Source organism: Enterovirga aerilata (assembly GCF_013044135.1).
Lineage (GTDB): Bacteria > Pseudomonadota > Alphaproteobacteria > Rhizobiales > Beijerinckiaceae > Enterovirga > Enterovirga aerilata.
Window position 1 is genome coordinate 231,320 of record NZ_JABEPP010000005.1, and the last position, 55,272, is coordinate 286,591.

Below are 55,272 nucleotides of genomic sequence, written 5' to 3' on the forward strand. Positions count from 1 at the left end.
TTCGCGCCCTGGTGCGGGACCTTCTATCCCAAGGGGCTGCCGCATGCCCGCGAGCTCGAACATGCAAGCCGGCACGTCACGGCGATCGAGATCAACGGCACGTTCTACCGCACCCAGTCGCCCGAGAGCTTCCGCAAATGGGCGGCCGAGACGCCCGAGAACTTCGTCTTCTCGGTCAAGGGCCACCGCTTCGTGACGAACCGCAAGCGGCTTGCCGAGGCGGGCGATGCGGTCGAGACCTTCATCGCCTCCGGGGTCCTGGAACTCGGCGACAAGCTCGGACCGCTTCTCTGGCAGCTCGCGCCGACAAAGCGCTTCGAGCCGGAGGACATCGACGCATTCCTGAGGCTCCTGCCGAAGGAGCGCGGCGGCCGCCCGCTGCGTCACGCGCTGGAGGTCAGGCACGAGACGTTCCTGGTGCCCGAGCTGATCGAGGTGCTGCGCCGCCACCAGGTTCCCGCGGTCTTTGCGGAATCGGACGAGTACCCGGCCATCGCCGATCCGGTCGGCGATTTCGTCTATGCGCGGCTCCAGCGCTGCCGCGAGGCGGAGCAGGAAGGCTACCCGCCCGCGGAGCTCGACCTCTGGGCCGGGCGGGCCAGGGCCTGGAAGCGCGGCGAAACGCCCGAGGGGCTGCCCTGCCTGGCGACGACGCGCCCCGAGAAGCGGCCCCGCGACGTCTTCGTGTTCTTCATCGCAGGCGACAAGGTCCGTGCGCCCATGGCGGCCCAAGCCATGTTGCGACGGCTGTGAGCGAGCCCGGCCGGCTGCCGCCGTTCACCCGATGGCGCTCGACAGACGCTTCCGCGAGGGAGCAACCGCGGCGTGGTCGCCTTCAGCCTCCTGCCCCTAGCCGCCGAGGCGCCAGGTTCACGGAACGGCGCGGGCATGAAAAAGCCCCGGAGGGGCGCTCCGGGGCCGAAAGGGATGGGCCGATGGTTTACGCGGCCTGCTTGGCCTCGATGGTCTGCGGGCCGCGGGTATTGATCGCGATCTGCCGGGGCTTCTTGGTCTCCGGGATCTCGCGGACGAGATCGACATGGAGCAGGCCGTTCTCGAGCGACGCGCCGGTCACCTGGACATAGTCCGCGAGCTGGAAGCGGCGCTCGAAGCTGCGGGCCGCGATGCCCTGGTAGAGCACATCGGACTTGCGCTCGGGGGTGCCCTTCTTCTCGCCGCGGATCGTGAGCGCGTTCTCCTTCACCTCGATGGAGAGGTCATCCTCGGAGAAGCCGGCAACCGCGACCGAGATGCGGTAGGCGTTCTCGCCGGTGCGCTCGATATTGTAGGGCGGGTAGGAAGGAGCCGCCTCGCTGCCCCCGAACTGATCGAGCATCGAGAACAGACGGTCGAAGCCGACCGTGTTGCGGTACAGGGGTGCAAGATCGAACTGTCGCATGGCATATCCTCCGTGAAGCGACATGCATCTGGGGGGTCCGCCCTGGGGCCGGACCGGCGCGCCGCCAACCTTGGCCGGCACGCGAATGAGGTGGACATGGCACCGGCTGCCTTCAAGGCCCCCGTCGCAAAAAATCGCAGGCGGACCGCGTCGTGAGGCTCGTCGAAACGCCCGACAACCCGGCGCCTCCGGGCGGGGTGGCGGTTCCCGTGAAGACCGAGGACGGTGTGACCTTGCGGGCGGCCTATTGGCCGGCCAGGGTCGCCCATCCGCGCGGGACGGTGCTGATCCTCCACGGCCGGGCCGAGTTCATCGAGAAATATTTCGAGGTGACCGGCGAGCTCTTGGACAGAGGCTTCGCGGTCGCGACCTTCGACTGGCGCGGCCAGGGCTCGTCGGGCCGCAGCGTACGGGACGGGCGCAAGGGGCACGTGGCGCATTTCGACCACTTCCGGCGCGACGTGGAAGCTGTTTCGCGCGAGATCGTCGACCCGCTGCTACCGAAACCGGCCTTCGGCCTCGCGCATTCGATGGGGGGCTGCATCGCGCTGATCGGGGCGGCGGAAGGCTGGCTCCCCGTCCAGCGGCTCGTCACGACGACGCCGATGATCGCGCTGAGCTTGGTCAAGCATGCGCGGCTCGTGCGCGGGCTCGTTCGCATCCTGGCGCGGCTCGGGCTCGCCGGCCGCTTCGTGCCGGGCGGGCGGGCGCACTCCATCTCGACGGAGCCCTTCGAAGGCAACCGCCTCTCCGGCGATCCCATCCGGTACGCCCGCAACGCCGCCATAGCGCGCGAGCTCGGCCAGGGCGCCGTCGGATCTCCCACCATCGGCTGGCTCGTCGCCGCCTTCGAAGCCATGGAGCGGCTCCAGGCGCAGGACTGCCCGGGCCGCATCCGGATCCCGACCCTGGTGGTCGGAGCGGGGGACGATCCGGTCTGCCTGACGCCCGCGATCGCGCGCTTCGCCCGCGCGCTCGGCCCGGGCTCGACCTATCTCGAAATCCCGGGCTCCCGCCACGAGATCATGATGGAATCGGCTCCCATCCGGGAGGTCTTCTGGAAGGCCTTCGACGCCTTCATCCCGGGATCACAGGATACCCCGGAACGGCTCGTCTCAGCCGCGCAGCCGCTCGATGACGCTATCGTGCAGCCGCTTGTCCCCGCAGGCGACGATGGATCCGCCCTGCGTGGCGGGTCCGCCATCCCATGACGTGACGATCCCGCCCGCGCCCTCGATGATCGGAATGAGCGGGACGATGTCGTAGGGCTTGAGCCCCGACTCGATCACCAGGTCGAGATGGCCGGCCGCGAGCATGCAGTACGCGTAGCAGTCATAACCGAAGCGGGTGAGCTTCACGGCCGATTCGATCCGTTCGTAGCCCGCCATGAGGTCCGTCTCGAACAGCCGCGGGCTCGTCGTGGACAGGACGGCGTCGGCGAGCGAGCGGCAGCGGCGCGTGGCGAGCTTGCGCTCGCCATGCGGGCCGACATAGCCGGCGCTCCCGCCGTCGCCGAAGAAGCGCTCGCCGATGAAGGGCTGGTGCATCAGCCCGTAGGCCGGCGCGCCGTTGCGGGTCAGCCCGATCAGCGTGCCCCAGAGCGGCAGACCGGCCATGAAGGCGCGCGTGCCGTCGATCGGATCGAGCACCCAGACGAACTCGGCATCCGGCCTCTCCGCACCGAATTCCTCGCCGATGATGCCATGCGACGGGAACATGGTCCCGATCATGCGACGCATCGCGATCTCGCCCGCGCGATCCGCCTCCGTGACCGGGTCGAAGACGCCGCCGCGCGACTTGTCCTCCGCCGACAGCATGGTGCGGAAGAACGGGAGGATCGCCTGGCCCGACTTAGTGGCCAGGTCATTAACGAAACTCGAGAAATCAACAGGCTTCATTCAGCGGTCCGACTGTTTGCGCTACTCGGCGGCGCCGGCCACCATAGGACGGCGGGCATGCGGCGAGAAATCCCGTCGGGGCACTTGATTTTTGTGCGGCGCGAAGTAGATTGTGCATCGCAGCGCCTGGCGCTGCTGCCCTCCTTGGGCGTTTCCTCCCTAGACTTGGGCCGCACCGCGTGTGCGGCCTTTTTTCTTGGGCGGCTCTGTCGCGACCTATTCGGCCGCGATGCGGGTCGGCTCGAGGCCGCCCCCAACCTCCATCATCACGTCGGCGAAGCAGTCCGTCAGATCCTCGGTCAAGCGCCCGAAGCCCGCACCCGGCTGCAAGGTGCGCTCGTCCATGTAGAGCGCGCGGTTGATCTCGATCTGGAGCGAGTGGCGGCCGAGCGCCGGGGCGCCGTAATGCTCGGTGATGAAGCCGCCCGCATAGGGCTTGTTGCGGACGACCGCGTAGCCCCGCTCGCGCAGGGCGGCATCGACCAGGTCGGTAAGCAGCCCGGCGCAGCTCGTGCCGTAGCGGTCACCGAGCACGACGTCGGCCCGGACGAGATCCTCGCGATTCAGGCTCGTCGATGGCATGGAATGGCAGTCGATCAGGACCACCTGACCAAAGAGTTCGACCGTGCGGGCGAGCCGAGTGCGCAGCAGGCGATGGTACGGCTTGTAGAGAAGCTCGATCCGTCGGAGCGCCTCCGCAACCGGCAGGCGGCCGCGATAGATGTCGTGCCCGTCCGCGACAATGCGCGGGATCGTGCCGAGCCCGCCAGCGACCCGCATGGAGCGCGTATTGGCGTAGGGCGGCAGCTTGCCGTCGAACATGCGCGGGTCGAGCTCGTAGGGCTCGCGGTTCACGTCCAGATAGGCGCGCGGGAAGCGGGCGCTGATCAGCGGCGCCCCGAGCCGGACCACGGGCGCGAAGAGCCTGTCCACGAAGGCGTCCTCGGAGCGGCGGAGCGCGACGGCGTCGAGGTGCGATCCGGACAGGAAGGAGGCCGGATAGACACTGCCCGCATGCGGCGCATTGAAGACGAATGGGAAGCGCTGCCGATCCGGTTCCGCGCAGAGGAAGGGCGGGTGGAACTCGACGGAAGGGTCGGTTTCGTTCAAGGAAGGGCCTGACGTCGGAACGCGGGGGGCTGGACCTTGCGGCCCAATGTGGCGGGCCTGTGTCTCCGAGTCCACAGGCGGGGCGCGCGTGACCGGGGAACCGGTGCGGACGGGCAAGGATCCGGCGCGACCCGGCGCTCCTTCATGCGAAATTTACCATGTGTGGCGTTTAAGGACGTTGTAGAAACCTCTCCGAGTTCAACGAGTTCGCCGGCCATGAAGATCCTGCTTGCGGAAGACGATCATGACATGCGCCGCTTCCTGGCCAAGGCGCTGGAGAATGCGGGTTTCAAGGTCTCGTCCTACGACAACGGCCAATCTGCCTATGACCGGCTGCGCGAGGAGCCTTTCGAGCTGCTCCTGACCGACATCGTCATGCCCGAGATGGACGGGATCGAGCTGGCCCGCCGGGCGACGGAGCTCGATCCGGACATCAAGGTGATGTTCATCACGGGCTTCGCGGCCGTCGCGCTCAACCCCGACAACAAGGCGCCGCGCGACGCCAAGATCCTGTCGAAACCCTTCCATCTCCGCGAGCTCGTGAACGAGGTCGAGAAGATGCTCGCGGCGGCTTAACGGGCATCGTTGTGGAGGGTCTCCTGGCCGGCCCACATCCTCTCCTGACCAGGACTTGACGAGCGTTCCGGTCGGGCGCGCATGGGCATCCTCATCGGCTGCATCGCGGACGACTTCACCGGCGCGACCGATCTCGCGGGCATGCTGGTGAAGGCGGGCTTCAGGACGGTCCAGACCGTCGGGGCCCCTGAGGGCCCGCTGCCGGCCGGTTTCGATGCGGTGGTCGTGGCGCTGAAATCGCGGACCTGCCCGGCTGAGATGGCCGTGCGGGATTCGCTCGCCGCCCTGCAGGCGCTCCGGGCGTCCGGCGCGGAGCAGGTCTACTTCAAGTACTGCTCGACCTTCGATTCGACGCCGGCGGGCAATATCGGGCCGGTCGCGGATGCGCTGCTCGACGCGCTCGAGGCCGCCTTCACGGTGGTCTGCCCGGCCTTCCCGGCTAACGGACGCACGATCTACAAGGGCCATCTCTTCGTCGGCGACGTGCCGCTCGACGAGAGCGGCATGCGCGATCATCCGCTCACACCGATGCGGGATTCGAGCCTCGTGCGGCTGATGCAGGCGCAGACGGACCGAAAGGTCGGGCTCGTCGCCTACGAGACGGTCCGGGGCGGCCCTCGGGCGATCCGCAACAGCTTCGCGGCGTTGCGGGCCGATGGCGTGACCTATGCCGTCACGGACGCGCTTACGGACGAGGACCTGGCGGCGCTCGGGGCGGCCTGCGACGGCCTTCCGCTGGTGACCGCCGGATCGGGCCTGGCTCTCGGCCTCGGCCCGAATTTCCGCGACCGCCTGCCCCCCGGGGCCACGGCGGACCGGCTGCCCCGCACGAGCGGCCGCAGGGCCGTCATCTCGGGGAGCTGCTCGGTCGCGACGCGGGCGCAGGTGGCGCGGATGCGAGAGCGGCATCCGGCCTTCCGCGTCCTCGTCTCCGACATCGCCCGCGGCGAGGACGTGGTCGGGCGCGCGCTCGCCTGGGCCGCGGAACGGGCGGACGGTCCCGTTCTCGTCTACGCGACCGCCGAGCCGGAGGAGGTCCGGGAGGCCCAGGCCGCGTATGGGGCCGACGCCGCGGGCGGAATGGTGGAGAAGACCCTCGCGGCGATCGCCCGGAGCCTCGTCGCGGCGGGCGTGGGGCAGCTCATCGTCGCGGGCGGCGAGACCTCCGGGGCCGTCGTGCAGACGCTCGGCGTCACCGCACTCGCCATCGGACCGGAGATCGATCCCGGCGTCCCCTGGACGGCGACCATCGATAGGGGCCGCACACCCCTGGCGCTGGCGCTGAAATCCGGGAATTTCGGGACGGAGGATTTCTTCCTGAAGGCCTGGGACCGCCTCCCGGAATGAGGCACGGCGGGCTCAGTGCGTCCAGGGCTGCGTCCGGTTGAACTTGAAATTGTCGGCGTAGGACATGGTGCGGCGCCGGCTTTCCGTCGGCTCCTCGACCCGGTACGGGATGCCCTCCCGCTCGGCATAGGCGATCGCCTCTTCCTTCGTGTCGAACCGGAGGCGGAGCTGCTGGCGGGTGTCGCCGGAGGAGGTCCAGCCCATCAGCGGCTCGATCTCGCGCGGACTCTCCTGCTCGAACTCGAGAAGCCACAGCTTCGTCCTGGCGAGCCCCGATTGCGTGGCGCTCTTGGCCGGCTTGTAGATTCGGGCGGGCATGCGGTCCGTCTGTCCTCACACGGGCGGCGATGGTCGGGGCGGCCGGATTCGAACCAGCGACCCTCTGCTCCCAAAGCAGATGCGCTACCAGACTGCGCTACGCCCCGACTGCCGTCCCTCTCCTGGGCTCAAGGGCCTGGAAGGTCAAGGGTTCCAGCAGGCGTGAGCCGTCACGGTTCCCAGCCGCAGCGCCGGGCTGCCTCGTTGAAGCTCCTGCCGGCGGCCTCGCGCTCCGCCGGCGTCATGGTTCTCCAGGCCTCGCGGCTCGGCCCGAAGGTGGCCGCGTTGTGCCGGCGGCAGAACGGATCGGTCTGGCAGGCGGCCAGGCACATGACGAAGGCGACGACGAGAACCGGCTTCATAGGCAGGTGAACGCCAGCCGGCCAGCCCGGTTGCGGGCCTAGCGCTGCCTGAACATCGAATGCTCCACCCGGTCGCCGGGCCGGATGCCGAGACGCCTCGCGCTCCCGCCCACCAGCTCGAGGACGCCGAGCACGGGCTCGCCCGACTCGATCGTACGCGTCGACAGCGGCTCCGTGTTCTCGGCGATGCGGGCGATCGTGCCGTCGGGGCGGATGAACAGCATGTCGAGCGGGATGTAGGTGTTCTGCATCCACATGGCGACGGGCTCGACCCGGGCGAAGTCGAACAGCATGCCGCGATCGGCGGCCATGCTGCGCCGGTACATGAGGCCCTGCGCGCGGTCCGCATCCGTGCGCGCCACTTCGACCTGGAAGGCGTGCCGCTGGCCCGACTGCGTGACGATCGTCAGCGGCTCGAAGGCCTGCGCCCAGGCCAGAAGGGGCGCGACAAGGAGGGCGAGGACGAACGCGGCCCAAGGGGACCGCGCTGCAAGACCGGCTCGCATCAGTCAGTGCGAGGCGGGAAGCGCGCTCTGCGCAAGCCGCACCTCGGCGGCCATCTGGCCCTTCGAGCCGTCGCCGTAGCGCACGAAGACCCGCTCGCCCGGCTTCAGCTCCGCGATGCCGTAGCGGCGCAGCGTCTCCATGTGGACGAAGATGTCCGGCGTGCCATCGCCGCGCGTCAGGAAACCGAACCCACGCAGCCGGTTGAACCACTTCACCGTGGCGGGCTCCAGCCCGCTCGTCGGGACCACGACCTCGTGGGTGCGCGGCATCGGCAGTTCGGAGGGGTGGATCGCGGTCGAATCGTCAAGCGAGACGACCTTCAGCGCCTGCAATCCGCGCGGTCGCCTAGCCGCCTCGACGACGATGCGGGCGCCTTCATGCGCGGCCTGATAGCCGTCGCGCCTAAGGCAGGTCACATGAAGGAGGACGTCCGGCAGTCCATCGTCCGGAACGATGAAGCCGAACCCCTTGGCGACGTCGAACCACTTGATCCGCCCGGCGACCTGGATGACCTCGATCTCGGGAGCCTGGGCGTCGGCCTCGGGCCGTGCGCCGCGGCTTTCGAATCCATCGACCCCGCCTGCCCGAAAAGGGGGCAAACCGTACTCGTCCGCCATTGCGCACCGCCCGAATCACGCCGCTGATTCGCTTGGTGAACATAACATCAAGGGGACTCGCGCAAAGGCGGCTTTCCCGCCATCCACCGGCAGTTACGGGCGAGTCAATGCGTCGCGGCGAGCGGGCCCAGAACCTCGCCGATCTCGCCCGCGATGACGAGATCGGCCATCCCGTCAAGCTCCGTCGGCTCGCGGTTGACGATCACGAGCCGTGCGCCCTTGCGCTTGGCCAGCACGGGGAAGCCCGCGGCCGGATAGACGACGAGCGATGAGCCGATCGCCAGGAACAGATCGCAGCCGAGCGTCAGCTCGCGCGCCCGTTCCATGGCGAGCTCCGGCATGGCTTGGCCGAAGGAGATCGTGGCCGACTTCACCATCCCGCCGCAGGCGGTGCAGACCGGCGCCCGCCCGGTGGACTCGAACTCGCGCCGGACATCGGCAAGCTCGTGCCGGAGGCCGCAGGAGAGGCAGGCCGCATAGGTGCCGTTGCCGTGAAGCTCGATCACGTTCTCGTCCGGAATGCCCGCGGCCTGGTGCAGCCCGTCGATGTTCTGCGTGATGACGCCCGGCGACTTGCCCTCCGCCACGAGCCTCGCCAGCGCGCGGTGGCCGGCGCTCGGCTTTGCGCCGGCATAGATGTCGTCCATGGCGAACTTGCGCCGCCATGCCTCTCGTCGCGCCTCCTCGGACGCGACAAAGTCCTGGAAATCGATCGGCCTATTCTTCAGCCAGGGCGAACCCGGCGAGCGGAAATCCGGCACGCCGCTCTCCGTCGAGATGCCGGCGCCCGTGAAGGCGACGACGCTCTTCGCGCGGGCGATCATGGCGGCGAGTTCGCGCGTCAGCCCGGCCAGGCTCTCGTGGTCGTTCCGCATGGAAGGCGATATAGGGCCGCCTCAATCCGCAGGCGAGGACCTCATCCGGTTCTCGCCCAACCTGATCGGCGCGCTTGGTCTCTCTCAGCAACGCGGCCCTGAAAGGCGGGGCGAGCCCGGCGCGGGGCCGCATAGGAGCCATCGACATCGCCCGCGGCGTCGCGGTCGCCGCCATGGTCGTCTACCACTTCGCCTGGGACCTCTCGGAACTCCGCCTGATCGCGACGGAGGTCACGGCCGAGCCGGGCTGGCGCTTTTTCGCCCGGGCGATCGCGGCGAGCTTTCTCCTTCTCGCCGGGCTCGGGCTCGCGCTCGCCCATCCCGGCCGGATCCGGTGGCGGGCCTTCGCGCTCCGCCTCGCCACCGTCGCCGGAGCTGCGCTCATCATCACCGGAGCGACCTTCCTGGCGTTCCCCGACAGCTACATCTTCTTCGGCATCCTGCACGCGATCGCGCTGTCGAGCCTGCTCGCCGTCCCGTTCACGCAGGCGCCCGCCTGGGTGGCAGCGGCGCTCGCCGTCCTGATCGGCGCCGCGCCGCTCGTTCTCCGGGGCGGGGTGTTCGAGCATCCCGCGCTCGCCTTTCTCGGGCTCGCAAGCCGGCCGCCCATCACCAACGATTGGGTCCCGCTCCTTCCATGGGCGGCCTTCGTGTTCGCGGGCGTGGCGCTCGGCAAGCTGCTGGAGGGGTGGCTGAAGGCCCAGACTGGCCGGCTACGGTCGCGCGCCGGCCGTGCGTTCGCCTGGGCGGGCCGGCACAGCCTTGTCATCTACCTCCTGCATCAGCCGCTGCTCTTCGGCGCCCTGTACGGCCTCGTCCAGGTCACCGGGCCCAACCTCGCGGCGGTCGCGAAGCGGGTGGAGCGCGGCTGCCCGGCGAGCTATCTGGCCGCCGGCTTCGCGGAGCCCGTCGCCCGCGCAACCTGTTCCTGCACGGTGGACAAGCTGAGAAGGGCCGGGATCTGGTCGGATTTCCTGCGCGAGCGGCTTTCCGAGGGCCAGCGGGCGGAACTCGCGGGTATCGCCAGGGCCTGCCTCGCCCGCTCCCGTCCAGCCGGCTGAGGGATCAATCCCCCTCGTCCGGGATGTTGAGCACCGTTCCGCAGGCCTTGCAGTGCACTGCGTCTGGGTCGTGCCGCTGCAGCCCGCAGGTCGGGCAGGGAAAGCGCACCTTGTTCGGCCGGAACAGGACCTGCGCCAGCCGGAGGAAGAGCGTCACCCCGAAGATCATGATGAGGACGGAGATCAGCCGGCCAGCCGTGTCCTTCAGCACGATATCGCCGTATCCGGTCGTGGTGAGCGAGGTGACGGTGAAGTAGAGCGCGTCGACGAAGTTGTGGATGTTCGGGTTCGTCCGGTGCTGGGTGGCGTAGACGATCCCGGTCATCACGAAGATGAAGACGAAGAGGTTCGTGACCGCGAGGATCACCTCCTCGTTGCGGCGGAAGAAGGGACTGTCCTGCCGGAGCCGGGTCAGGATGCGGTAGTTGCGCAGGAGCCGGAGCGTGCGCAGGATGCGCAGAAAGCCTGCGCCCTCGCCGATGAGGGGCGCCACCAGGAACGAGACCAGCGCCACGATATCCGCCCAGGTGGCCGGATGGGCGAGCTCGCGCCAGGGGCTCCGGCTGCTGTAGAGGCGGGCCGAGAAGTCGGCCAGAACCGCGAGCCCGATGACAATGTCGAGCACCTTCACGCCCGGCCAGTCCGGCGCGAAGGAGGTCGCGATGATGAAGACGACCGTCGCGACGTCGAAGGCGAGAAGGCCGTATCGGAACCGATGCGCCCGCTCCGTGTCTCCCTCGTAGAGCTCGCGGAGCAGGCTCCGCAAATCCTTCAGCGGGTCAGGCCCGGAGAGTGCGTGCGAAGGCGACGATGTCACGGGCAAGCGCCTCGGGCTGTTCCAGAGCGGCGAAGTGGCCGCCTCTCTCCATAACCGTCCAGCGCTGAATGTTCCTGAACGTCTTCTCGGCAAGCGAACGCGGCGGCCTGACGATCTCGCGTGGGAAGGCCGCATAGCCGGTCGGAATGTCGACCGTCCCGCCCTCCGGGATCGGCCAGGGCGAGTGCATCCGGGCGTAATAGGGCCAGAAGGACGAGCCGATCGCACCCGTGAACCAGTAGAGCGACAGGTTGGTCAGGACGGCGTCGCGGGATAAAGCCGACCACACATCGCCGTCATTGTCGCTCCAGGCGCAGAACTTCTCCCCGATCCAGGCCGCGAGGCCGGCGGGCGAATCCGTCAGGGCAAAAGCCAGCGTTTGCGGCCGGGTGCCCTGGATCCACTGATAGCCCGTCTCCTCCTTGAGCCAGTGCTTCAGCTCCTCGAGGAAACGCGCCTCGTCCGGGGTCGGATTCTTCACCATTTCCGGGTCGCGCCGGACCGGCAGCATGTTCAGGTGGATGCCGATCATCCGGTCCGGACGGGCATAGCCGAGATAGGCGGTGACGAAGGATCCCCAGTCGCCGCCCTGCGCCATGAAACGATCGTAGCCGAGCGCGCTCATCAGCTCGGCGAAGAGATCAGCGATCTCGGTCACCGAGAATCGCCTCTGACCCGGCGCGAAGGAGAGCCCGTATCCGGGCAGCGAGGGCGCCACGACCGTGAAGGCATCAGCGGGGTCTCGGCCGAACGCGGCCGGGTCGGTCAGGCGCGGGATGATGTCGAGGAACTCGACGACAGAGCCCGGCCAGCCATGCGACAGGAGAAGCGGCTTCGGATCCGGCCCCTTCCCGGGCACGTGCATGAAATGCAAGTCGATCCCGCCGAGCGGCATCGTGTAGTTCGGAAAGGCGTTGATGCGCGCCTCCGCTTCCCGCCAGTCGAAGCGCTCGCGCCAATAGGCGACGAGGTCCTTCAGCCAGTCCACGTCCGTTCCGTAGGCCCAGGACTGGCCCGGCGCCTGGTCCGGGAAGCGCGTACGGGCGAGCCGCTCGCGGAGATCCGCGATGGCCTCGTCCGCCACGTGGAGGGCATAGGGCGTCATGGCCACGACTCCGCTCACGCCGGCCTGCGCCGGCATCCGATGCCGGACGGCCCTGGACCTCGGCATCCGCCGGGATGGGCGGAACGGAGCGGAACGCTCACTCCGCAGCCTCCGCCCGCGACCGGCGCTCCGGCCAGGTCTCGGCCGCAATGTCGATGTCGCGGAGGCTGGGCAGGCTCGCCTCGTTGCCGAGGTGCTGGATCGCATGCGCGGAGGCCGCGCGGGCGAAGACGAAATGGTCGATCCAGGGCAGGTCGTGGCGCGCCATCGCGGAATACATGTAGGCGCCGTGGAAGATGTCGCCCGCGCCGTTGGTATCCACGACGCGGTGCGGCGGCACCGCGAGCGAGGGGAGGTGACGGCGCTCGCCCGTCTCGTCGTACCAGACCATGCCGTCCGCGCCCTGCGTCACGCCGCCGATCTTGCAGCCGCGGCTCTGCAGATAGTCGAGCATCCCGGCCACATCGAGGTTCATCTGCTCGCAGAGCCGCTCGGCGACGACAGCGACGTCGATGAAGCCCAGGAGCTCGTGCGTGTTCGCCCTGAGGCCCCCGCCGTCGAGCGAGGTCAGGACGCCGCCCTCGCGGAAGATCTTGGCATAGTGGATCGCGGCGTCCGGCTGGTGGCCGTCGAGATGGAGGCCGCGCGCCCCGTCGAGGTTCAGCGGCGGCACGGGATGGAGGTACTCGTCGTCGCGGCAGCGCACGATGGCGCGCTTGCCGCCTTGCGGCATGATGAAGGAGAGGGACGATTCCCGCACCTTCCGGTGGTGGACGGAGATGCCGTATTTCGCGGCCATGTCGATGAACATGCGGCCGAGCCAGTCGTCGGCGACGGACGCGAGCAGATCCGGCGCGATGCCGAGCTTGGCGCAGCAGAAGGCGGCCGTGACCGCGTTGCCGCCGAACGAGATCGCGTAGTCTTCCGCGACCGTCTTGTCGTCGCCGGTCGGGATGTGGTCCGTGATGAACGTGACGTCGATATAGGCTTGGCCGATGAACAGCGCTTTCATGAATCGCCTCCGTGGTCGAGTTAAGCGCGGCAGGGCCAAAGCGCCAAACCCGGCCGGTCTTCATGCCGGCCGGTGCGTATCCAGCGCCGCCCAGCCGAACCGGAGCAGCGGTTCGGCATCCTGGGCGAAGGCGACGAGCTGTCGGGCGAGGTCGGGCGAGTGGATTGCCGTGGGGGCGATGGGGCGGCGCACGAGGAGATTCCGCATCTTCACCGCGGCGGCCAGATCCTCCTCGGCGCAATCCTCGAAACCTTTCGGCGGGCGCGAAAGCGGGTCGCCGAGGACGAGATTGGACTTTCCCAGCTTCGCGACGGTCGCCCGGAACGCGTCAGGCTTGCCGACAATTCCGCGTCGCAACGCGAGCACCTCCTCGGGCTCCGGCCGCCAGAATCCCGCGGCGGCGAAGCAGCCCTCCGGGTCGATGTGGATGTACAGAAGGCCCTGCGACCGCTTCGTGCCGTCGCGGCTCAGCACGGCCCCGGCATTCGTCTTGTAGGGCCGCTTGTCCTTGGAGAAGCGGGTGTCCCGGTGCAGCCGGAAGATCGACCGCCCGTCCCCGCGCAGCGGCAGGCCGATTCTCTCGAACTCGCCCGTGAGCGATTCGACCAGCGCCTGCAGGGGCGTCTTGAGCTCGCTCTCGTAGAGGCCGCGGTTCTCCTCGAACCAGGTCTTGTCCTGGTGGAAGGCCAGTGCCTTCAGGAAGCCGAGCGCCCGCGGCCCGAAGCCGGGGAAGGCTGCTGACCGAGGCGGGAGAGTGCTTTTCGACATGGCGTGATCTCGTGATCAGCCATCGTGTCACGGCCGGGCTTGTCCCGGCCATCCCGATCCGATCGGCAATCGCGGCCGCAGAGCTTTCTCGATCTCCTGCTCTGCGTCGAGAGGGCCGGGACAAGTCCGGCCATGACAGGCGCGTGCCCGGCGTCAGGCGATCTTGCCCCCGCCCTGCTTCGTGACGAGCACGACGGAGGGGCGCGGCGGCACGCCGTCCTTGAAGTCCGGCCAGCGCGTGTTCGGGTACTCGTAGCTGGCCGGCTGCCCCTCCTCCGCCTCGCCCGGATGCTGCACGGCGAGGAACAGCGTCTCGTCGTCCGGCGTGAAGAAGGGCCCGCAGAGCTCCGCCCCCGCCGGCACGCGGAAGAAGTGCCGCGACGTGCCCCGCAGTTCCCCCTCCGTCTCGAGCGCCCACAGCCCGTCAGCCCGGCCCGTCGCCTTTTGGTTGTTGCCGTCCGTGGCGATCCAGAGCCGGCCCTTCTGGTCGATGGCGCAGTTGTCCGGCATGCCGAACCACCCGTTCTTCGTCGTCTCCGACGAGAAGGTCGCCCCCACCTCCTTGATCGACGGGTCGCCGCAGCGCACCAGCACCTCCCAGCGGAAGGTCGCGGCCGCGTGGTCGCCGCCATCCGGCACCATCTCGATGATGTGGCCGAAGGCGTTCTTCGCGCGGGGATTGGCGGGGTCGACCTGCGCGTCGGAACGCCGCGTGTTGTTGGTGAGCATGACGTAGACGCGGCCCGTCTTCGGGCTCGCCTCGATGTCCTCCGGGCGGTCCATCTTGGTCGCGCCGAGGAGGTCGGCCGCGCGCCGCGTCTCGATCAGGACGTCGGCCTGGCTCGCAAAGCCGTTCTGCCCGGTGAGCGGCCCCTGACCCTGCACCAGCGGCAGCCAGGTGCCGCTGCCGTCTGGATTGTATTTCGCGACCGAGAGCGTGCCCTCGTCGAGAAGGCCGAGATTGGCGGCGCGGTTCTGCGGATCGACTTGGCCCGCGGTCACGAACCGGTAGACGTAGTCGAAGCGCTCGTCGTCGCCGAGATAGATGACGTAGCGGCCGTCCGCGTTGACGATCCCGGCCGCGCCCTCGTGCTTCGTGCGGCCGAGCGCCGTGCGCTTCTTCGGCACGAAGTCCGGGTCGAAGGGATCGATCTCGACCACCCAGCCGAAACGGTTCGCCTCGTTCGGCTCCTTGGCCAGGTCGAAGCGGTCGTGGAACTTGCCCCACGCATAGGCGGGCGTGCCGATGCCGTAGCGCTTGTAGTTGACGGCCTCCCGGTGCCCTTCGGGCAGCTTGCCCCAGAAATAGCCGTTGAAGTTCTCCTCGCAAGAAAGCCAGGTGCCCCAGGGCGTCACGCCGCCCGCGCAGTTGTTGATCATGCCGCGGACCTGCCGACCCGTCGGATCGGCCGCCGTTCTCATGCGGTCGTGCCCGGCTGCGGGGCCGGTGATCTCCATCGGGGTCTCGGCCGTGATGCGGCGGTTGTACCTGGATTCCCGCATGACGGCCCAGCGCCCGCTCTGGCGCCGGATCTCGACGACCGCGCCGCCATGTGCGGCCATCTCTATGTCGACGAGGTCCTTCGTCATCTTGGAAAAGCCGGCATCCTTGGCGTCCTGGATGCCCACGCCCGGGAACATCAGCTCTTCGTTCGTGTATTCGTGGTTCACCACCAGGAGGCCGTGCTGGCTCGAGCCGCCGATCGGGATGTAGCCGACGAAATCGGAATTGTAGCCGAACTGCCGCGCCTGCCTGGCCGCGCTCTGGGCGTTGGGATCGAAGTCGGAGGCGTCCGGGAAGATCGGGTCGCCCCAGCGCAGCAGGATCTGGGCGTCGTAGCCTTCGGCGACATGGTGGGTCTGGTCCACGCCAGCCTCGATCTCCTTGAAGTCGAAGGAGGCCGCCGCGGTCTTCTTCGCCGGCTGCTCGTTCGCGGCCAGCGCCCTCGTGCCGATCGTGGCCGAGATCGCGGTCACGGCCATCGCGCCCCGGAACAGGTCGCGGCGGTTGAACCGCGCCGCGATCATGTCGCCCATGGTCGGATTCGCGGTCGGGTTGATGCCGAGGTCTCCCGAATCCTCGAGATCCGCGGACCGCATCCGCCCGGTATTGTCGCTCATGGTCCTGCCCCGCTCGTATCGGCCCGCGGCTTAGAACTGTTCCATGTCAGTTCTGTAACATGGGACCCGCTGGCCGCATTCGCTGACGCCGCATTGTCACGGCCGGGCGCTAGGAGGCGCGCGGAGACGGACGGAGCGACGTGACCAAGACCACCAGAGACATCCTCGACGACGTGCTCGCGCTGCGCGAACGCGTCTCGACCTGGGGCGCCGCCACGTTCCGGCACTGGCGCCCCCGGATCCGGCGGCCGGAGTTTGCAGCCGGCGCCCTGAACCTCGCCCATTACCTAGCTTTCCGGAAGCACGACCTGCGCCCGCTGCAGCGCGCGCTCATGCCGCTCGGCATCTCGTCGCTCGGCCGCGCGGAAGGCCGCGTCCTCGCCTCGATCGACGCGGTCGCCTGCGCACTGTCGAAGCTGGTCGGGCGTGCGCCCGGCGCACCCCTCCGGCCGCCCTCCGCGCGGCAGTTCTATCGCGGCGAGCGGCAACTCGGGCTTGCCGCGGAGGCGCTGTTCGGGCCGGGTGTCCCGGGACGGCATGGCCGAATCCTCGTCACGCTCGGGTCCGACGCCGCGCGCGACCCCGGCCTCCTGCGGCGCCTTGCCGAAGGCGGCGCTGACGCGGTCCGCATCAACTGCGCCCATGACGACCCGGACCGCTGGATGCGGATGATCGAGCATCTGCGCACGGCCGAGCGCGCGACCGGTCGGAGGCTCAAGCTGCTCATGGACCTCGGCGGCCCGAAGGTGCGCACGGCCGATGTCGCGACCCCGTCCGACCGGCAGCGCATGGTGGCGGGAGACGAGCTCCTGATCTGCCGGGCGGGGGCGCTCCGCGATCCGGGCTACGCCTTCCAGACCGGCTGCACGCTGCCGGTCGTGCTGGAGCGGATCAAGATCGGCGACCCCGTCGCGATCGACGACGGGAAGCTGCGCGGGCGCGTGGTCCGCGAGGAGGCAGGAAACCTCGTCGCCGTGATCGAGCAGGCCCCAGTCAAGGGAGCGAAGCTCAGGCCCGAGAAGGGCCTGAACTTTCCCGGCGTGAAGCTCGGGCTGGACCCGCTCACCGCGAAGGACCTCGCCGATCTGGACATCGTTGCGCGCGAGGCGGACATGGTCGGCTATTCCTTCGTCGAGACCGCACAGCACCTCGCCTGCCTGCAGGAGGAGCTTGCCCGCCGCCGCTCCGACTGGCGCCGGCTCGCTGTCGTGCCCAAGATCGAGACCGGAGGGGCGGTCGCGAATCTGCCGGAGATCATCGTGCAGGCGGCCGGCTGCCAGCCGCTCGCCGTGATGATCGCGCGCGGTGATCTCGCGGTGGAGATCGGGTTCGAGCGCGTCGCCGAGATGCAGGAAGAGATCCTGTGGCTCTGCGAGGCGGCGCATGTGCCGGTGATCTGGGCCACCGAGGTGCTGGACGGCCTTGTCCGGAAGGGAACGCCGTCGCGCGGCGAGATGACCGATGCCGCTATGGCGGCGCGCGCCGAATGCATCATGCTGAACAAGGGTCCCAACCAGCTCGCCGGAGTCGAAGCGCTGGACAACGTCCTGCGGCGGATGGGCGAGCACCAGGCCAAGAAGACGCCGCTGCTGCGAGAACTGCGCAGCTGGGCGTCCTAGCGTCGCGCGGATCGGGAGGCTGGGCTATCGTCGGGCATCGGAAGGGAGGCGGCGAGCGATGGCGCGAGCGAAGACGAGACGGGGGGACGAGAAGAGGGCGAGCGGCAGGCGCGATGCCGGGGAGCGGCCTGCGCGGCAATCCGACGAGCGCGCGATGGCGCTGGATCTGCCGCGGGGCGAGCTCTCGCCCGAGATGCGGGCCTATTTCGCGAAATGCGACGAGAAGATCGGCTTCGTGCCGAATGTCCTTGTGGCCTACGCGCATGACAACGCGAAGCTGGAAGCCTTCGCGGCCATGTACAATGACCTGATGCTCGCGCCGTCCGGCTTGTCGAAGCTGGAGCGCGAGATGATCGCGGTCGCAGTCTCCAGCCAGAACCGCTGCTATTACTGCCTGACCGCGCACGGCGCCGCGGTCAGGCAGCTCTCGGGGGACCCCGTTCTCGGCGAGCTCCTGGTCATGAACTACCGCGCGGCGGATCTGCCTGCCAGGCATCGGGCCATGCTCGACTTTGCGGTGAAGCTCACCGATGCGCCCTGGACGGTCGAGGAGCAGGATCGCGCGGCGCTGCGGCATGTCGGGTTCGGCGAGCGCGATATATGGGACATCGCCGCGGTCGCGGCCTTCTTCAACATGTCGAACCGGATGGCGTCCGCGGTCGATATGCGGCCGAACCCCGAGTACCACGGCCAAGCGCGCTAGCCTGCAATAACTACGTAATAATTCCGGTATTTTATTTTTCGCCCGGCATCCCTATGTAGATTTTGATCTCCCGGGGGCTTTCCATGTTCAGGATGCTTATCGCAGCGGCGGCTGGCGCCGTTCTCGCCGTATCGGCCGCTGCCGCGCAACCCGTGACGGCGCGCGTCGGCGTGATCCCGATCATCGGCGCGGCGCCGATTTTCGTCACCGACGGGAAGGGCTGGGCCAAGGAGGCGGGGCTCGACCTGAAGTTCACGACGTTCGAATCCGGCCCGAACATGATCCAGGCGCTCGCCTCGGGCACGATCGACATCTACGTGGCCGGCGTGATGCCGCTCGCGGTCGCGCGGGCGAAGGGCATCGAATCGAAGGTCGTGACCGCGACGGCGGTCGAGGAGATGGTCTTCGTCGCCGGCCCGAAGCTCGCGCCCTATTTCAGGGAAGGCGTCCCCCCCGCACAGGCCCTGAAGGACTTCCGGGCCAAGGAAGGCAAGCCAGCCCGGCTCGCCGCGCAGCCGCCCGGCTCGGTGCCCAACACGACCCTTCAGCACTGGCTTTGGCAGGTCGCCAAGGCCGACAAGGCGGATGCCGAGATCGTCTCCATGGGAATCGACGCGACGCAGCAGGCGGTGCTCGTCGGCGCCGTGGAAGGCGCGGCCATCCGCGAGCCCGCCCTGACGATCGTCCAGGGCCGAAACCCGAACATCAAGCTGGTCGCGACCGGCGGGCAGATGTTCCCGTCACAGCCGGGCACTGTCGTCGCCGTCACGCCTGCCTTCGCCAAGGCGCATCCTGAGAAGGTCCAGGGTCTCGTCGACGCCCTGGTCAAGGCCGACAAGCTCTTGAAGGAGCGGCCGGACGAGGCGGCGCCCCTCGTCGAGGCGGCGCTTGGGAAGGGTATCGTCGATCTCGCCACGATCAGGAAGGCGCTGACCTCGCCGGCCTCGCGTTTCGTGGCCGACCCGCGCGCCATCGTCGAGGCCACCGCGAAGATGCAGGATTTCCAGGTCTCGATCGGCACGCTCGACAAGGCGGCGCCCCTCGACGGCCTGTTCGATCCGAGCTTCTACGAGAAGGCCGCGGGAAAGCCGTAGGATTGTCCCTTCCCGAACAGAAGCACCACGCTCCATCCCTCCCGCTTGCGGGGAGGGCGGACTCGGCGAAGCCGAGCCGGGTGGGGCTCGGCCCGCATAGAGCGTGCTTCGGCACCACCCCCACCCCGGTCGTTCGCTTCGCTCCGGCTCGGCCCTCCCCGCAAGGGGGAGGGAAGGCGCGTCGCGTCCGATGAGCCGCCTGGCCCGCACGGCGCTGGCCGCGGCGGGGCTGCTCGTCTTCCTGGGAATCTGGGAAGCGCTGCCCCGCCTGGGCCTGCTCAACCAGGTCCTGGTGCCGCCCCCTTCGGCCATCCTGGCCGCCCTCGCGCGCGAGGTCACGTCCGGGGTCTGGCTCCAGGCGGTGGCGTCCAGCCTCAGCCATTACGCGATCGGGCTCGCGGTCGGGGCAGGACTCGGCGTCCTGCTGGGCATATGGGCCGGCATGTCGGTCGCCTTCGAGAGCGCGACAGCCTGGATCGTGCGGATCGTCAGGCCGATCCCGGGTCTCGCCTGGGTGCCCTTCGCCATCATCTGGTTCGGCGTGCAGCCTGCGGCCGCAGTCTTCATCATCGCCATCGGCGTGTTCTGGATCGTGTTCTTCGCGACCCAGGGCGCCATCCGGGGAGTCGATCGCGACCTCGTCGAGGTTGCGCGCGCCTTCGGGTTCAGGTCCGCCTTCGCGCGGCTGGTGAAGATCATGCTGCCGGCCGCTACACCGGGGATCATGGTCGGGCTGCGCACGGCGCTCGGCCAGGCCTGGATGGCCGTTGTCGCGGCTGAGATCTTCGGGGTGCCGGGCGTCGGCCAGCGCATGATGCAGGCGTCCAGCCTGCTCGCGACCGACATCGTGCTCGTCTACATGCTGACCATGGCTGCCCTGTACGGCCTCATCGACACGGTTTTCGTGGCCGCCCAGAACTGGCTGCTGAGATGGCGGGCATGAGCGGCTCGCCCGACCTCCCGGTCATTGAGATCCGCGGACTCGGCCTCGCCTACGAGCGCGACGGGCGCACGACGCCGGTCCTCTCCGGCCTCGACCTCGCGATACGGCGCGGCGAGTTCGTCGCGATCGTGGGCGAGTCGGGGGTCGGCAAGTCGACGCTCCTGCGCGTGCTGATCGGGCTGGCCAGGCCGAGCGCCGGAAGCGTCACCCTGAACCCGGGCACCCGCGCGCCGGCGCAGACGCGCCTCCCGCCGATGGCTCTCGTCTTCCAGGATTCGCGTCTCCTGCCCTGGCGGCGCGTCCTCTCGAACGTGACGTTCGGACTGGAATGGAGCGGGGTGAGCCGGGCCGAACGCCCGCGCCGCGCGATCGCGATGCTCGACCTCGTCGGCCTCGGCGAGCTTGCCCGTCGCTGGCCGCACCAACTCTCCGGCGGCCAGCGCCAGCGCGTCTCGCTCGCCCGGGCGCTCGCGGTGGAACCGGACGTGCTGCTGATGGACGAGCCATTCTCGGCGCTCGATTCCTTCACCCGTGAATCGCTGCAGGACGAGCTCCTGCGCATCCGTGCCGCGACGAGCCGAACGATCCTGTTCGTCACGCACGATATCGACGAGGCGGTCTATCTCGCCGACCGGGTGGTCGTGCTGACGGGCCGACCGGCCGGGATCGGGGCGGAGATCAGCCTCGACGCTCCGCAACCCCGCCGCCGCCGCGACCCGGCGCTAGCGGAGGCCGCGCGGCAGCTCCGCCTGGAATTGTCCCAGAGGTCGGCGGAGCTGTAACGCGACGGCTGTCGAGCGACGGAGCCGCGGTTCAGCGGAGAAGGTCGTCGACCTGGTTTGTTCGCCACGGCTCGGGCAGCGCCGATTGCGCGCAATAATGCGCCGTGACCGCAGATCCCCGAGGGGCGATCCGGCGATAGGCGCGCTCGCCGAGCATCTCGTAGGTCGCACGCTCGGCATGCGCTGCTCCCGACACCAGGTCCAAGCAACGTTCCACGATATCGAACCGCGTCGGACCAACCTTCTCGATCGACCTGAACTCGCAGAGGGTACGCGCCACGCCGATCGCGTTCCTCCGAAGCAGCGAAAGCGTCGCGTGGAGATGCCCACCGGCCGATCCAGGGCTGGGGCTCGGCGGCGGCGGAACCCGTGCCAGCCGCGCTGAAGGCAGCCAGGGCGGCCAGAAGACATCCTTGGGTCCGTGTCCGCCCGAACATGCTTCAGCCCCTGGAGCTTCGCCAGGATAGATTACCGATCCGGTCGGCCCGCCCTCGTGTTCTTCCGGGCTAACGCAGCCACCACGTCGGAGTAGGCAGGCGACGTCTCCGCCGCCGGACGAACCCCGGAAGACGCGGAGCCGGACTCATGAGCCCGCAGGGGATCCGGCTCCCGCCGCTGCGCGCTGCGGAACCGCGTCGCGCAGGATCTCGACCCATGCCTCGCTCGGTTGGGCTCCGGAGACCGCCTGCCCGCCTTCGAGGATGAAGAAAGGCACCCCGCCGATCCCCATCTCGGCCGCGCGCCGCTCAAGGCCGAGGACCCGGGCGCGCAGGTCCTCGCTGTCCAGCGCGGCGCGGGCTTCTTCCGGCGGGAAACCCACGGCCGCCGCGACCTCGACAAGGATCCCGGGGTTGCCGATGTCCCGTGCCTGTTCGAAATAGGCCCGGAACAGAGCCTCGACGATCGCGTCGCCTTGCCCGCGCTCCGCCGCATGGGCGATGAGCATGTGAGCGCGCCGGGTGCTCGGGGTGCGGGTCATGCGGTCGAATGCGAAGCGGACCCCCTCGGCCTCGCCCAGCGCCGCCATGCGCGCGTCGAGTTCGGCGCTCCGCTCGAGCCCGAACTTGCGGGCCCGATACTCGGCACGCGGCATGCCCTCGGCAGGCATGTCCGGGTTGAGCTCGAACGGGAGCCAATGGACGCCGACCCTGCCCGCTAGGCCGAGCTGGTCGAGAGCGCGTTCCAGCCGGCGCTTGCCGAGATAGCACCAGGGGCAGACCACGTCGGAGAACACGTAGATCGTCGGGCTCATGCGACCGCTCCAGCCCGCCCCTTGTGCGCCAGCGCACCCTTCCGCTGCCGGAGCCAGAGTAGAGCCGGCGCGACGTGCTCTCAAGCGCAGGAACCGCCGGCCGCGGCAAAGGTTCGCCTGGACAGCCCGACACAGATATGCTGCACTGCACAAAAGCCGTCCGGGCCGGACGGCTCAAGGACAAGCACATGCGCCCGAACCGCAAACCTCTTCCGCCGCCGCGCGTGCGGCGCGAGCCGCCGACCATCGAGGAGGCCATCGTGGCCGCCCAGGGCCTGACGGACGACGTCCAGGCTCAGATCGAGATCGCGGCGGGGTTCATGGGCGTCAGCGAGGACGAGGTCCGCCCCCTTGTGGCGCGCATGAACCGCCTCCGGGGAGCCTCGCCGATCGCACCCGCGGCCGTGATCGCCGGCAAGCGTACGGTCGTCGTCGAGCGCAAGCCGAGCCGGACGCCGGGCGCCCGGCCGCTGATCACGCTCTCTCCCCGGACGAGCCGCGCAGGCTGACCTCCGGCTCAGCCCGCGATCGCGAGCTTCAGGCCGCCCTCTGCGGTCGGAATCTCGATATCCACCTCGAGAGTCGAGATCGAGGCGCCGCGATCCATCTTCACGCGGACCTTGTCGCTGTCGACCCGGACGTGCCTGCCGATAACCGCGAGGATTTCCTCGCGCAGGATCGCGACGAGATCGCGCTGGCCGAGCACGGCGCGCTCATGCGCGAGAAGAACCTGCAGCCGATCGCGCGCGATCGGTGCGGATCCCCGCCGCCGCTGGAAGAAGCTCAGCAAATTCATGCGGCCCTCCGGAACAGCTTGGACAACAGGCCGGCGCGACGCTCGGTCGGGACGGTCATGGCGACGACCTCGCCCCTGAGGCGCTTGGCGGCGTCCAGATAGGCGCGGGCCGGGGCGCTCAGAGGCGCGTTCAGGGTGACGGGCGAGCCGACATTCGAGGCGCGCAGCACCTCCTCGCTCTCCGGAATGATGCCGAGCAGCGGGATGGACAGGATCTCGAGCACGTCCTCCGTCTTCAGCATCTCGCCGCGCATCTCCCGCGCCGGATCGAAGCGCGTGATGAGGAGGTGCTTCTCCATGCGCTCGCCCTTCTCGGCGCGCTCCGTCTTCGAATCGAGGAGGCCGATGATCCGGTCCGAATCGCGCACGGAGGAGACCTCCGGATTCGTGACCACGACCGCGACATCGGCGAAGCGCATGGCGAGGGCGGAGCCGCGCTCGATGCCGGCCGGGCTGTCGCAGATCACCCAGTCGAACTTCTCGCGCAGCTCCGCGATGATCCGGCCGACGCCCTCTTCGCTCAGCGCGTCCTTGTCGCGGGTCTGCGAGGCGGCGAGCAGCGAGAGCGTCTCGACGCGCTTGTCCCGGATGAGGGCCTGCGAGAGCTTCGCCTCGCCCTGGACGACGTTGATGAGGTCGTAGACGACCCGCCGCTCCGCCCCCAGCACGAGGTCGAGGTTGCGCAGGCCGACGTCGAAATCGATCACGACGACGCTCTGGCCGCCCTGCGCCAGGGCGGCGCCCAATGCGGCGGTCGTGGTGGTCTTGCCGACCCCGCCCTTCCCCGAGGTGACGACGAGAACCTTCGCCATGTGCCCTTTCCCTTTCCTGGGTCTGTCCGGCCGGAGCGCCCGGCATCAGTCGCTGGTCAATCGAGGCTCGCGATCGCGATCGCGCCATTGTCGAGCCAAGCCTGGACCGGCCGGCCGCGCAGGTCCGGCTGGACCTCGTCGTCGGTGCGGAACGAGCCGTCGATCATGAGGAGCTCGGCTTCGAGCTTGCGGCAGTAGATGCGGGCCTTCGGGTCGCCGCCGGAACCGGCGACGGCGCGGCCGCGCAGCGTTCCGTAGACGTGGATGGAGCCGCCCGCGATCACCTCGGCGCCCGACGAGACGGAGCCCACGATGGTGACGTCACCGTCCGGGAAGCAGATCGACTGGCCCGAGCGGACCGGCTTGTCGACGAGGAGCGAGGCGGGCCGCCGCGTCCCGTTCCCGTTGGCCTGGCCCTTGATCCTGTCGGTCGGGATGTCGAGCTGGCCCGTCGGGTTGCCCCCGGACAGGACGGGCGGCAGGTCCGGGCCGAGAATCGCCTCCTCGGTCCCCTCCAGGCCCATGACCCGGATGCCACGGGCGAAGAGGTCGCCGACGAGCGCCCGCAGCGAATCCTTGTCGTGCGGCAGGTGCGACATGTCGAGGATCACCGGCCGGCTCGCGAAGAAGCCCGGCGAGCGTTGGGCCAGCGCGTCGAGATGGGCGAGCCAGTCCGGGACCGGCTCCTCGGGCACCACGACGAGCGCGATGAGGGAGTGGCCGCGGAAGCGAATCGAGGGGCGGGCTGCGCTGGTCACGGCGGTTACGAAAGGGTTGCGTGAGCGCACTTGGCGCCCGACACGGTTACCCGATCGTTAACGGGACCCGCCGAGAGCGCTGCCGAGCGTCCGCGCGGCAGAGATGCAACGCCCGGCGGCCGTGCGGCTCAATGCATATGCGGGCAGATCCGCACCGGCACCGCGCCCGGGGCACGGGCTGCCACGGGCCCGCGGCGGTGCAGGATCATGGGCAGGCTCTCCCCGGGCCGGAGGGTGAGCCGGCAGACCGGCTCGACCCGGTGCCCGGGCCTCAGCCGCAGCGAGAAGCGCTGGGCGAGGGTGGCGAGCGACAGGATCGCCTCCGTCTGGCCGAAGGAGAGCCCAGCGCAGATGCGCGGCCCGATCGCGAAGGGGACGTAGGAGAATTTCGACTTCGCGCCCGGCCCGCCTGGCATGAAGCGCTCCGGCCAGAAATGGTCCGGCTTCTCCCAGAGGAGCTTGTGGCGGTGGATGAGCCACGGCACCACCATCACCAGCGAGCCCTTCGGGACGGGCCGGTTGCGGATCGATTCGTCCTCCAGCGCCTCCCTGGCCAGGATCGGCACCGGCGGGTAGAGCCGCAGCGTCTCGTCGATCACGGCGCGCGTGTAGCGCAGGCGCGGCACGTCCGCGAGGCTCGGCGCCGCTCCGCCCAGGACCTCGTCGAGTTCGCCGTGGAGTTTCTCCTCCACCTCGGGCGCCTGCGAGAGCAGGTACCAGGCCCAGGCCAGCGTGTTGGCGGTCGTCTCGTGTCCGGCCATGAAGATGACGGCCGCCTCGTTGCGGATCGCCTCGTCGTCGAGGGGATGGCCGGTCTCCTCGTCGACCGCATCGAGCAGGCGGCCGATGACGGAGCCTTCGGCGGTGTCGCCGCGGCGGCGGTAGTCGGCGATGATGCCATCGAGGACCCGGTGGATGCGGTCCTTCGACTTGCGGAGGCCCGGGCGATGGAAGCGCGGCAGCCAGTCCGGCAGGCCGAGGAGCGAGATCGCGTCCGTCTGCCCGACGAGGCGCTGGTAGTCGGAAAATCCCTCCACGACCTCGCGGGCGTGCTCGCCCCCGAGCTGCCGGCCGAAGATGGTGCGGCAGATGATCTCGGCCGTCAGCTCCGCCATCTCGGCGAGCGCGTCGATCTCCGCGCCCTCCCCGGCCGCTTCCCAGCGATCCCGCGCCTCGAGGATCGTATCGACCATCACGGGCGCGAACTCGCCGAGGCGAGACACGTGGATGATGGGCGCCACGACCTTGCGGCGGCGACGCCAGATCTCGCCATCCGAGATGAAGAGCCCGTCGCCGAGCAGCGGCTCCAGCGCGTGGCGCATCTGCGGCGACTTGCGCTCGAAGCTCGCATTGTGCGTGCTGAACGCATACTGGACCGTATCCGGGAAGTTGCAGATGAAGACCTTGCGGGCGAGAAGCTGGGTCTGCATGAACTGCGCCAGAAAGGCCTTCTCGGTCCAGATCTCCAGGAAGTTGCGGCGGGCACGCCGGATCAGATCGAGCGCCGGATAAGGCTTCTCGGGCCGGGGCGGATGCGGGGGGATGAAGTCGCTCAAAGCCGAGCCTCAGCCTCGAGGCGCGCGCGGCGCCGATCCCCTGCATTACGAGGCGTGCCGCGGACCGGCAACAAGGCTGCGCCCGGTGCCACAGGCCGGAACGGAGGCCGAAGCGTCCGAGTTTAGGCCGGGCATCGAATGAAGGTGGAAGGCGCATGTTGAGGATGGTCGCCATTGCGGCGCTCGGGATGGCGCTCGTGTCGGGCAGCGCATCCGCGCAGGACCGGGCGGTCAATACGGGGCTCGGCGCGGTTGCGGGTGCGATCGTGGGCGGCCCTGTCGGCGCGGTCGCAGGCGGCGCGATCGGCTACGGCGCCGGCCATCGGATCTCGCGCGGGCTCGGCCTGAGCGGCAGCAAGTCGCACCGGCCCCGCCGGGCCGGTCACCGCGGCCAGCACGACCGGCGCGCGGGCCGCTGAGCGCTGGGCCGGCACGCCCCGAGACTTCGGAGAGGTTCTGTAGGCCTCCTTCGCCTGCTCGTCGCCGAAAGCGAGAGCCCGGGGCAGCGGGACGCGCGGCGCGGCAGCGTCGGACGAAGCTCCGGGGAAACCTATCTGAAGACCCTCGGCGAACTCGCGCCGGGCGCCACCTTCGACCGGGCGAAACCGTCCGACATCTCGGGCAATATTCCTAACCGCCCCGATCTCTCGGACTATGACGCGGTTATCCTGACCGGCTCGCCGCTCCATCTCTACGAGGAGACGCCCGAGACGCGCCGGCAGATCGCGTTCATGCGGGCAGTCTTCGCCGCCGGGACGCCGGCCTTCGGCTCCTGCGCCGGGCTCCAGGTCGCGACGGTCGCGGCCGGCGGCACCGTCCGGCCGAAGAGGCGTGGCGCCGAGGCGCCCTTCGCCCGCGACATCGCGCCCACCGAGGCCGGAGCAGTGCATCCGCTGCTGCGCGGCCGGGGTTGAGGCCGAGCCGGCCCGGCTCGTAGTGGCCGGGGGTCGGGGTCTTGGCGTCGGTCGGCATAGCATTCGTCGGAGCGCTGAACCTGGACAGCGAAGTCGCCGAAGCGATCCTGTTCGTCCTCTCCCTGCTGCTCTTCGTTGGGCGCTCTATCTGTGCGCGCAGGAGGCGCTGCTCGGGATGGGCGAGTTCCGGCGCTACTTCCGTACCGGATCTGCACTCCCACCGGTCTCGGCCAGAAGCCAGGCCAGCGTTTCGGCACCGGCTCCGGACGGAGACAAGAAGAGGATGACAGGCGTCTCGTAGGGATGGTGCGCCTTGAGCGAGGCCGCAGCCGCTTCCCGCAATCCCTCGCGCGTCTTGACGATGCCGACCACCTCGGCGCCGCGCTCGACCGCGCCCTTCCAGGCATAGACCGAGCGCATCCCGGGGATCACGTTCACGCAGGCGGCAAGACCCTCGCGGACGAGGCCTTCCCCGATGGTGAGCCCGGTCTCCTCGTCCGGAAAGGTCGTGTAGATCAGGAGAGCCGCGTCCACATCCGCCCCGCATGATGGGCGGCCGGCAATCGCGGCCGCCCGCGCCCCGGTCAGCGCGAAGCCTTGTAGAGCCTCGTCGCGATCTCGAACATCTCCTCGGGCGCGTAGTCCGGCGTGAAGGCGGACGGAACGCCTGTGAGCTGCTGGATCTTGCCGCCCTCCGGCATGCCGTCCACGACGATGAGCTCCCCGGGCGGATCATCCGGCAGCGCCTGCTCGCCATTGCCCCAGATGCCCGACATCTCGCGATAATCGCTCGGGCTGAACGTGTAGAGTCGGCGGTGCGAGCCCTCCTCCAGGTATTTCTGGCACTCGGGAATGTTGCCGAGCGGGATGTTCGGGACGGGAAGCATCCGCTCGATATCGACGCCCGTGATCTTCTTGAGCGCCAGCGCATAGGCATGGGCGTGGACGGAGCCGCGCACGAGGAGGTAGCCGCAGACTTCGCGTCCCGTGGGGTCGGACAGGGTCTCGTAGACGCGCAGCTTGTGCAGCCGCGCCCCGCATTCGAGGTGGAAATTGTGCAGCAGGTCGAGCACCACGTTGCCGGTCGTGGTGATCATGTCGTTGTTCCAGGTATGCCCGTTGCTGTTGACGGGCATCGCGCCGCCGCCGCCCGACAGGAAGGCGGCCGCGAGCCGGATGTCCTTCATGTCGGCGAAGGGCGCGTCCGAGATGTCGCCGCCGTCGCCTGCATCCTCCGCGCCCGTATCGGGCCCGTTGTTCAGCATCGCGACGCCGTTCGAGACGAGCTCGACATGGCCGAGCTCCTCGGCCGTGATGGCGGCGACGAGGCTGTAGAAGGGACGAAGCTTGTGCTTCGAGCGGAAGTTGAAGCTCTGGAACATGTAGTTCCCGAGCGTCGACATCTCACCGTACTTGCCGCCGAGCAGCTCCTGCAGCGCAGCGGCCGCGTTCGGGTCCTGCTTCTTGGGAGGAGGCAGCTCGATCTGCAGCTTGTCGACGCGAAGGAACATGGGCCGGCTCCGTACTTGATGGATACGAGCGCAAACCGGTGGCGTCCGAGCGGGTTCCTCCGCCTGGCGAGGCCGTGAACCCCCGCCTTAGGCAGGGACCGGACGACGGTCCAATGCCGTACGGTAGGAGATCGCCTCGGCGAGGTGGATCCGGCGCACTCGCGCCTCTCCGTCCAGATCGGCGAGGGTGCGCGCCACCTTCAGGATACGGTGGAAGCCGCGCGCTGAGAGGCGCATCGCATCCGCCGCCTCCCGGATCAGGCGGAGGCCGTCCTCGTCGGGCTTGGCCACCTCCTCCAGGACGGAGCCCGGGCAGGCCGCATTCGTGGCGACGCCTTCGAGCCCGAGCGCAGCATAACGTCGAGCGGAGAGATCGCGCGCCCGCGCTACGCGGGCCGCCACCTCGGCCGAGCCCTCCGACGCGGGCGGCAGGATGAGGTCGGCCGCGGTCACGGCCGGCACCTCGATCGCGAGATCGATGCGGTCGAGCAGCGGGCCGGAGATGCGGGCCGAGTATTGCGCCATGCAGCGGTCATTCGGCTGCCGGCGGCAGGCATAGCCGGGGTCGGTCGCGTGCCCGCAGCGGCAGGGATTCATGGCGGCCACGAGCTGCACCCGCGCCGGATAGGTGGTCCGGTGGTTCGCCCGCGCGATCATCACCTCGCCGGTCTCGAGCGGCTGGCGCAGCGCGTCGAGCACGGCCGGCTGGAACTCCGGCAGCTCGTCCAGGAACAGCACGCCGTGATGCGCGAGCGAGATCTCGCCCGGCCGCGCATTGATGCCGCCGCCGACCAGCGCCGCCATGGAGGCGGAGTGGTGCGGCGCGCGGAAGGGCCGCCGGCTCGACAGGGCGCCGTTCTGCAGCTGCCCCGCGACCGACTGGATCATCGAGATCTCGAGCAGCTCGCGCGGCGAGAGCGGCGGCAGGATGGACGGGAGCCGCTGCGCCAGCATCGACTTGCCCGCCCCGGGAGGACCGCTCATCAGGAGGTTGTGCCCGCCCGCAGCCGCGATCTCGAGCACGCGCTTGGCGCTTTCCTGGCCGCGGATGTCGCGCAGGTCAGGCAAGGGGCCGGAGGATGGCGCGACGGCCGGCTCCGGCCGCGCCATCACCTGGTCGCCCTTGAAGTGGTTTGCCAGCTGGATCAGCGAGCGCGGCGCGAGGATGTCGGCATCCTGCGAGGCCCAGGCGGCCTCGGGCCCGCAGGCGAAAGGGCAGATCAGCCCGTGGCCACGGGCATTCGCCGCGATGGCGGCCGGAAGCACGCCCGCAACCGGCGTGATCGAGCCGTCGAGCGCGAGTTCGCCGAGCACCGTGTATCCCGCGAGCGCATCTGCCGGGATGGCTCCGATCGCGGCCATGATGCCGAGCGCAATCGGCAGGTCGTAATGCGAGCCCTCCTTGGGCAGGTCGGCCGGCGCGAGGTTGACGATGATGCGCTTGGCCGGGAGCGCAAGCCCGGAGGCGATAAGCGCCGAGCGGACGCGCTCGCGGCTCTCCGCCACGGCCTTGTCGGGCAGGCCCACCACGTTGAAGGCGACGTTGCCGGCCGAGATCTGCACCTGGACGTCGACCGCGCGCCCCTCGATGCCCTCGAACGCGACGGTCGAGACGCGCGCAACCATGCCTAAACCTGCCCCGAGCCGCCCGAAGAGGATCGTAGCTTCCGGGCGGGAACCGTCAAGAACAGCGAGTGAACATCCCGAGTAGTGGCGCAATCAAGCGTCCGGTCCCGCCGGCGCACGCTGGTCGGCTGTTCCGGCCGGCTCCGGGGTGCACCCGAGGTGGGCAACCGCTCCTACCGCGCCGCTCCGGGACGAATTCCCCTCGCCCCATCCATTGCGGCCCGACCGGCCGGCGCCTGAGCGACCGGACGTGAGTGCAACTCTTCGCCGCGCCGGGGTGAACGGGGCGGGCGGGTGCCAAGACGATCTCTCCGGAGGCTTCGTCCTCCTCAGATCCGCTGCAACAGGTCCTTCGCCGCCTCTTCCGGGGGGCGCTCCAGGTTGAAAGCGCCGATGAACCGCCCGTCCTTGCCCATGAGGTACACGAGGGAGGTGTGCTCCATCGTGTAGTCGCCGTCCTTGGTCGGCACCTTCTTGGCATAGGCGCGGAAGTCGCGGGTGACCTTGTCGATAGCCGCCGGGTCGCCGGTCAGGCCGATGATGCGCGGATCGAAGCTGGACACGTAGCTCTTCATGATCTCGGGCGTGTCCCGCTCGGGATCGACCGTGATGAAAAGGGCGCGGACATCCCTGCCTCTGTCGCCCATGGCCCGGAACACTTCCGAGAGCTGGAACAGCTTGGTCGGGCAGACATCCGGGCAATGGGTGAAGCCGAAGAAGACGAGATATGGGGCGCCGCGCAGATCGCGGTCCGTGACGGTCTTTCCATCGCCCGCGACGAGGGCGAAGGGGCCGCCGATCGAGACCGTCGAGCCGCCGCGAGGCAGGAGCGTGACGTAGATGGCCGTCCCGAGGGCGACGAAGCCGATGACGAGAGCAAGGACGGGAAGCGCCAGCCGGCGCGCACGCGGAGACATGGACGGACACCTTCGATCCCGGCCGTCAGCTAGAGGGCGGACGGGCGCTTGCCAAGGCGGCCAACCGCCGCCGGACCTTCACGTCACCCAGCGCAGCCAGCGCCCATGCGGGTCGGCATGAGCGAGGAGGCGGTCCCGCCCGCCCGGCCAGAGCCGGAGGCGCAAGCTCGGCGACCCGGTCGTTCCCTCCACCTCGTAGCGCAGCCAGCCGATCGGGGCGTTGGCCGTGGCAGCCGAGCCGACGGTCTCGATATGCCTGACAATTCGCTCCTGCGTCTCGCGCGGGAAGTACTGGAAGGCGATCGAGTGCAGGATCACCCGGGCAATGCCCGGCTCCGCGCGCCCGCCGAGGTTTTCCTCGAGCCACAGGGCGGCATCTCCGGGAGCCACCCGGGGTGGATCGGCCGCCGCGAGCGCGAGCGCCGCCTCCAGCCGGGCCAGTCGATCGGGCTGGTCCGGCCAGACATAGGCGAGGAGGCGGCTGCGGGCGCGCTCGTCCGCGATGTCGATCGGACGGATATCGACGCCCTGACGGCGCGCGAGCCGTAGCTTGGCCGAGGGCGGGTCGTCGCCCTGCCAGTCCGGCGCGAGCTTTACGGGAGACGCCGGATCGCCGTAGCGCCGCGTTCCGAGCCGGATGTCGTAGCGGTCGGGCAGCATGTTGAGGCCGGCGCTGGCGCCCAGTTCGTGGAGCGAGAGCGGCAGGCCCGCTTCGGCAGAGATGACGGCGAGGCCGGCCGTCAGCACGGCCGAGCGGGCGACCTCGTTGGTCTGCGGCGGCAGGTCGAGCCAGGGAAGCAGCTCGGCCTCGGCCTCCCGCATGGCCTGCAGCAGAGCCGTCCAGAGCCGCTCCGGGGCGGGAACCGCGTTGGGCGGGTAGAGTGCGGCGAGGTCCGGCGCGCTGCCTGCCCGCACCAGGCCGTGCAGAGCGGCGCAAAGCCGGAGCGGAACCGAATCGTGCAGCGCGTCGGGCCGGCCGGGCCAGCCGAGCACGCGACGTCCGATCGCGGTGCCCTGGTCGAGCCTGCGGCCGAGCAGGCCGCACAGGAGGCTCGTGAACGGCGAGCCGAGCGCGGCGCACCACTCGGCCTGCCGGGCGAAGGCGGCCCGGACCTCGCCTTCGCGATCCGCGGCGCCCTCCGTCACGGCTCAGCCCGCCTGCTCGCCGGCGACCTCCGCCTCGACCTCGGCCGGGTCCAGATCGTAGACCCGCGAACAGAACTCGCAGGTGACCCCGATGCGCCCGTCGTCGCCGACCATGTGACGCCGGTCGTCCGCGGAGAAGTTGCGCATCATCCGAATGATGCGCTCGCGCGAGCAGTGGCACTCCTCGCGTACCGCCTGGCTCTCGAAGACCCGTACGCCGCGCTCGTGAAAGAGCCGATACAGGAGCCGCTCGCTCGAGACGCCCGGATCGACGAGCTCGTGGTCCTCTACGGTATCGACGAACGCCTTCGCCTCGACCCAGGCGTCGTCCTCGTCGAGGCTATGCGCCTCGCGGCCTTCCGGCAGGTCGCCGGGATGGAGGTCCGCCTGCCGGGCGCGCTCGGGGGAGGACGGCAGGAACTGCACGAGGATGCCGCCTGCCCGATACGAGCGCCCGCCTTCGTGGAATTCCTCGGCCACCGCGAGCCGGACGCGCGTCGGGATCTGCTCGGACTGCCGGAAGTACTGGTGTGCGGCTTCCTCGAAGCCCTGCCCCTCGAGAGAGACGACGCCCTGGTAGCGGCTGAAATCGGCGCCCTGGTCGATCGTCATGGCCAGGATGCCTTGGCCCAGGAGCTCGCCAGTCCGGGGGTTCGCTGAGGCTTCGGCCAGCCGTTCCGGATCGAACCGGGCATAGGCCCGGATCCGGTCCGGCGCGTCGAAATCGACGACCAGCATGTCGATGGGGCCATCGGACTTCGTCTGGAGCTGGAACCGGCCCTCGAACTTGAGCGAGGAGCCGAGCAGGACGGTCAGGGCGCAGGCTTCGCCGACCACCCGCGCCACCGCGTCCGGGTAGGCGTGGCGCGCGAGAAGCTGGTCGAGCGAGGGGCCGAGCCGGACGGCCCGACCGCGCACGTCCAGCCCTTCGACCGCGAAGGGGAGAACGACGTCGTCGGCACCTTCGAGCCGGCCCTCGCTCATCAGGCGGACGCCCCCAGGCACCAGGCCAAGATGCCCTTCTGAGCATGGAGCCGGTTCTCGGCCTCGTCGAAGACGACCGAGCGCGGCCCGTCGATGACCTCGTCCGTCACCTCCTCGCCGCGATGGGCAGGGAGGCAATGCATGAAGATCGGATCGCGCTTCGCCGCGCCGAGGAGCCTGCCGTTGACCTGATAGGGAGCGAGCAGGTTGTGGCGGTTCGTCTCGTTCTCGTCGCCCATCGAGACCCAGCAATCGGTCACGATGGCGTCGGCATCGCGGACCGCCGCGAAGGGGTCGCCCGTGAGCTCGATCTCCGCGCCGGTCTTCGCGGCCCAGGCCCTCAGGTCGTGCCGCGCCAGGAGCTCGCCGGGTGCCGCGACGTTGATCTTGAACTCGAGCCGGCCGGCGGCGTGGATCCAGGAGGCGAGGACGTTGTTCACGTCCCCGGACCAGGCGATCGTCCGGCCGCGGATCGGACCCTTGTGCTCCTCGAAGGTGAGCACGTCGGCCATGATCTGGCACGGATGCGAGCTTTTCGTGAGACCGTTGATGACGGGCACGGTCGCGTTCGCGGCAAGCTCGAGCAGCGTGCCGTGCTCCAGGATGCGGATCATGATGCCGTCGACGTAGCGCGACAGGACCCGCGCCGTATCGGCGATCGACTCGCCGCGCCCGAGCTGCATCTCCTGCCCGGTGAGCACGATCGCCTCGCCGCCGAGCTCGCGCATGGCGACGTCGAAGGACACCCGCGTCCGGGTCGAAGGCTTGTCGAAGATCATCGCCAGGACCTTGCCGGCGAGCGGTCGATCGGCGGGCGGTTCGCCCTTGCGGCGGCGGCGCTTCATGGCCGCGCTGCGGTCGAGGAGTTCACGCAGCTCGCCGCCCGAGAAATCGGTGAGATCGAGGAAATGCCTCGGATGGCCGCTCGTCATTCCGCGGCTCCCTTCAGCGGCTGCCGCATCTCGTCCTCGAGCTTCTGGCAGGCGCGATCGATGCGCCCGACGGCCTCCGCGACCTCGGCCTCGCCGATGATGAGCGGCGGAAGGAGGCGCACCACGTTGTCGCCCGCCGTGATGAGGAGCAGGTCCTCGTTCTCGGCCGCCTTGGCGAGGTCGGTGTTCGGGATATGCGTCCTGATCCCGACCATCAGAGCCTGGCCGCGAATCTCGGCGATCACCGCCGGATGCCGGTCCTTCAGCTCGGCGAGACGCTGCTTCAGGAGCAGTCCCATCTGCTGGACGTGCTCCAGGAAGCCGGGGGCGAGCACCACGTCCAGCACGGCGTTGCCGACCGCCATGGCAAGCGGATTGCCGCCGAAGGTGGTGCCGTGCGTGCCCGCCGTCATGCCCTTGGCTGCCTCGGCTGTCGCAAGGCAGGCGCCCATCGGGAACCCGCCGCCGATGCCCTTCGCGACGGCCATGATGTCGGGCGAGATGCCGGCCCATTCATGCGCGAAGAGCTTGCCGGTGCGGCCGACGCCGGTCTGCACCTCGTCGAAGACGAGGAGGAGGCCGCGATCGTCGCAGAGCTGGCGCAGCGCGCGGAGCCGCTCCGTCGGAACCGGCCGGATGCCGCCTTCGCCCTGGACGGGCTCGATCAGGATGGCGCCCGTCTCCGGGCCGATCGCCGCCTTCAGGGCCGCGTCGTCCCCGAACGGAACCTGGTCGAAGCCCTCGACCTTGGGGCCGAAGCCATCCAGGTACTTCTTCTGGCCGCCGGCTGCGATCGTCGCGAGCGTTCTGCCGTGGAACGCGCCCTCGAAGGTGATGATGCGGTAGCGCTCCGGCTGCCCGTTCGCCGAGTGGTACTTCCGGGCCATCTTGATCGAGGCCTCGAGCGCCTCCGCGCCCGAGTTCGAGAAGAAGACGAGGTCGGCGAAGGTCGCGTCGGTCAGGCGCTTCGCCAGCCGCTCGCCTTCCGGATTCTGGTAGAGGTTGGAGATGTGCCAGACCTTCTGGGCCTGACTCGTCAGCGCTTCCACGAGATGCGGATGGGCATGGCCCAAGGCATTCACGGCGATTCCGGCGCCGAAATCGAGCACGCGTCGCCCGTCCCCGGTGATCAGCCAGGCGCCCTCGCCTCGCTCGAACACCAGGTTCGAACGGGCGTAGGTCGGCAGGATCGACGAGGGCTGAGGCGAGGACACGTGGGCCTCCGTGGGTGGTTGCGCAAACCGGAAAACAAAGAAGCCGCCCAGCCGGGCGGCTCGCACGTGAATCTATTGTGGTTGCGGGCGGTGTCAAATGCGAGTGGCTGATCCTCGGCATCTCGCCGCGAGACCATCGCCGGGTAAGGACGGGGCGGAGCCGGCTCCCGCCCTACCCGGAACAAAGCTCCGCGAGCTTACGCATGAAACGCTCGCCCTCCGCGAGTTCATCGAGCGTGATGTACTCGTCCGGCTGGTGGGCGCGGTCGATCGAGCCCGGGCCGCAGACCACGGTCGGGATACCCGCCTCCTGGAAACGGCCAGCCTCCGTCCCATAGGCAGCGGTCACGGTGCCGTTCCGGCCGGTCAGGCGCTTGGCGAGGGTCTCGGCCGGCGAACCGGGGTCCGGGGCAAGACCGGGCACGAGCACCTCGCGCACGGTCTCGATGCGGCCGAACTCGCCGAAGCGGTTCAGCCGGGGAAGCGCCGCCGCGGTGGCGAACCGCTCGAGGCGTGTCGGGATCTCCGCCGGATCGAGATCCGGCAGGCCGCGGAACTCCCAGTTGAAGCAGCAGAGCTTGGGCAGGATGTTGCGCGCGGTGCCGCCCATGATCCGACCGACATGGACGGTCGTGTAGGGCGGGTCGAAGCGGCCGCTCGGGTCGCCACGCTCCATCATCTCGTCCGCCAGGCGGTTTAGCTCGGCGAGAAGCTCGCCCGCGACCATCACGGCATTGGCGCCGAGATAGGGCTTGGCCGAATGCGCCTCGAAGCCATGTACGGTCGTCACGAAGGTCGCGACGCTCTTGTGTGCGTCGACCACATCAAGGCTCGTGGGTTCGCCCACGATCACGGCTGTCGGCCGCGGCAGGTCGCAGCCGAACCGAGCGATGGCATCGGCCACTCCGAGGCAGGTCGTCTCCTCGTCATAGGATAGGAGGATGTGGATAGGGGTCTTCAGCTCAACGTCCAGGAAATCCGGTACCGCAGCGAGCGCGAGCGCATCGAAGCCCTTCATGTCCACGGCGCCGCGGCCATGCGCCCGGCCGCTTTCGACCCGGAGCCGGAACGGATCGGCGGTCCAATCCTGGCCCTCCACCGAGACGCAGTCCGTATGCCCGGACAGGAGGATGCCACCACGATCGGCCGGACCGACCGTCGCGAAGATCGCCTGCTTGTCGCCTGCGGCGTTCGGTACGCGCCAGAAGGGCACGCCCCAGCCGGCGAGGTACTCGGCCACGAAATCGATCAGCGGAATGTTGGACCTGGAGCTTTCGGTGTCGAACCCGACGAGCCGCTCGAGCATCTCCAGCGTCGTGTAGCGCCGCCCCGCAGCGGCGCCGGTCAAGGCGCGTTCCTCAATGGATCGCCCGCTTCACGAAGGGACTGTCGAGCGAGAAGGCAGGGATCTCGGCCCGGAAGGTCTCCCCGGTATCGGCGAGCATCGTGTAGGAGCCCTGCATCGTGCCGTCCGGCGTCGTGAGCGGACAGCCGCTGGTATAGGTGAAGGTCTCGCCGGGCCCGAGCGTAGGCTGCTCGCCGACGACGCCGGCGCCGCGCACCTCGTGGATGTTGCCGTCCCCGTCGATGATGCGCCAATGCCGGGAACGGAGCTGTACCCGCTTGGTCGACATGTTCGTGATCTCGACCCTGTAGGCGAAGAAGAACTTGCGCTTCTCCGGCTGGGATTCCTCTTCGACGAAGCGTGGCTCCACGCAGACCCGGATGCCCTGCGTCGTGGCCTTGTACATGGTGAAGCCCTCAGGCGGACGAACTTACCCGTAGCTAAGGCCCCCCTTGGGTCAAGGTCAACGCGCCCCGCCGGCGCAGGCCCCGTTGCGTCCAGATTGTAAGACAGTAAGCTGATCGTACAATCAGAGTTGGGAGGACGCCTTGAGGCGATTGCTGGCGGTCACTTGTGCGATCCTGCTGTGGGCATCTCCAGCCCTGGCGGACACGTTTCCCTCACGTCCCATCACGATGGTTGTGCCATTTGCGGCCGGCGGCCCGGGGGACGTCATCGGCCGCATCCTCGGTTCCGCTATGGGCCAGAATCTCGGCCAGACGGTCGTGATCGAGAACGTCGGCGGCGCCGGCGGAACGATCGGCACGGGGAAGGTCGCGAACGCTCCTCCGGACGGATACACCGTTCTCCTGATGCATGTGGGGCAGGCGACGAGCGTCACGCTGTTCCGCAAGCTGAACTACGACCCGGTGGGCGATTTCGAGCCGATCGGACTCGTCACCGACGTCCCCATGATCCTCGTCGGGAACAACGACTTTCCGCCCCGGGACCTGCGCGAGCTCGCAGCCTACATCAGGGAGCACAGGGAGAAGGTCCTGCTCGGCAATGCCGGGATCGGCTCCGCATCGCATCTGTGCGGGCTGCTCCTGATGAGCACGCTCGATACCCAGATGACCACTGTCCAGTATCGCGGCGGAGGCCCGGCTCTGATCGACATCATGGGCGGGCGGATCAATCTCTGGTGCGACCCGGCCACGGGCCCGACCCCTTATGTCCGCGAGGGCAAGATGCGGGCCTATGCTGTCACGACCAAATCGCGCCTGCCGACGCTGCCTGACCTGCCCACCGCGGACGAGGCGGGCCTGCCGGGCTTCGAGGTCTCCACATGGTACGGCCTTTACGCCCCGAAGGGCACGCCGAAGCCGGTCGTCGAACGCCTGGTCGTGGCCCTTCAGGCCGCACTGAAGGACCCGACAGTGGCGCAGCGTTTCGGGGAGCTCAGCATGCAGCCGGTCCCGGCCGACAAGGCGAACCCGCCCGCGCTCGCATCTCACCTTCGGGCCGAGGTCGACAAGTGGGCGCCCATCATCCGCAAGGCCGGAATCCACGCCGACTGACCGCGGTGGCTCAGCCGAGCTCCTCGCGCAGGATCTCGAGCTCCAGCCACTCCGTCTCGGCAGCCTCCAGCTCCGCCGCCTTCTGCGTCACGGCGGCTGAAGCCTTGTCGAAGGCGGCGCGATCTCGCGCGTAGAGCTCCGGGTCGGCGAGCTTGGCCTGCAGGGCAGCGATCTCCCGGGTGAGCGTCTCGATGCGGGACGGCAGCGTCTTCAGCGCATGCTGCTGGTGGAAACTGAGGCGTCTTTTCGCGGTCGGCGCGGCGGATGTCTGGACGGGAGCCTCACCGCGCGGTCTCGGCTGGGGCCGCGCCGCCGCCGGGCGGGCGAGGAGATCGGCGCCGCGTTGCGCCAGCATGTCCGTGTAGCCGCCGGCATATTCGAGCCAGCGACCGTTGCCCTCGGGCACGATGACCGAGGTGGCGATCCGGTCGAGAAAGTCCCGGTCGTGGCTGATGAGAAGGATCGTGCCCGCGTATTCCCCGAGCATCTCCTCCAGCACGTCGAGCGTCTCCAGATCGAGATCGTTGGTCGGTTCGTCGAGGACGAGGAGGTTCGAGGGCCTGGCCAGGGCGCGGGCGAGCATGATGCGACCGCGCTCGCCTCCCGAGAGGACGCGAACGGGCGTGCGGGCCTGCTCCGGCGAGAACAGGAAGTCCTTGAGATAGCCGATGACGTGCCGCGTCTCGGTCCCGACCGTGATCATGTCGCCGCGGCCCTCGGTCATGGCCTCGGCGAGGGTGTCGTTCGGGTCGAGGTTCTCGCGACGCTGGTCGAGCGCGACCATCTCCAGGGCCGCACCGAGCCGGACGGAGCCGGTATCGGGCTCCAGCATGCCCGTGAGCAGCTTCACCAGCGTCGTCTTGCCCGCCCCGTTCGGGCCGACGATGCCGACGCGGTCGCCGCGCAGGATCCGGGTCGAGAAGTCAGCCACGATGGGCCGCCCGCCGAAGCTTTTCGCAAGGTTCTTCGCCTCGATCACGAGCGTGCCCGATTGCTCGGCCTCCGCTGCGGCCATTCTCACCGCGCCGGCAGCTCGCCGCTCGGTGCGGCGCGTCTGGCGCAGCGCGGCGAGCGCCGCCATCCGGCGCACGTTCCGCTTGCGCCGGGCGGTCACGCCGTAGCGCACCCAATGCTCCTCGGCCGCGATCTTGCGGTCGAGCCTGTGGCGCTCCGCCTCCTCCTCGGCCAGGACGCTGTCGCGCCAGGCCTCGAACTCGCCGAAGCCGCGCTCGATCCGGCGGGTGCGGCCGCGGTCGAGCCAGACCGTCGCCTGGGACAGATTCGTGAGGAAGCGCCGGTCGTGGCTGATCAGGACAAGCGCCCCACGCCGGCTTCTCAGCTCCGCTTCGAGCCACTCGATCGTGGTCAGGTCGAGATGGTTCGTCGGCTCGTCCAGGAGCAGGATGTCCGGCTCCGGAGCGAGGGTCCTGGCGAGGGCCGCGCGCCGGGCCTCGCCGCCGGAGAGCGCGGCCGGGTCTTCCTCGCCGCTCAGTCCCAGTTCGCCCAGGAGGTACTGCGCCCGATACGGGTCGTCGCCCGGACCAAGCCCGGCTTCGACATAGGCGAGCACGGTCCCGTACCCACCCATATCGGGCTCCTGCGGCAGATAACGGATCGTGGCGCCCGGCTGGCGAAAGACTTCCCCGCGATCCGCCTCGACCAGCCCTGCGGCGATCCGCAGCAGGGTGGACTTGCCCGATCCGTTCCGGCCGACGAGGCAGACCCGGTCGCCCGCCCCGACCGAAAGATCGGCGCTCTCCAGGAGCGGCGTGCCGCCAAAGGTGAGCGCCACGCCTTGAAGCGAGAGAAGAGGAGGGGCCATCGGATCGTGGTGAAGGAGAAGCGGGCCGACGCGGCTGCGGCGCGCCTCCTATCACGAAGCCGCGCGTTGAGGTCAGCCCGGCGGAATTTCCCGGACGCCCAGCCGTCTACCCTGATCTTGGACGATCCGGTTCTGCGCTGGTTCACATTCGAGTTGGAAAAATTAAAAAACTGTAAGTTGTACGGCGGCGATGCGTTCAGTCGTTCGCCGACGAATCCTGCGGTGGGCCTCTTCGGCGAGCGGCCGCCGCAACTCCGCGATCGCGGTCTGGCCGCCATGGCCGGCATAGGATGAGGGCTCTTGGGCATTATGAGGCAAGGCGGGCTGCGGCCCGGCATAGAACCGGCCGGACCGGCTCTCTGCAGAGGCGGGCTGGCCCGGTGAAGTACGAAGTCTCCGAGGGGCGGCTCTATCTCCGGCGCGAACCGGAGGAGAAGCAGCCGATCCTGTCCCGGCTCGCCCGCATCGAGGGTCAGGTGCGCGGCCTGAGGCAGATGGTCGAGAACGACCGCTATTGCGGCGAGGAGCTGCAGCAGGCTACCGCCATCATGGCGGCCCTGCGCGAGGTGTCGCTGCTCGTCCTCCAGGACCACCTGAGTGCCGGGATCGACCATGCCGCGACGCTGCTCAAGGAGGAGAGCGGGAGCGACGAGGGCGTGAAGACCGCCGTGACCGAGATCACGACGCTGCTCCGGGCCGTGCTGAAGCAATAGCCCCCGCGCCTCAGCCGCGGCCCTGGACGAAGCGGCGGAACCGCTCGGAAGCCGGGTTGCCGAACATGGCTGCGGGCGTGCCCTCCGCCTCGATGCGGCCGTCCTCCAGGAACAGAACGCGGCTCGAGACGTCGCGGGCGAAGCCCATCTCGTGCGTCACCACAAGCATCGTGCGGCCCTCTTCCGCGAGCTGGCGCATGACGCGCAGCACCTCGCCCACGAGTTCCGGATCGAGCGCCGAGGTCGGCTCGTCGAAGAGCATGACGTCCGGCCTCATGGCGAGCGCCCGGGCGATCGCGGCGCGCTGCTGCTGACCGCCGGAGAGATGCGCCGGGTAGTGGTTGCGCTTGTCGGCGATGCCGACCTTGGCGAGAAGCGCCTCCGCCTCGGCCAGACATTCCGCCCTGGGCCGGCGCTGCACATGGACCGGCGCCTCGATCACGTTCTCGATCACGGTCATGTGGCTCCAGAGGTTGAAGCTCTGGAACACCATGGCGACGCGCTGGCGCAGCCGCTCGACCTGGCGGCGGTCGGCGGGCTCGCGGCCGTGCCGGCCCTGTCTCAGCGCAATGCTCTCTCCGGCGACCCGTATCTCCCCCTCGTCCGGCACCTCCAGCAGGTTGAGGCAGCGCAGCAGGGTCGACTTGCCCGAGCCCGAGGCGCCGAGGATCGAGATCACGTCGCCCGGCTCGGCCCCGAGCGAGACGCCCTTCAGCACCTCGAGCCGGCCGAAGCGCTTGCGGAGGCCCGTCGCGCTCACGATCGGCTCAGGCATGGGCGGCCTCGGATGCGGGCGGCTCCCTCGGGGCGGCGCGCAGATGCGGGGAGAGCCAGTATTCCAGGCCCAGGATGGCGCGGGTCACGGCGATGTTGATGAGGAGATAGATCGAGCCCGCGCAGATGAAGATCTCGACCGCCCGGAAGGTCTGCGCGATCAGCTTCTGGGCGATGAAGGTCACCTCGGCCAGCGTGATGATGGAGGCGAGCGAGGTCGCCTTCACCATCGAGACGATCTCGTTGGAATAGGCGGGCAGCGCCTGCCGCAGCGCGATCGGGCCGACGATCCGACGCGCCAGCGTGAGGCGCCCCATGCCGCAGGCGCGGCCCGCCTCGATCTGTCCGTAGGGCACGGACAGGATGGCGCCGCGGATGATCTCGGCCGCATAGGCGGCGGTGTTCAGGGAGAGCGCCGTGAGCGCGCACCAATAGGCCTCGCGGAAGAACCACCACACGCCCCAGGCCTGGAGCGTCGGGCGGAACTGGCCGAGCCCGTAATAGATGAGGAAGACCTGGACGAGGAGCGGCGTGCCGCGGAACACGAAGACGAAGGCCCGGGCCGGCCAGACGAGGGCGGGGTGGCGCGAGAGGCTCATCAGGGCGAGGACGAGCGCCAGAACCCCGCCGCAGAGCACGGACCAGCCTGCGAGCCTGAGCGTGAGCGGCAGGCCGGCGAGCAGCGCCAGCCAGGTCTCGGCCATGAAGGCGAGATCCATCAGGCCCGCCTCACGCCACGCATGGACCGGGTCTCCAGCCAGCCGAAGCCGTAGGTCGAGACGGTGGTGATGGCGAGGTAGAGCGCGGCCGCCGTCAGGTAGAAGGGGAAGGGCTCGCGCGTCGAGCCCGACCCGATCTGGGACTGGCGCAGGAGCTCGACGAGCCCGGTCACCGAGATGAGGGCGGATTCCTTCAGCACGAGCTGCCACACGTTGCCGAGGCCCGGAATGGCGTAGCGCAGCACCTGCGGGGCGACGATCCGCCGGAACATGAGGGCGGGAGGCATGCCCACGGCCCGCGCCGCTTCGAGCTCGCCCCTGGCGAGCGCCAGAAAGGCGCCGCGATAGACTTCCGCCTGGTAGGCCCCGGAAATGGCCCCGAGCGCGAGCGCCCCGGTCAGGAGCGCCGGGACGCCGACGAAGCCCTGGCCGCCGAGCATGCGGGCGACCGCCGAGAGCGCGGCCGAGCCGCCGAAATAGAAGAGGTAGATGACGAGGAGATCCGGCACGCCCCGCAGCAGGGTCGTGTAGCCGTCCGCGAGCCAGCGCAGGGGCCGGACGCGCGACAGCTTCGCCCAGGCGGCGAGCGAGCCGAAGACGGCGCCGGCCAGGAAGCCGAGCACGGCGACCACGACCGTCATGCCGGCAGCCCGCAGCATCGCCGGGCCCCAGCCGGTCGGCCCGAAGCCCATCAGCTCGAGATAGGTCATGCGGGTCTCTTGACGCTCCTCCTGGAGGGGGATGTCGCGCGGCAGGGCATTCGCCGGACGGAGCGTGCCCGACCCGTCCGGCGCTTCGCGCCGGCCACCCTCCCCTCGAGGGGAGGGTTCATCGCGGTCCGCACGTCAGCTCTTGATGGTGATGTCGGACTTGAACCACTTCATCGAGAGCGCCTTCAGGGAGCCGTCGGCGTTCATGGAGGCGATCGCCTCGTCGAACAGCTTCTTCAAGGCCGGCTCGCCCTTGCGCAGCCCGACCGCGACCCCGCGCCCGAACACGTCGCCGGAGAAGCGGGCGCCCGCGAGCGTGTAGTCCTTGAAGTCCGGCTTGTCGAAGGTGCCGCGGATCGCCGAGGCGGAGGCGAAGATCGCGTCGATCCGGCCCGAGAGCAGGTCGAGATCGTGCTGCTCGGTCGTCTTGTACTCGCGGATCTCGACCGTGCCCTTCAGGTACTTGTCGAGGAAGGTCGAGTGGATGGTGGAGACCTGGACGCCGACCGTCTTGCCCTTGAGCATCGGCTTCATGGCCTCCAGCGCCTTCACGGCGCCCGCATTGTCCTTGTCGAAGTTGAAGACCTGGCCGTCGCCCGGGAGCTTGGCGAGCGGGCCGTCCTTGGCGACCCCGAAGCTGCCGGCCTCCTGGACATACGGAATCGAGAAGTCGATCACGGCCTCGCGCTTCTCGGTGATGTTCATGCCGGCCATGATGGCGTCGTACTTGCCGGCCTGAAGCGCCGGGATGATGCCGTCCCAGTCCTGCTGCACGATCTCGCAGGTGACCTTGGCCCGTTTGCAGAGCTCGGCCGCGAGCTCGATCTCGAACCCGTCGAGCTTTCCGCCGGGCGCCGTGAAGTTGTAGGGCGCATAGGCGCCCTCCGTCGCGATCCTGACCGTCCTGCCCTGCGCGAGGGCCCCTGTTGCGGCGGCGACTGCGATCAGCGCCGCTCCGAGCGTCGTGACGATGCGCATCGTTGCTGTCCTTGTCAGATCCTCGCCCAATAACGTGCAAGCACGGTGCCGGCGCAAGGGCTCCTGGCGTACGGGTGCGAAGCCCGGCTTGCGCGCGCCCGTCACCCGCCCACGCGCCGTCCGTCCCCGGGGCGGGGTCGGTCAGGACGGGCGACTTCAAAGAGCTGAATTGGTCGAGGGGCGTGGGACGCCGAAACGCTCGATCAATTTTTTAGAGGAGCCTTTCGGCGTCCCCGCGATGCCCGCCCCGTCATCCCCGGCGGGCGCGGAGCGCCCGGGAAGGGGATCCAGACGACAAGCACCGCGTCCGGGTTTCCCCGGCACGGGCGGCGATTTTGGACCGGACCTGCCGCTCTTCCGCCCGCTCATCCGTTGCCGGACGAGAGAACACTAGCCATGCTGCACTGGCGCCCGGGCCGTATTACCCGGAGGGCGGCGCTGGTCCGGCTCCCCGAGTGCGGGTTCGCGAAACCCGCCCGCAGGCGCCGCGTCAGCCGGCTCGGGCTGTCGCCCATTCCGGCCCATTCAAGCTCTTCCGCTCTGTTGACGCCTCGCGAGAGCGCCCCTCGGCGAAGAGGACGAAGCCGATCTAGACTATATTCCTAATAATGTCAAGCCGCCTGTCATCCCCGGCGCTCGGGCAGCAGGCGGGAAGGGCGGCTCCACCGTCATCCCCGGCGCCTGCGCAGCAGGCGGGAAGGGGATCCAGACAACCTCGCCGGTGCGCGGCGCCCTTGGATTCCCTTCCCCTCCGGCGGCTCCGCCGCCTCCGGCCGGGAATGACAGTGAGCCTCGCCTGATCGGCAGCGGTCGAGACCGCCTCCCGCCGGCTAGCCGCCGACCGCTTTCCGAAGCGCCGCCCGCGCGAGGAGCCGCGTCGAATCGAGCACCGGCAGGGGCGAGTTGTCGTCGTTCACGACGAGCGGGATCTCGGTGCAGCCGAGGATCACCGCCTCGCACCCCTCCCCTTTCATGCGCCCGATGATCCGCCGGAAGGCGGCGGCCGCCTCCGGCCGGAACACCCCGTAGACGAGCTCGTCCATGATGATCCGGTTGATCTCCTCCCGTTCCTCCGGCTCCGGCCGGATGCAGGCGAGCCCGCGTGCCCCGAGCGCCGCCGGATAGACCTCGCTCTCGACGAGCCATTGCGTCCCGGTCAGCGCGAGCCGGCGGAAACCGCGCGCCCGCGCCTCGTCCGCGACCACCTCGGCGATATGGAGCCAGGGAAGCGGGGAGCGAGGCGCGACGAGGTGCATCGCCTGATGGATCGTGTTGTCCGGGCAGATGAGGAATTCGGCTCCGATCCGGGCGAGCTTCTCGGCCGAGGCCAGCATGAGCGCCCCGACGGCCTCCCAGTCGCCGCGATAGATCGGCTCCATGTACTCGGCCAGGGATGGCGTGTGCATCGAGATTTCGGGATGCGCGTGCGGCCCGAGACGTTCGGCGCCCTCCGCGCAGATGGTCCGGTAGCAGAGCGCCGCGCCTTCGGCGGAGCAGGCTACGATGCCGATGTGAAGAGGCATGGATCGTTCCGTCCGGCCGATTGGCCGGTCGGCGGAATGATCGGCGAACCGCGCCGTCTTTGCCAGGGTGGTGACTCCGCATTCGATGACACCGGCACGCCTTCGGTGTAGCTCAAGCCGATGAGCGCCGGGGCGAGATCGCGTGTCGTGTGGGGCGCCGTTCGGCGCCGCATCACGGTCCGCAACGTCCGGCTCGCCAGCGGGCTCGTCCTCCTGGCCTATGTGACGAGCCACTTCCTCAACCATGCGCTCGGCAACCTGTCGCTCGCCGCCATGGAGGCCGGACTCGACTGGGTGGCCTGGTTCTGGGGCCTGCCTGGGCTCGGCACGCTGCTCTACGGCGCGCTGGCGATCCATGCGGGGCTCGCCCTGTGGTCGATCTATGCCCGCCCGCGCCACAGCTGGACGACGCTCGAGGTGCTGCAGCTCGGCATCGGCCTGTCGCTGCCCTTCCTGCTCGCCGGGCATGTCGTCACGGCGCGGCTCGGCTACGAGCTCTACGGCGACGGCAAGACCTACAGCCAGCTGCTCCATCTCTATTTCGTCGCCGCGCCGAGCACGGGGCTGCGGCAGGGAGCCAGCCTCCTGCTCGCCTGGACCCATGCCGCGATCGGGCTCTTCTTCTGGCTGCGGCTGAAGCCGGGCTTCCCGGCCATCGCGCCGGTCCTGCTCTGCGCGGCCGTTCTCGTGCCGCTGCTCGCGCTGCTCGGCATCGTCCAGGGCGGCCGGGAGGTGGTGGCGCTTGCGGCCGACGAGGGCTGGCGGGCCGCGAACGGCATCCCGTCCGGCCCGCTCCCGGACGAGGCCGCGGCACGGATCGAGGTCCTCGAGCGCTGGCAGGACGCGATCGCCTACGGGTTTCTCGCCGCCCTCGCGGGCGCCTTCGCGGCCCGCGGGCTCCGGCACGTGGCCCAGCGCCGGCGCGGGCTCGTGCGCGTCACCTACGCGGATGGCCGGGCCGTCGAGGTGCCGCGCGGGACGAGCGTCCTGGAGGCGAGCCGGATCGGCCGCATCCCGCATGCGAGCGTCTGCGGCGGTCGCGGCCGCTGCTCCACCTGCCGCGTGCGGGTCTTCGGCGCGGGCGCGACCGAGCTGCCGCCGCCGAGCCCGGCCGAAGCGGGCGTGCTGGAGCGGATCGAGGCCGGGCCGCAGGTCCGCCTCGCCTGCCAGCTCCGCCCCGGACGGGACGTCCAGGTCGCGCCCCTGATCGCGCCCTGGGCCGGGCCGCTGGAGGCGCGGCGGATCGTGAGCGCCTTCGGCGAGGAGCGCTTCGTCGTGGCCATGTTCGTCGACATGCGCGGCTCGACGCGCTTCGCCGAGACCCATCTGCCCTTCGACACCGTCTTCCTGATCAACCGCTTCCTCGACGCGGTCTCGCGCGCCGTCCTGGCGGCGGGCGGCGTGCCCAACCAGTTCCTTGGGGACGGATTGCTGGCGCTGTTCGGCCTCGCCACGGACCCGCGGAGTGCGGCGCGCGAGGCGCTGGCCGCGGCCGCCGGGGTCGGCCGGGAGATCGCGACCCTGAACGGTCTGATGGCCGCGGATGCGGGCGGGCCGATCCGCTTCGGGATCGGCGTCCATTGCGGCACCGCCATCCTCGGCGAGATCGGCGGGCGGGCGAGCGGCCGGCCCGTCTTCACGGCGATCGGGGACCCCGTGAACGTCGCCGCCCGGCTCCAGAGCGCGACGAAGCGGCTCGGCGTCGAGGCGGCCATCTCCGAGGCCGTGTACCGGACGGCCGGCTACCGCCCCGATGCCGAGCTCCGCGAGCTGCAGCTCGACGGGCGCGAGGGTACGATCGCGGTGCGGGCCGTGGCGCGGGCCGTCGACGCTCCAGGCGCGAGCGACCAGGCCGAGATTCGGCGTGTAGACGAGAGCGCTTGATCTCTGCCGATTGTTGCCGTCAAGCAACATACATTCTGGCACGACTATGCACATCATGCAGAACTCGGATCAGCCGAGTTGAGCTGCCGCCATGAAACTGGACCGGCTTATGCGCCTGGGCTGCATCGGCGCTCTAGCCGTTCAAACGGCGGGCTGCACCATCCGTCCACTTCCGGAAAATGTTACGCGGATCGACACTTTTGCCATCGTTCATAAGGTTAGATGCGAGGCTAGATCCGCCATAATGCACGTCATTTATGACTACATCAGGTACACCAATTTCTCTCCGCAACTTACTGAGTATCTCAGAAATAATTTAGAGAGAATAGGCGATAAAAAATTCGATCGACTTGCGAAGGGCGGCAGCTTCAGTCATATCGATAAATATTCTAACGCGTCAATCGCGCTGGACTTCAAGCTCAGGGGGAACGAAAACAACGACCTATCCGGCGCATCTTCCTTGGCGCGAGCATTTGCGACGGGGGCCGACGTAATCGGCATAAACCTGACTACGACCCGCATAAGAGACGATTCCCGCACCTTCCGGATCGTAGACAATTGGTGGGATCTAATCGTCAATAACAGAGAGAGATGTCTCCGAGATTTTCGGAATTTCGGTGAAAATCATGTCTACCCGATAACAGGATCTCTCAATCTATTAGAGATAATCGACACGTTTTGGCGGCTCAACGAGAGCACCAACCTGGCCGTATTCAAGGACACTGGCGAGAGCGCTTTCATCGACACCCTGACCTTCACGACGACTGTGTCGGGATCTTTCGGCCCGAGCTTCAGCATAGCGAGTCCGAGCCAGCGCGCGTTCCTGATTAAGGACGCCTCGGGCACATTTGGCGCCGGGCGTACGGACGAGCATCAACTCATCGTCTCCGTATACATTCCAGACAGCGCGACATCGCGGGAAAAGAGCAAGGAGATCGCCAGCAAGGCAATCGACGTTCAGCAGGCCAGAGGCGTGCTCCAAGGCCTGGAGCGGCTGACCTTCCCTCTCTCGGCGGTCCCTCGGTGATGCTCAGCCGCTTGGCTCGATGCCGGCGGCCGCAAGGGTCGCGCCCACGTCCCGCCCGCCCGGCACGGCGGCGAGCAGCGCCTTCGTGTAGGCGTGCTGCGGGTTCTCGAAGAGCTTGGCGGTCGGCTGCAGCTCGACGATCTTGCCCTTCTGCATCACGGCGATGCGGTCGCACATCTGCGCCGCGACGCGCAGGTCGTGCGTGACGAACAGGATCGCGAGGCCGAGCCGCTTCTGCAGGTCCTGCATGAGCGCGAGGATCTGCGCCTGGACCGAGACGTCGAGCGCCGAGACCGGCTCGTCCGCGACCAGCACCTCGGGCTCCAGCGCGAGCGCGCGCGCGATGCCGACGCGCTGGCGCTGGCCGCCGGAGAATTCGTGCGGGTAGCGGTCGGCCGCATTGGCGCTGAGCCCGACGAGGTCGAGGAGCCGCCTCGCCTTCTCCAGAGCCTCCCGCTTCGGCACGCCCTGCGCGATCGGGCCCTCCGCGATGATGCGGCCGACCGTGCGGCGCGGGTTGAGCGACGCGAAGGGATCCTGGAACACCATCTGGATGCGCTTGCGCTGCGGGCGGAACTGCGCCTGCGTCAGCTCGCGGATGGAGAGATCGCCGATGCGGATCTGGCCCTCGTCCGGCTCGATGAGCCGCATCACGCAGCGCCCGACCGTCGATTTGCCGGAGCCGGATTCGCCGACGAGGCCCAGCGTCTCGCCGCGCCCGATCTCGAACGAGACGTGGTCGGCCGCCTTCACCTCGCGCCCGCGCCGGAAGAACCCGCGGCCCCTGTAGGTCTTGCTGAGGTCCTTGACCTGGAACGCCTTCGGGGCGCCGGACAGGTCCTTGGGCGGCGGCGGGACGAGCGACGGCACGGCCGCGAGCAGGCGCTTGGTATAGTCGTGCTGGGGCATGTGCAGCACGGCCGCGGCCGGCCCCTCCTCGACCATGATGCCGTGCTGGAGGACGGCGACGCGGTCGGCGATCTCGGCGACGACGCCGAAATCGTGCGTGATGAACATCACGGCCGTGCCGTGCTTCTTCCGCAGCGCGTCGATGAGCTTCAGGATCTGCGCCTGGGTCGTCACGTCGAGCGCGGTCGTCGGCTCGTCCGCGATGATGAGCTTCGGCTCCATGGCGAGCGCCATGGCGATCATGACGCGCTGGCGCTGGCCGCCGGAGAGCTCGTGCGGATAGGCCCTGGCGATGGCGGGCGGGTCCGGCAGCCCGACCTCGGCGATGAGCTCGAGCGTGCGCTCGCGGCGCCCCCTGCGGTCCAGGGCGCCATGCGCCTCGAAGGTCTCCGAGATCTGGTCCGCCACCCGCATCACCGGGTTCAGCGAGGTCATCGGCTCCTGGAAGATCATGCCGATCTCGCGCCCGCGGATGTCCTGCATCTCGCGCTCGGAGAGAGGGAGGAGGTCGCGGCCGGCGAGCCGGATGGCGCCGCCCGCCGGCTTCACGGCCCGCGGCAGGAGCCCGATCGTCGCGAGCGCGGTCAACGACTTGCCCGAGCCGGATTCGCCGACGACGCAGAGCGTCTCGCCCGGCGCGATCGAGAGCGACAGGTTCTGGATCGCCAAGGGCCGGTCGGCCATCGCCGGAAGGGCGAGCGTGAGATTCTCGATCTCGAGGACGGGAGCTGTCATCGGGCCTCTCGGGCAAGGCGGGGATTGAGCGCGTCGCTCAGGCCCTCGCCGACGAGGTTGAGGGCGAGCACCGCGAGGAAGATCGCGAGCCCGGGGAAGAAGGAGATCCACCACGCCTCGATGAGGCGCGTGCGGCCGGCCCCGACCATGTAGCCCCAGGTCATGAGGTTGGGGTCGCCGAGGCCGAGGAAGGAGAGCGAGGATTCGAGCAGGATCGCGGAGGCGATCATCAGGGACGCCATCACGATGATGGGCGCCACCGTGTTCGGCAGCACCTGGCCGAAGATGATGCGGGGGGTGCGCTGCCCGACCGTGATCGCCGCCTGGACGTAGTCGCGCGAGCGCAGCGACAGCACCTCGCCGCGCACCAGCCGGGTCACGGGCGGCCAGGAGACGAGCGCGATCGCGAGCACGATCGAGGTGATGGAGGGCTGCAGGATGGCGACGATGACGATGGCGAGCGCGAAGCTCGGCACCGTCTGGAACAGCTCGGTGAAGCGCATGCAGAGGTCGTCGACGATGCCCCCGAAATAGCCGGCCACCGCGCCGAGCGGCACCCCGATCAGGAGGGCGACGAGGGTCGAGACGAAGCCGATCAGGAGCGAGACGCGGGCGCCGTGCATCAGGCCCGCCGCGACGTCGCGGCCGAGCGCGTCGGTCCCGAGCGGGAAGCGTTCGAGCGCGAAGGGCGCCATGAAGGGCCGCGAGACCATGCGCCAGGGCGAGGTGGGATAGAGCACCGGCGCGGCGACCGCGGCCGCGACGATCAGCGCGAGCACGAGCAGTCCGATCAGCGCGCCGCGATTGCGGGCGAAGCGGCGGAGGAAGGTCATGTCTCCCCTCCCCTTCGTGGGGAGGGTAGGCGATCGACGGATCGCAAGATGCCCATCACCCGCCCACCTGGATGCGCGGATCGACCGCCCGGTAGACGAGATCGGTGACCAGGTTGAACAGCACGACCATCGCGGAGGAGACGAAGAACACGCCGAGCAGCACCTGGTAGTCGCGTTGCGCCAGCGCCTCGAACATCAGCCGGCCGATGCCCGGCCAGGCGAAGACGGTCTCGGTGAGGATCGCGCCGCCGACGATCTGCCCGGCCTGCAGACCGGCGAGCGTCACCACGGGCAGGATGGCGTTGCGGGCGACGTGCCGGCGCGTGACGACGCTCGGGCTCACGCCCTTGGCGCGGGCCGTGCGGACATAGTCGGACCCGGCGGTCTCCAGCATCGAGGCCCGCATCATCCTGGCGTAGAGCGCGGTGAAGAAGAGCCCGAGCGTCAGGGCGGGCAGGATCAGGTGGTGCAGGATGTCGAGGACGCGCGCGAGGCCCGTATAGCCCGCCCCGATCGTCTCGTAGCCGACATTCGGCACGAGCCCGAGCTTCAGCGAGAACAGGATCTGGCTCATCAGCGCGATCCAGAACAGCGGCGTCGCATAGAAGAGGAGCGCCGCGGTCGTGATCGCGGTATCGGCCCATGTGCCGGCGCGCCGGGCCGCCAGCGCCCCGAGCGCGGTGCCCAGCAGGAGCGAGATCGCGAAGGCGGAGCCGGTGAGGAGCAGCGTCGCCGGCAGGCGCTCGCCGACCAGCGAGGCGACCGACCTCCCCTGCCGGTAGCTGAAGCCGAGATCGAGCGTGAGGATGCCCTTCAGGTAGATTCCGAGCTGCTCGACCATCGGCCGGTCGAGCCCGAAGCGCTCCCGGAGCTGCTGGACGAAGACCTCGTCCGCCGCCCCCGCCTCCCCGGCCATCACGGTCGCCGGATCGCCGGGTGCCGCGCGGATCAAGGCGAAGTTCAGCACCGCGATCGCCAGGAGGACGACCACGCCCTTTGCGAGGCGGGAGGCGAGGAAGCGGAGCATCAGGGCGAGGGCGTCATTCCGGGGCGCCGCAGGCGAGCCCGGAACCCATAAACGCTACCGATTGAGAACAAGATACAGATCTTCCCACTCCGGGTTCATTTCCTCGATCAGCCGCAACTTCCAGTCTCGCCGCCACTTCTTCAGGGCCTTCTCTCGCGCGATCGCCTCATCGATACGGTCATAAGCCTCGTACCAGACCAGCCGGTCGACTCCGTACTTGGCCGAGAAACCCAGGATCATCTTCGTCTTATGTTCCCAGACCCGGCGCGCGAGGTTGTTGGTCACGCCGAGATAGAGAGTCCCGTGCCGGCGACTGGCAAGCATGTACACGTGGTAGGGCATGCCCAGCGTCGCCGTTTATGGGTTCCGGGCTCTCGCTTCGCGAGCCCCGGAATGACGGTGAACTACTCCTTCCAGACGTTCTTCGCCGAATCGTTGATGCCGATCGCGGTCGTCACGAGGTCCTTCACGTTGCAGCGGTAGACGGTCGGGAAGTCGAGCTCGAGCAGCCAGAGCACGGGCAGTTCCTCGGCAAGGATCTGCTGCACCTTCGTGTAGAGAGCCTGGCGGGCCTCGGCCGGAGCGATCGCGGCCTCGGCGAAGAGCTTGTCCACCTCCGGATTCGAATAGCTCCCCACATTCCCGAACGGGTTGCCCTTCACGATGTTCGTCGAGACGTAGGAGCGGGCGACGCCCGTCGCCGGGTCGCCGAGCTGGTAGAGGAAATTGAAGGTCAGGTCGAAATCGAAGTTCGAGGTGCGCTGCGTCCAGCCGGGCACGTCCGTGGACACGATGTCCATGTTGATCCCGACATCGGCGAAGTTCTGCTTGATCGCCTCGGCCCAGCGCTGCCAGGTCTCGCCATAGGGCAGGCCGAGGAACTGCAGCTTCTCGCCCTTGTAACCCGATTCTTTGACGAGCTTCTTCGCCATCTCGGGATCGTACTTGTAGATCTTGACGCCTTCGGCCGAATAGAACTTCGTCTTCGACGAGATCGGCCCGGTCGGGATCTTGCCGTAGCCCGACCAGATGACGTCGCGACCGAAATCGCGGTCGATCGCGTACATCATGGCCTGGCGGAAGGTCTTGTTGCCGAGGATGCCGCGCGTCGTGTTCGGCGTGATCCAGGCATGGGGGGCGAACATTTCCCAGCCCTTGGTGGTCACGCACGAATTCGGCAGCTTGGCGAGCCGGGCGACGTCGAAGATCTCGACCGCGCCGCCCGTGAGAACGTCCACCTTGCCGGTCTCGTAGGCGACCGCGCGCGCCGCCGCGTCCGGGATGAACTGGAAATACATCTCGTCGAAATGGGGCCTGTCCTTGTCCCAATAGGCCTCGTTGCGGACGAGCTTGACGAAGGAGCCCTTGCGCCACTCGCCGAACTTCATCGGCCCCGTGCCGATCGGCGTATTGTTGGCTGGATTCGCCCGGAAATCCGTCCCCTCGTAGACGTGCTTCGGGATCATGGGCGCGGAGGCGACCTCCTGCGACAGCATGAAGGGCCCGAAGGGCTGCTTCAGCGACACGCGGACCGTGAGATCGTCGACCTTCTCGATCGCCTTCACCTGGGCGTTCACGATCGGACGCCAGCGCGGATGCACCTCGCGCAGGAACTTGTCGAGGGTGAAGACGACGTCGTCGGCCGTGAAGGGCTTGCCGTCGTGCCAGGTCACGCCCTCCTGGAGCTTGAACGTATAGACGGTCTGGTCGGGCGAGATCTCCCAGCTCTTGGCGAGCGAGGGCATCGGGTTCAGCTTCTCGTCGTAGCGGAGCAGCGACTCGTAGATGTTGCCCGCGATCATGTTGGTCGGGCCGTTCTGGTTCAGGCCCTGCATGAGCATGGGCGGCTCGGGCGTGACGACGACCTGGAGAGCTCCGCCCTTCTTGGGGCTGCCAGAGGCGGCCTGCTGCGCGCCGGCCGCGCCCGCGCAGGCGAGAAGAGCGGCGATGGACGCCGCGCCGAGGATGCTACGCTTCACGTCTGATGCCCCTGCTGAGACGGTCCGGCCCGCCCTGCAAGGATTAGACCGGGGCGGCGCCCGGGCGTCAATCAGCCGGCGCCGGGACCGCTCGGGCGACGATCAGGCGGAGCGCACGCGGTCGAAGAGCACAGACATCGCGCCGTCCAGCGCGCCCGTGCGCTCGGCGATGCTGCGCGAGGTGGCCAGCACCGTCTCGGCCGCCTCGGCCGTGCGCTCGATCGCGTTCTCGACGGTCGAGACGGCGCGCCGGGCGGTCGCGATGTGATCCGCCGTGAACTGGGCGTTTTCCGCGATCGCATTCGTCGCGGCGTTCTGCTGGTGGATCGCGGCCGCCACCGTGGTCGCGCTGCCGCGCATGTCGAACACCGCCTCGCGGATGCCCGCGATCTCGCCGACCGAGCGGCGCGTCGCCTCCATGATGAGCTCGATCTGCCGGCCGATCTCCTCGGTGGCCTTGGCGGTCTGGCCGGCGAGGCTCTTCACCTCCTGCGCGACCACCGAGAAGCCGCGGCCGGCCTCCCCGGCGCGAGCGGCCTCGATGGTGGCGTTGAGCGCCAGCAGGTTCGTCTGGGCGGCGATCTCGGCGATCAGGTCCACCACCGAGCCGATCCTCTCGACCGCGCTCATCAGCGTGTTGATGCCGACATCCGTGCGCTCCGCGTCGAGGGCGGCCCGTCCGGCGAGCTCGGCCGTCCGCCGGACATGGGCGTCGATCTCGGCGATCGAGGCCGAGAGCTCCTGCGTGGAGGTGGCCGTCATGCCCGCATTGGCCGATGCGTCACCGCTCGCGGCCAGCGCCGCCGCGGCGTCCCGGCCCGCATCCTGGGCGAGGGCGGAAAGCCGGCCGGAGGTGCCCATGAGCGCAGCCGCGAGCTCGTTCAGGCTCGAGCGGACGCCGGAGGCGGCGCCCTCGAAATCGGAGATGGCCTGGTCGAGACGCTCGGCGCGCTCGTCCGCCTTCCGGGTGAGCTCGTGCGAATGGAAGATGACCGAGCAGGCGACCTCCAGCAGCAGCGCGCGCCCGAGCGCGTCGCAGAGCCGCACGGCTTTGGCCCCGTTGAAGCGGCATCTGCGCCCGATCGCCTTGTAGGCGGCCTCCTGGATGAAGCGGCTCACGCCCGTGCGATGCCGGGCGTCGAGCCCCATGGCGAGCTCGGCGGCGGCGAGCGAGAGGCAGTCCCGGGCCCAGGCGGCGTCGAACCGGCCGAGGAGCAGCTTCGGCAGGTGGTCCCTGGACAGCTGCGCGATCTCCGGCCCGCGGGACGCCATGAGCGGCCCGATCGGGGGCGGCAGCTTCGCCGCCTCGCGCACGTTCTCGTCGA

General features: G+C 69.1%; 59 protein-coding genes and 1 tRNA gene (2 of these 60 only partly in view). 18 read left to right on the plus strand and 42 right to left on the minus strand.

The features are described from left to right. On the plus strand, positions 1-753 hold the 3' portion of the coding sequence (locus HJG44_RS18205; protein WP_246736344.1) for a DUF72 domain-containing protein. It extends 63 nt beyond the left edge of the window; the window shows 753 of its 816 coding nt (coding positions 64-816); its start codon lies off the left edge, out of view; the stop codon is at positions 751-753. 187 nt (positions 754-940) lie between these two features. Here HJG44_RS18205 and HJG44_RS18210 read toward each other — a convergent pair whose 3' ends face one another. After that, complete coding sequence (locus HJG44_RS18210; protein WP_171219750.1) at positions 941-1,399, minus strand: Hsp20 family protein; 459 nt, start codon at positions 1,397-1,399, stop codon at positions 941-943. Positions 1,400-1,551: 152 nt separating this feature from the next. Between HJG44_RS18210 and HJG44_RS18215 the strand changes: the two genes are divergently transcribed. Continuing rightward, complete coding sequence (locus HJG44_RS18215) at positions 1,552-2,610, plus strand: alpha/beta fold hydrolase (RefSeq protein ID WP_171219751.1); 1,059 nt, start codon at positions 1,552-1,554, stop codon at positions 2,608-2,610. Here the strand turns inward: HJG44_RS18215 and hisN are convergent. Next, entirely contained in the window at positions 2,515-3,297 is a 783-nt protein-coding gene (gene hisN / locus HJG44_RS18220) for a histidinol-phosphatase (RefSeq protein WP_171219752.1), read from the minus strand. The two genes, HJG44_RS18215 and hisN, sit on opposite strands and share 96 nt — an antisense overlap. A 216-nt stretch (positions 3,298-3,513) precedes the next feature. Then, the gene (locus HJG44_RS18225) at positions 3,514-4,407 is read right to left on the minus strand and encodes an N-formylglutamate amidohydrolase (RefSeq protein WP_171219753.1); all 894 of its coding nucleotides are present in this window, start codon (positions 4,405-4,407) and stop codon (positions 3,514-3,516) included. A 216-nt stretch (positions 4,408-4,623) separates the two neighbouring features. On the opposite strand from HJG44_RS18225, the gene cpdR reads away from it, so the two are divergent. Both cpdR and otnK read left to right on the plus strand, forming a co-directional pair. Then, positions 4,624-4,983, plus strand: coding sequence for a cell cycle two-component system response regulator CpdR (cpdR, locus tag HJG44_RS18230; protein ID WP_171219754.1), 360 nt, complete (start codon positions 4,624-4,626; stop codon positions 4,981-4,983). An 81-nt stretch (positions 4,984-5,064) separates the two neighbouring features. Then, entirely contained in the window at positions 5,065-6,330 is a 1,266-nt protein-coding gene (otnK, locus tag HJG44_RS18235) for a 3-oxo-tetronate kinase (RefSeq protein ID WP_171219755.1), read from the plus strand. 12 nt (positions 6,331-6,342) lie between these two features. On the opposite strand, the gene HJG44_RS18240 is transcribed toward otnK, so the two are convergent. The 6 genes from HJG44_RS18240 to HJG44_RS18265 form a co-directional block, all read right to left on the minus strand. Continuing rightward, complete coding sequence (locus tag HJG44_RS18240; RefSeq protein ID WP_171219756.1) at positions 6,343-6,648, minus strand: ETC complex I subunit; 306 nt, start codon at positions 6,646-6,648, stop codon at positions 6,343-6,345. A gap of 30 nt (positions 6,649-6,678) precedes the next feature. Next, a tRNA-Pro gene (locus HJG44_RS18245) sits at positions 6,679-6,755 on the minus strand. Positions 6,756-6,818: 63 nt separating this feature from the next. After that, the gene (locus HJG44_RS18250; protein ID WP_171219757.1) at positions 6,819-7,010 is read right to left on the minus strand and encodes a hypothetical protein; all 192 of its coding nucleotides are present in this window, start codon (positions 7,008-7,010) and stop codon (positions 6,819-6,821) included. 38 nt (positions 7,011-7,048) lie between these two features. After that, entirely contained in the window at positions 7,049-7,516 is a 468-nt protein-coding gene (locus tag HJG44_RS18255) for a DUF192 domain-containing protein (protein ID WP_171219758.1), read from the minus strand. A gap of 3 nt (positions 7,517-7,519) precedes the next feature. Beyond that, positions 7,520-8,116, minus strand: a complete 597-nt coding sequence (locus HJG44_RS18260) for a cold-shock protein (RefSeq protein ID WP_246736345.1) — start codon at positions 8,114-8,116, stop codon at positions 7,520-7,522. A gap of 122 nt (positions 8,117-8,238) precedes the next feature. Next, positions 8,239-9,009, minus strand: coding sequence for an SIR2 family NAD-dependent protein deacylase (locus tag HJG44_RS18265; RefSeq protein ID WP_246736346.1), 771 nt, complete (start codon positions 9,007-9,009; stop codon positions 8,239-8,241). A 74-nt stretch (positions 9,010-9,083) separates the two neighbouring features. Between HJG44_RS18265 and HJG44_RS18270 the strand changes: the two genes are divergently transcribed. Further along, positions 9,084-10,070 carry a heparan-alpha-glucosaminide N-acetyltransferase gene (locus HJG44_RS18270; RefSeq protein ID WP_171219760.1) on the plus strand — a complete coding sequence of 329 codons (987 nt, stop codon included), beginning with the start codon at positions 9,084-9,086 and terminating at the stop codon, positions 10,068-10,070. A gap of 4 nt (positions 10,071-10,074) precedes the next feature. Here the strand turns inward: HJG44_RS18270 and HJG44_RS18275 are convergent, their stop codons facing one another. The 5 genes from HJG44_RS18275 to HJG44_RS18295 all read right to left on the minus strand — a co-directional run bounded on the left by HJG44_RS18275 (position 10,075) and on the right by HJG44_RS18295 (position 15,893). After that, positions 10,075-10,845, minus strand: a complete 771-nt coding sequence (locus HJG44_RS18275) for a potassium channel family protein (protein ID WP_171219988.1) — start codon at positions 10,843-10,845, stop codon at positions 10,075-10,077. Between the two features lie 4 nt (positions 10,846-10,849). Then, positions 10,850-12,010: an epoxide hydrolase family protein gene (locus tag HJG44_RS18280; RefSeq protein WP_210261215.1), complete on the minus strand. Its 1,161-nt coding sequence runs from the start codon at positions 12,008-12,010 to the stop codon at positions 10,850-10,852. A 79-nt stretch (positions 12,011-12,089) separates the two neighbouring features. Beyond that, positions 12,090-13,004 carry a sugar kinase gene (locus HJG44_RS18285; protein ID WP_171219761.1) on the minus strand — a complete coding sequence of 305 codons (915 nt, stop codon included), beginning with the start codon at positions 13,002-13,004 and terminating at the stop codon, positions 12,090-12,092. A 60-nt stretch (positions 13,005-13,064) separates the two neighbouring features. Beyond that, positions 13,065-13,772 carry a TIGR02453 family protein gene (locus tag HJG44_RS18290; RefSeq protein WP_171219762.1) on the minus strand — a complete coding sequence of 236 codons (708 nt, stop codon included), beginning with the start codon at positions 13,770-13,772 and terminating at the stop codon, positions 13,065-13,067. A gap of 153 nt (positions 13,773-13,925) precedes the next feature. After that, a complete protein-coding gene (locus tag HJG44_RS18295) occupies positions 13,926-15,893 on the minus strand; it encodes a PhoX family protein (RefSeq protein ID WP_171219763.1) in 1,968 nt (655 codons plus the stop codon). Positions 15,894-16,033: 140 nt separating this feature from the next. Here HJG44_RS18295 and HJG44_RS18300 point away from each other — a divergent pair, with 140 nt between their 5' ends. The 5 genes from HJG44_RS18300 to HJG44_RS18320 all read left to right on the plus strand — a co-directional run bounded on the left by HJG44_RS18300 (position 16,034) and on the right by HJG44_RS18320 (position 21,034). Then, on the plus strand, positions 16,034-17,512 hold the full coding sequence (locus HJG44_RS18300; protein WP_171219764.1) for a pyruvate kinase: 1,479 nt from the start codon (positions 16,034-16,036) through the stop codon (positions 17,510-17,512). A gap of 154 nt (positions 17,513-17,666) precedes the next feature. Next, the gene (locus HJG44_RS18305) at positions 17,667-18,215 is read left to right on the plus strand and encodes a peroxidase-related enzyme (protein ID WP_246736369.1); all 549 of its coding nucleotides are present in this window, start codon (positions 17,667-17,669) and stop codon (positions 18,213-18,215) included. Positions 18,216-18,298: 83 nt separating this feature from the next. Further along, positions 18,299-19,309: an ABC transporter substrate-binding protein gene (locus HJG44_RS18310; protein WP_171219766.1), complete on the plus strand. Its 1,011-nt coding sequence runs from the start codon at positions 18,299-18,301 to the stop codon at positions 19,307-19,309. A 190-nt stretch (positions 19,310-19,499) separates the two neighbouring features. Continuing rightward, positions 19,500-20,252, plus strand: coding sequence for an ABC transporter permease (locus HJG44_RS18315; protein ID WP_171219767.1), 753 nt, complete (start codon positions 19,500-19,502; stop codon positions 20,250-20,252). Further along, a complete protein-coding gene (locus HJG44_RS18320; protein ID WP_171219768.1) occupies positions 20,249-21,034 on the plus strand; it encodes an ABC transporter ATP-binding protein in 786 nt (261 codons plus the stop codon). Before HJG44_RS18315 ends, HJG44_RS18320 begins: the two co-directional genes overlap by 4 nt. Positions 21,035-21,065: 31 nt before the next feature. Here HJG44_RS18320 and HJG44_RS18325 read toward each other — a convergent pair whose 3' ends face one another. Next, a complete protein-coding gene (locus tag HJG44_RS18325) occupies positions 21,066-21,314 on the minus strand; it encodes a hypothetical protein (RefSeq protein WP_171219769.1) in 249 nt (82 codons plus the stop codon). Between the two features lie 303 nt (positions 21,315-21,617). After that, a complete protein-coding gene (locus tag HJG44_RS18330) occupies positions 21,618-22,286 on the minus strand; it encodes a DsbA family oxidoreductase (protein ID WP_171219770.1) in 669 nt (222 codons plus the stop codon). Positions 22,287-22,423: 137 nt separating this feature from the next. On the opposite strand from HJG44_RS18330, the gene HJG44_RS18335 reads away from it, so the two are divergent. Then, complete coding sequence (locus HJG44_RS18335) at positions 22,424-22,795, plus strand: hypothetical protein (RefSeq protein WP_346767201.1); 372 nt, start codon at positions 22,424-22,426, stop codon at positions 22,793-22,795. An 8-nt stretch (positions 22,796-22,803) separates the two neighbouring features. Here the strand turns inward: HJG44_RS18335 and minE are convergent, their stop codons facing one another. The 4 genes from minE to HJG44_RS18355 all read right to left on the minus strand — a co-directional run bounded on the left by minE (position 22,804) and on the right by HJG44_RS18355 (position 26,208). Next, complete coding sequence (gene minE / locus HJG44_RS18340) at positions 22,804-23,082, minus strand: cell division topological specificity factor MinE (RefSeq protein ID WP_171219771.1); 279 nt, start codon at positions 23,080-23,082, stop codon at positions 22,804-22,806. Continuing rightward, complete coding sequence (gene minD / locus HJG44_RS18345; RefSeq protein WP_171219772.1) at positions 23,079-23,894, minus strand: septum site-determining protein MinD; 816 nt, start codon at positions 23,892-23,894, stop codon at positions 23,079-23,081. The genes minE and minD overlap by 4 nt, the downstream gene beginning before the upstream one ends. A gap of 56 nt (positions 23,895-23,950) precedes the next feature. Next, positions 23,951-24,652 (minus strand): septum site-determining protein MinC, encoded by a 702-nt coding sequence (minC, locus tag HJG44_RS18350; RefSeq protein ID WP_171219773.1) that lies wholly within the window; start codon positions 24,650-24,652, stop codon positions 23,951-23,953. A gap of 128 nt (positions 24,653-24,780) precedes the next feature. Next, positions 24,781-26,208 carry a cytochrome P450 gene (locus tag HJG44_RS18355; protein ID WP_210261216.1) on the minus strand — a complete coding sequence of 476 codons (1,428 nt, stop codon included), beginning with the start codon at positions 26,206-26,208 and terminating at the stop codon, positions 24,781-24,783. 155 nt (positions 26,209-26,363) lie between these two features. Between HJG44_RS18355 and HJG44_RS18360 the strand changes: the two genes are divergently transcribed. Both HJG44_RS18360 and HJG44_RS23835 read left to right on the plus strand, forming a co-directional pair. Then, on the plus strand, positions 26,364-26,627 hold the full coding sequence (locus tag HJG44_RS18360) for a hypothetical protein (RefSeq protein ID WP_174873197.1): 264 nt from the start codon (positions 26,364-26,366) through the stop codon (positions 26,625-26,627). A 207-nt stretch (positions 26,628-26,834) separates the two neighbouring features. Continuing rightward, positions 26,835-27,122 carry a glutamine amidotransferase-related protein gene (locus tag HJG44_RS23835; RefSeq protein WP_346767218.1) on the plus strand — a complete coding sequence of 96 codons (288 nt, stop codon included), beginning with the start codon at positions 26,835-26,837 and terminating at the stop codon, positions 27,120-27,122. Between the two features lie 192 nt (positions 27,123-27,314). Here HJG44_RS23835 and cutA read toward each other — a convergent pair whose 3' ends face one another. The 10 genes from cutA to apaG form a co-directional block, all read right to left on the minus strand. Then, a complete protein-coding gene (gene cutA, locus HJG44_RS18370) occupies positions 27,315-27,656 on the minus strand; it encodes a divalent cation tolerance protein CutA (protein ID WP_171219774.1) in 342 nt (113 codons plus the stop codon). Between the two features lie 50 nt (positions 27,657-27,706). Further along, complete coding sequence (locus tag HJG44_RS18375) at positions 27,707-28,633, minus strand: manganese catalase family protein (RefSeq protein WP_171219775.1); 927 nt, start codon at positions 28,631-28,633, stop codon at positions 27,707-27,709. An 87-nt stretch (positions 28,634-28,720) separates the two neighbouring features. After that, complete coding sequence (locus HJG44_RS18380; protein WP_171219776.1) at positions 28,721-30,259, minus strand: YifB family Mg chelatase-like AAA ATPase; 1,539 nt, start codon at positions 30,257-30,259, stop codon at positions 28,721-28,723. A 329-nt stretch (positions 30,260-30,588) separates the two neighbouring features. Continuing rightward, positions 30,589-31,176, minus strand: coding sequence for an SCO family protein (locus HJG44_RS18385; protein WP_171219777.1), 588 nt, complete (start codon positions 31,174-31,176; stop codon positions 30,589-30,591). 78 nt (positions 31,177-31,254) lie between these two features. Then, on the minus strand, positions 31,255-32,322 hold the full coding sequence (locus HJG44_RS18390; protein WP_171219778.1) for a DUF2332 family protein: 1,068 nt from the start codon (positions 32,320-32,322) through the stop codon (positions 31,255-31,257). A 3-nt stretch (positions 32,323-32,325) separates the two neighbouring features. Next, positions 32,326-33,306 (minus strand): Hsp33 family molecular chaperone, encoded by a 981-nt coding sequence (locus HJG44_RS18395; RefSeq protein ID WP_171219779.1) that lies wholly within the window; start codon positions 33,304-33,306, stop codon positions 32,326-32,328. Further along, on the minus strand, positions 33,306-34,238 hold the full coding sequence (argF, locus tag HJG44_RS18400; RefSeq protein ID WP_171219780.1) for an ornithine carbamoyltransferase: 933 nt from the start codon (positions 34,236-34,238) through the stop codon (positions 33,306-33,308). Before argF ends, HJG44_RS18395 begins: the two co-directional genes overlap by 1 nt. Then, positions 34,235-35,452 carry an acetylornithine transaminase gene (locus HJG44_RS18405; RefSeq protein WP_171219781.1) on the minus strand — a complete coding sequence of 406 codons (1,218 nt, stop codon included), beginning with the start codon at positions 35,450-35,452 and terminating at the stop codon, positions 34,235-34,237. The genes argF and HJG44_RS18405 overlap by 4 nt, the downstream gene beginning before the upstream one ends. Positions 35,453-35,624: 172 nt before the next feature. Next, positions 35,625-36,800 (minus strand): acetylornithine deacetylase, encoded by a 1,176-nt coding sequence (gene argE, locus HJG44_RS18410; RefSeq protein WP_246736347.1) that lies wholly within the window; start codon positions 36,798-36,800, stop codon positions 35,625-35,627. Between the two features lie 10 nt (positions 36,801-36,810). Then, positions 36,811-37,203, minus strand: coding sequence for a Co2+/Mg2+ efflux protein ApaG (gene apaG, locus HJG44_RS18415; protein ID WP_171219782.1), 393 nt, complete (start codon positions 37,201-37,203; stop codon positions 36,811-36,813). A 229-nt stretch (positions 37,204-37,432) separates the two neighbouring features. On the opposite strand from apaG, the gene HJG44_RS18420 reads away from it, so the two are divergent. Then, on the plus strand, positions 37,433-38,314 hold the full coding sequence (locus tag HJG44_RS18420) for a tripartite tricarboxylate transporter substrate-binding protein (protein ID WP_171219994.1): 882 nt from the start codon (positions 37,433-37,435) through the stop codon (positions 38,312-38,314). A 10-nt stretch (positions 38,315-38,324) separates the two neighbouring features. On the opposite strand, the gene HJG44_RS18425 is transcribed toward HJG44_RS18420, so the two are convergent. After that, the gene (locus HJG44_RS18425; protein WP_171219783.1) at positions 38,325-40,136 is read right to left on the minus strand and encodes an ABC-F family ATP-binding cassette domain-containing protein; all 1,812 of its coding nucleotides are present in this window, start codon (positions 40,134-40,136) and stop codon (positions 38,325-38,327) included. A gap of 6 nt (positions 40,137-40,142) precedes the next feature. On the opposite strand from HJG44_RS18425, the gene HJG44_RS18430 reads away from it, so the two are divergent. Further along, positions 40,143-40,430 (plus strand): hypothetical protein, encoded by a 288-nt coding sequence (locus HJG44_RS18430; protein WP_171219784.1) that lies wholly within the window; start codon positions 40,143-40,145, stop codon positions 40,428-40,430. Positions 40,431-40,516: 86 nt separating this feature from the next. After that, on the plus strand, positions 40,517-40,849 hold the full coding sequence (locus HJG44_RS18435; RefSeq protein ID WP_346767202.1) for a metal-sensitive transcriptional regulator: 333 nt from the start codon (positions 40,517-40,519) through the stop codon (positions 40,847-40,849). A 10-nt stretch (positions 40,850-40,859) separates the two neighbouring features. Here HJG44_RS18435 and HJG44_RS18440 read toward each other — a convergent pair whose 3' ends face one another. The 5 genes from HJG44_RS18440 to HJG44_RS18460 form a co-directional block, all read right to left on the minus strand. Next, positions 40,860-41,624 carry an ABC transporter ATP-binding protein gene (locus HJG44_RS18440; RefSeq protein WP_171219786.1) on the minus strand — a complete coding sequence of 255 codons (765 nt, stop codon included), beginning with the start codon at positions 41,622-41,624 and terminating at the stop codon, positions 40,860-40,862. After that, on the minus strand, positions 41,617-42,342 hold the full coding sequence (locus HJG44_RS18445; RefSeq protein ID WP_171219787.1) for an ABC transporter permease: 726 nt from the start codon (positions 42,340-42,342) through the stop codon (positions 41,617-41,619). Before HJG44_RS18445 ends, HJG44_RS18440 begins: the two co-directional genes overlap by 8 nt. Next, the gene (locus tag HJG44_RS18450; protein WP_246736348.1) at positions 42,342-43,052 is read right to left on the minus strand and encodes an ABC transporter permease; all 711 of its coding nucleotides are present in this window, start codon (positions 43,050-43,052) and stop codon (positions 42,342-42,344) included. Before HJG44_RS18450 ends, HJG44_RS18445 begins: the two co-directional genes overlap by 1 nt. Positions 43,053-43,187: 135 nt before the next feature. Further along, a complete protein-coding gene (locus HJG44_RS18455) occupies positions 43,188-44,030 on the minus strand; it encodes a transporter substrate-binding domain-containing protein (RefSeq protein WP_171219788.1) in 843 nt (280 codons plus the stop codon). Positions 44,031-44,860: 830 nt separating this feature from the next. After that, positions 44,861-45,553, minus strand: a complete 693-nt coding sequence (locus HJG44_RS18460) for an aspartate/glutamate racemase family protein (protein WP_171219789.1) — start codon at positions 45,551-45,553, stop codon at positions 44,861-44,863. A 147-nt stretch (positions 45,554-45,700) separates the two neighbouring features. On the opposite strand from HJG44_RS18460, the gene HJG44_RS18465 reads away from it, so the two are divergent. Together HJG44_RS18465 and HJG44_RS18470 are read left to right on the plus strand one after the other, a co-directional pair. Then, entirely contained in the window at positions 45,701-47,437 is a 1,737-nt protein-coding gene (locus HJG44_RS18465) for an adenylate/guanylate cyclase domain-containing protein (protein WP_346767203.1), read from the plus strand. Between the two features lie 91 nt (positions 47,438-47,528). Beyond that, on the plus strand, positions 47,529-48,464 hold the full coding sequence (locus HJG44_RS18470; protein ID WP_171219791.1) for a hypothetical protein: 936 nt from the start codon (positions 47,529-47,531) through the stop codon (positions 48,462-48,464). 3 nt (positions 48,465-48,467) lie between these two features. Here HJG44_RS18470 and HJG44_RS18475 read toward each other — a convergent pair whose 3' ends face one another. The 6 genes from HJG44_RS18475 to HJG44_RS24065 form a co-directional block, all read right to left on the minus strand. Continuing rightward, complete coding sequence (locus HJG44_RS18475; protein WP_171219792.1) at positions 48,468-50,108, minus strand: ABC transporter ATP-binding protein; 1,641 nt, start codon at positions 50,106-50,108, stop codon at positions 48,468-48,470. Then, positions 50,105-50,941, minus strand: coding sequence for an ABC transporter permease (locus HJG44_RS18480; RefSeq protein ID WP_171219793.1), 837 nt, complete (start codon positions 50,939-50,941; stop codon positions 50,105-50,107). Before HJG44_RS18480 ends, HJG44_RS18475 begins: the two co-directional genes overlap by 4 nt. A gap of 55 nt (positions 50,942-50,996) precedes the next feature. Continuing rightward, complete coding sequence (locus HJG44_RS18485) at positions 50,997-51,968, minus strand: ABC transporter permease (RefSeq protein ID WP_171219794.1); 972 nt, start codon at positions 51,966-51,968, stop codon at positions 50,997-50,999. Positions 51,969-52,022: 54 nt separating this feature from the next. Beyond that, positions 52,023-52,310 carry a GIY-YIG nuclease family protein gene (locus HJG44_RS18490; protein WP_171219795.1) on the minus strand — a complete coding sequence of 96 codons (288 nt, stop codon included), beginning with the start codon at positions 52,308-52,310 and terminating at the stop codon, positions 52,023-52,025. A 62-nt stretch (positions 52,311-52,372) separates the two neighbouring features. Further along, complete coding sequence (locus HJG44_RS18495; protein ID WP_171219796.1) at positions 52,373-53,947, minus strand: ABC transporter substrate-binding protein; 1,575 nt, start codon at positions 53,945-53,947, stop codon at positions 52,373-52,375. Positions 53,948-54,049: 102 nt separating this feature from the next. Further along, on the minus strand, positions 54,050-55,272 hold the 3' portion of the coding sequence (locus HJG44_RS24065) for a methyl-accepting chemotaxis protein (RefSeq protein WP_171219797.1). It continues 115 nt past the right edge of the window; 1,223 of the gene's 1,338 nt are visible here — the last part of the coding sequence; the start codon falls outside the window, past its right edge; it ends in the stop codon at positions 54,050-54,052.

Excerpts from the sequence above, each read along its gene's own strand:
- HJG44_RS18480 (WP_171219793.1), bottom strand. The coding sequence starts at position 50,941 with ATGACCTTCCTCCGCCGCTTCGCCCGCAATCGCGGCGCGCTGATCGGA.
- hisN (WP_171219752.1), bottom strand. The coding sequence starts at position 3,297 with ATGAAGCCTGTTGATTTCTCGAGTTTCGTTAATGACCTGGCCACTAAG.
- HJG44_RS18305 (WP_246736369.1), top strand. The coding sequence starts at position 17,667 with ATGGCGCTGGATCTGCCGCGGGGCGAGCTCTCGCCCGAGATGCGGGCC.
- HJG44_RS18295 (WP_171219763.1), bottom strand. The coding sequence starts at position 15,893 with ATGAGCGACAATACCGGGCGGATGCGGTCCGCGGATCTCGAGGATTCG.
- HJG44_RS18490 (WP_171219795.1), bottom strand. The coding sequence starts at position 52,310 with ATGCCCTACCACGTGTACATGCTTGCCAGTCGCCGGCACGGGACTCTC.
- HJG44_RS18475 (WP_171219792.1), bottom strand. The coding sequence starts at position 50,108 with ATGACAGCTCCCGTCCTCGAGATCGAGAATCTCACGCTCGCCCTTCCG.
- HJG44_RS18425 (WP_171219783.1), bottom strand. The coding sequence starts at position 40,136 with ATGGCCCCTCCTCTTCTCTCGCTTCAAGGCGTGGCGCTCACCTTTGGC.
- HJG44_RS18330 (WP_171219770.1), bottom strand. The coding sequence starts at position 22,286 with ATGAGCCCGACGATCTACGTGTTCTCCGACGTGGTCTGCCCCTGGTGC.
- HJG44_RS18310 (WP_171219766.1), top strand. The coding sequence starts at position 18,299 with ATGTTCAGGATGCTTATCGCAGCGGCGGCTGGCGCCGTTCTCGCCGTA.
- argF (WP_171219780.1), bottom strand. The coding sequence starts at position 34,238 with ATGACGAGCGGCCATCCGAGGCATTTCCTCGATCTCACCGATTTCTCG.
- HJG44_RS18440 (WP_171219786.1), bottom strand. The coding sequence starts at position 41,624 with ATGCCTGAGCCGATCGTGAGCGCGACGGGCCTCCGCAAGCGCTTCGGC.
- HJG44_RS18250 (WP_171219757.1), bottom strand. The coding sequence starts at position 7,010 with ATGAAGCCGGTTCTCGTCGTCGCCTTCGTCATGTGCCTGGCCGCCTGC.
- cpdR (WP_171219754.1), top strand. The coding sequence starts at position 4,624 with ATGAAGATCCTGCTTGCGGAAGACGATCATGACATGCGCCGCTTCCTG.
- HJG44_RS18460 (WP_171219789.1), bottom strand. The coding sequence starts at position 45,553 with ATGCCTCTTCACATCGGCATCGTAGCCTGCTCCGCCGAAGGCGCGGCG.
- HJG44_RS18450 (WP_246736348.1), bottom strand. The coding sequence starts at position 43,052 with ATGACCTATCTCGAGCTGATGGGCTTCGGGCCGACCGGCTGGGGCCCG.
- apaG (WP_171219782.1), bottom strand. The coding sequence starts at position 37,203 with ATGTACAAGGCCACGACGCAGGGCATCCGGGTCTGCGTGGAGCCACGC.
- HJG44_RS18320 (WP_171219768.1), top strand. The coding sequence starts at position 20,249 with ATGAGCGGCTCGCCCGACCTCCCGGTCATTGAGATCCGCGGACTCGGC.
- HJG44_RS18380 (WP_171219776.1), bottom strand. The coding sequence starts at position 30,259 with ATGGTTGCGCGCGTCTCGACCGTCGCGTTCGAGGGCATCGAGGGGCGC.
- HJG44_RS18420 (WP_171219994.1), top strand. The coding sequence starts at position 37,433 with ATGGTTGTGCCATTTGCGGCCGGCGGCCCGGGGGACGTCATCGGCCGC.
- HJG44_RS18315 (WP_171219767.1), top strand. The coding sequence starts at position 19,500 with ATGAGCCGCCTGGCCCGCACGGCGCTGGCCGCGGCGGGGCTGCTCGTC.
- HJG44_RS18375 (WP_171219775.1), bottom strand. The coding sequence starts at position 28,633 with ATGTTCCTTCGCGTCGACAAGCTGCAGATCGAGCTGCCTCCTCCCAAG.
- HJG44_RS18285 (WP_171219761.1), bottom strand. The coding sequence starts at position 13,004 with ATGAAAGCGCTGTTCATCGGCCAAGCCTATATCGACGTCACGTTCATC.
- HJG44_RS18445 (WP_171219787.1), bottom strand. The coding sequence starts at position 42,342 with ATGGATCTCGCCTTCATGGCCGAGACCTGGCTGGCGCTGCTCGCCGGC.
- HJG44_RS18395 (WP_171219779.1), bottom strand. The coding sequence starts at position 33,306 with ATGAGCGAGGGCCGGCTCGAAGGTGCCGACGACGTCGTTCTCCCCTTC.
- HJG44_RS18290 (WP_171219762.1), bottom strand. The coding sequence starts at position 13,772 with ATGTCGAAAAGCACTCTCCCGCCTCGGTCAGCAGCCTTCCCCGGCTTC.
- HJG44_RS18335 (WP_346767201.1), top strand. The coding sequence starts at position 22,424 with ATGCTGCACTGCACAAAAGCCGTCCGGGCCGGACGGCTCAAGGACAAG.
- minD (WP_171219772.1), bottom strand. The coding sequence starts at position 23,894 with ATGGCGAAGGTTCTCGTCGTCACCTCGGGGAAGGGCGGGGTCGGCAAG.
- HJG44_RS18455 (WP_171219788.1), bottom strand. The coding sequence starts at position 44,030 with ATGCGCATCGTCACGACGCTCGGAGCGGCGCTGATCGCAGTCGCCGCC.
- HJG44_RS18485 (WP_171219794.1), bottom strand. The coding sequence starts at position 51,968 with ATGCTCCGCTTCCTCGCCTCCCGCCTCGCAAAGGGCGTGGTCGTCCTC.
- HJG44_RS18240 (WP_171219756.1), bottom strand. The coding sequence starts at position 6,648 with ATGCCCGCCCGAATCTACAAGCCGGCCAAGAGCGCCACGCAATCGGGG.
- otnK (WP_171219755.1), top strand. The coding sequence starts at position 5,065 with ATGGGCATCCTCATCGGCTGCATCGCGGACGACTTCACCGGCGCGACC.
- HJG44_RS18385 (WP_171219777.1), bottom strand. The coding sequence starts at position 31,176 with ATGTCTCCGCGTGCGCGCCGGCTGGCGCTTCCCGTCCTTGCTCTCGTC.
- HJG44_RS18255 (WP_171219758.1), bottom strand. The coding sequence starts at position 7,516 with ATGCGAGCCGGTCTTGCAGCGCGGTCCCCTTGGGCCGCGTTCGTCCTC.
- minE (WP_171219771.1), bottom strand. The coding sequence starts at position 23,082 with ATGAATTTGCTGAGCTTCTTCCAGCGGCGGCGGGGATCCGCACCGATC.
- HJG44_RS18210 (WP_171219750.1), bottom strand. The coding sequence starts at position 1,399 with ATGCGACAGTTCGATCTTGCACCCCTGTACCGCAACACGGTCGGCTTC.
- HJG44_RS18360 (WP_174873197.1), top strand. The coding sequence starts at position 26,364 with ATGTTGAGGATGGTCGCCATTGCGGCGCTCGGGATGGCGCTCGTGTCG.
- HJG44_RS18470 (WP_171219791.1), top strand. The coding sequence starts at position 47,529 with ATGAAACTGGACCGGCTTATGCGCCTGGGCTGCATCGGCGCTCTAGCC.
- HJG44_RS18265 (WP_246736346.1), bottom strand. The coding sequence starts at position 9,009 with ATGCGGAACGACCACGAGAGCCTGGCCGGGCTGACGCGCGAACTCGCC.